The organism is Planktothrix rubescens CCAP 1459/22, from assembly GCA_904830895.1.
Classification (GTDB): Bacteria; Cyanobacteriota; Cyanobacteriia; order Cyanobacteriales; family Microcoleaceae; genus Planktothrix; species Planktothrix agardhii.
Genome location: LR882958.1, coordinates 3,240,001 through 3,297,671 on the forward strand (window position 1 = coordinate 3,240,001; position 57,671 = coordinate 3,297,671).

44 protein-coding genes, 1 tRNA gene and 1 pseudogene (1 of these 46 running past the window's edge) are annotated in these 57,671 nt (G+C 39.6%); 24 read left to right on the top strand and 22 right to left on the bottom strand.

Features of this window, described 5'->3' with window-relative positions; all coding sequences use genetic code 11:
• Positions 1–528: 528 nt before the first annotated feature.
• From NMG86_RS15175 to NMG86_RS15185, 3 genes are all read left to right on the top strand, one after another.
• A complete protein-coding gene (locus tag NMG86_RS15175) occupies positions 529–2,583 on the top strand; it encodes an NAD(P)H-quinone oxidoreductase subunit 5 (RefSeq protein ID WP_026786264.1) in 2,055 nt (684 codons plus the stop codon).
• Between the two features lie 104 nt (positions 2,584–2,687).
• On the top strand, positions 2,688–4,082 hold the full coding sequence (locus NMG86_RS15180; protein WP_087882152.1) for an NADH-quinone oxidoreductase subunit M: 1,395 nt from the start codon (positions 2,688–2,690) through the stop codon (positions 4,080–4,082).
• 261 nt (positions 4,083–4,343) lie between these two features.
• Entirely contained in the window at positions 4,344–4,610 is a 267-nt protein-coding gene (locus NMG86_RS15185; RefSeq protein ID WP_043938578.1) for a DUF433 domain-containing protein, read from the top strand.
• Positions 4,611–4,637: 27 nt separating this feature from the next.
• Here the strand turns inward: NMG86_RS15185 and NMG86_RS15190 are convergent, their stop codons facing one another.
• Positions 4,638–4,856: a hypothetical protein gene (locus NMG86_RS15190; protein ID WP_026797977.1), complete on the bottom strand. Its 219-nt coding sequence runs from the start codon at positions 4,854–4,856 to the stop codon at positions 4,638–4,640.
• 131 nt (positions 4,857–4,987) lie between these two features.
• Between NMG86_RS15190 and NMG86_RS15195 the strand changes: the two genes are divergently transcribed.
• On the top strand, positions 4,988–5,458 hold the full coding sequence (locus NMG86_RS15195; protein WP_026797978.1) for a DUF29 domain-containing protein: 471 nt from the start codon (positions 4,988–4,990) through the stop codon (positions 5,456–5,458).
• A 93-nt stretch (positions 5,459–5,551) separates the two neighbouring features.
• Entirely contained in the window at positions 5,552–5,875 is a 324-nt protein-coding gene (locus NMG86_RS15200) for a DUF433 domain-containing protein (protein WP_026797979.1), read from the top strand.
• Between the two features lie 96 nt (positions 5,876–5,971).
• On the opposite strand, the gene NMG86_RS15205 is transcribed toward NMG86_RS15200, so the two are convergent.
• Together NMG86_RS15205 and NMG86_RS15210 are read right to left on the bottom strand one after the other, a co-directional pair.
• Positions 5,972–7,690, bottom strand: coding sequence for an Rqc2 family fibronectin-binding protein (locus tag NMG86_RS15205; protein ID WP_026786258.1), 1,719 nt, complete (start codon positions 7,688–7,690; stop codon positions 5,972–5,974).
• Positions 7,691–7,801: 111 nt separating this feature from the next.
• Positions 7,802–9,724 carry a GTPase family protein gene (locus tag NMG86_RS15210; RefSeq protein WP_026797980.1) on the bottom strand — a complete coding sequence of 641 codons (1,923 nt, stop codon included), beginning with the start codon at positions 9,722–9,724 and terminating at the stop codon, positions 7,802–7,804.
• Between the two features lie 135 nt (positions 9,725–9,859).
• Here NMG86_RS15210 and NMG86_RS15215 point away from each other — a divergent pair, with 135 nt between their 5' ends.
• On the top strand, positions 9,860–10,936 hold the full coding sequence (locus NMG86_RS15215; protein ID WP_026786256.1) for an AI-2E family transporter: 1,077 nt from the start codon (positions 9,860–9,862) through the stop codon (positions 10,934–10,936).
• 23 nt (positions 10,937–10,959) lie between these two features.
• Here the strand turns inward: NMG86_RS15215 and NMG86_RS15220 are convergent, their stop codons facing one another.
• The 3 genes from NMG86_RS15220 to NMG86_RS15230 are packed head-to-tail and all read right to left on the bottom strand — an operon-like array spanning position 10,960 to position 12,769.
• Complete coding sequence (locus NMG86_RS15220; RefSeq protein ID WP_026797981.1) at positions 10,960–12,222, bottom strand: glycosyltransferase; 1,263 nt, start codon at positions 12,220–12,222, stop codon at positions 10,960–10,962.
• A gap of 7 nt (positions 12,223–12,229) precedes the next feature.
• Positions 12,230–12,505, bottom strand: coding sequence for a DUF2442 domain-containing protein (locus NMG86_RS15225; protein ID WP_026786254.1), 276 nt, complete (start codon positions 12,503–12,505; stop codon positions 12,230–12,232).
• Between the two features lie 3 nt (positions 12,506–12,508).
• Positions 12,509–12,769 (bottom strand): DUF4160 domain-containing protein, encoded by a 261-nt coding sequence (locus NMG86_RS15230; protein WP_026786253.1) that lies wholly within the window; start codon positions 12,767–12,769, stop codon positions 12,509–12,511.
• A gap of 135 nt (positions 12,770–12,904) precedes the next feature.
• On the opposite strand from NMG86_RS15230, the gene shc reads away from it, so the two are divergent.
• Positions 12,905–14,896, top strand: a complete 1,992-nt coding sequence (gene shc, locus NMG86_RS15235) for a squalene--hopene cyclase (protein WP_306439088.1) — start codon at positions 12,905–12,907, stop codon at positions 14,894–14,896.
• Positions 14,897–15,014: 118 nt separating this feature from the next.
• Positions 15,015–15,458, top strand: a complete 444-nt coding sequence (locus NMG86_RS15240) for a GUN4 domain-containing protein (RefSeq protein ID WP_052331034.1) — start codon at positions 15,015–15,017, stop codon at positions 15,456–15,458.
• A 38-nt stretch (positions 15,459–15,496) separates the two neighbouring features.
• Here NMG86_RS15240 and NMG86_RS15245 read toward each other — a convergent pair whose 3' ends face one another.
• Together NMG86_RS15245 and NMG86_RS15250 are read right to left on the bottom strand one after the other, a co-directional pair.
• A complete protein-coding gene (locus NMG86_RS15245) occupies positions 15,497–15,928 on the bottom strand; it encodes a DUF29 domain-containing protein (protein ID WP_026786251.1) in 432 nt (143 codons plus the stop codon).
• Between the two features lie 10 nt (positions 15,929–15,938).
• Positions 15,939–17,228, bottom strand: a complete 1,290-nt coding sequence (locus tag NMG86_RS15250; protein ID WP_026786250.1) for a YcjF family protein — start codon at positions 17,226–17,228, stop codon at positions 15,939–15,941.
• Positions 17,229–17,347: 119 nt separating this feature from the next.
• Between NMG86_RS15250 and NMG86_RS15255 the strand changes: the two genes are divergently transcribed.
• Complete coding sequence (locus tag NMG86_RS15255; RefSeq protein WP_141294555.1) at positions 17,348–17,857, top strand: hypothetical protein; 510 nt, start codon at positions 17,348–17,350, stop codon at positions 17,855–17,857.
• Positions 17,858–18,048: 191 nt separating this feature from the next.
• On the opposite strand, the gene NMG86_RS15260 is transcribed toward NMG86_RS15255, so the two are convergent.
• From NMG86_RS15260 to rpsP, 7 genes are all read right to left on the bottom strand, one after another.
• On the bottom strand, positions 18,049–18,417 hold the full coding sequence (locus tag NMG86_RS15260; RefSeq protein ID WP_026786249.1) for a Lin0512 family protein: 369 nt from the start codon (positions 18,415–18,417) through the stop codon (positions 18,049–18,051).
• 53 nt (positions 18,418–18,470) lie between these two features.
• The gene (locus NMG86_RS15265) at positions 18,471–19,307 is read right to left on the bottom strand and encodes a transglutaminase-like domain-containing protein (RefSeq protein WP_026786248.1); all 837 of its coding nucleotides are present in this window, start codon (positions 19,305–19,307) and stop codon (positions 18,471–18,473) included.
• A gap of 21 nt (positions 19,308–19,328) precedes the next feature.
• On the bottom strand, positions 19,329–20,159 hold the full coding sequence (locus NMG86_RS15270; protein ID WP_026786247.1) for a DUF6816 family protein: 831 nt from the start codon (positions 20,157–20,159) through the stop codon (positions 19,329–19,331).
• Between the two features lie 131 nt (positions 20,160–20,290).
• Positions 20,291–20,695 carry a ChuX/HutX family heme-like substrate-binding protein gene (locus NMG86_RS15275; RefSeq protein ID WP_026786246.1) on the bottom strand — a complete coding sequence of 135 codons (405 nt, stop codon included), beginning with the start codon at positions 20,693–20,695 and terminating at the stop codon, positions 20,291–20,293.
• An 88-nt stretch (positions 20,696–20,783) separates the two neighbouring features.
• Positions 20,784–21,743 (bottom strand): PhoH family protein, encoded by a 960-nt coding sequence (locus tag NMG86_RS15280; RefSeq protein WP_026786245.1) that lies wholly within the window; start codon positions 21,741–21,743, stop codon positions 20,784–20,786.
• A gap of 231 nt (positions 21,744–21,974) precedes the next feature.
• Entirely contained in the window at positions 21,975–22,424 is a 450-nt protein-coding gene (locus tag NMG86_RS15285; protein ID WP_026786244.1) for a KH domain-containing protein, read from the bottom strand.
• Complete coding sequence (rpsP, locus tag NMG86_RS15290; RefSeq protein WP_026786243.1) at positions 22,360–22,647, bottom strand: 30S ribosomal protein S16; 288 nt, start codon at positions 22,645–22,647, stop codon at positions 22,360–22,362. The genes NMG86_RS15285 and rpsP overlap by 65 nt, the downstream gene beginning before the upstream one ends.
• Positions 22,648–22,784: 137 nt before the next feature.
• Here rpsP and NMG86_RS15295 point away from each other — a divergent pair, with 137 nt between their 5' ends.
• A complete protein-coding gene (locus NMG86_RS15295; protein WP_042155898.1) occupies positions 22,785–23,861 on the top strand; it encodes a ligand-gated ion channel in 1,077 nt (358 codons plus the stop codon).
• Between the two features lie 229 nt (positions 23,862–24,090).
• Here NMG86_RS15295 and carB read toward each other — a convergent pair whose 3' ends face one another.
• Complete coding sequence (gene carB, locus NMG86_RS15300) at positions 24,091–27,324, bottom strand: carbamoyl-phosphate synthase large subunit (protein ID WP_026797984.1); 3,234 nt, start codon at positions 27,322–27,324, stop codon at positions 24,091–24,093.
• A gap of 457 nt (positions 27,325–27,781) precedes the next feature.
• Between carB and NMG86_RS15305 the strand changes: the two genes are divergently transcribed.
• From NMG86_RS15305 to NMG86_RS15315, 3 genes are all read left to right on the top strand, one after another.
• A complete protein-coding gene (locus NMG86_RS15305) occupies positions 27,782–28,069 on the top strand; it encodes a hypothetical protein (protein WP_026797985.1) in 288 nt (95 codons plus the stop codon).
• Between the two features lie 117 nt (positions 28,070–28,186).
• Positions 28,187–29,101 carry an ROK family protein gene (locus tag NMG86_RS15310; protein WP_026797986.1) on the top strand — a complete coding sequence of 305 codons (915 nt, stop codon included), beginning with the start codon at positions 28,187–28,189 and terminating at the stop codon, positions 29,099–29,101.
• A gap of 100 nt (positions 29,102–29,201) precedes the next feature.
• Positions 29,202–30,437, top strand: coding sequence for a GTPase family protein (locus tag NMG86_RS15315; protein WP_026797987.1), 1,236 nt, complete (start codon positions 29,202–29,204; stop codon positions 30,435–30,437).
• Positions 30,438–30,483: 46 nt separating this feature from the next.
• On the opposite strand, the gene NMG86_RS15320 is transcribed toward NMG86_RS15315, so the two are convergent.
• The 3 genes from NMG86_RS15320 to NMG86_RS15330 form a co-directional block, all read right to left on the bottom strand.
• The gene (locus NMG86_RS15320) at positions 30,484–30,957 is read right to left on the bottom strand and encodes a hypothetical protein (protein ID WP_026797988.1); all 474 of its coding nucleotides are present in this window, start codon (positions 30,955–30,957) and stop codon (positions 30,484–30,486) included.
• Between the two features lie 152 nt (positions 30,958–31,109).
• Positions 31,110–32,144 (bottom strand): ABC transporter substrate-binding protein, encoded by a 1,035-nt coding sequence (locus NMG86_RS15325; RefSeq protein ID WP_026797989.1) that lies wholly within the window; start codon positions 32,142–32,144, stop codon positions 31,110–31,112.
• A 4-nt stretch (positions 32,145–32,148) separates the two neighbouring features.
• Positions 32,149–33,402 (bottom strand): FAD-dependent hydroxylase, encoded by a 1,254-nt coding sequence (locus tag NMG86_RS15330; RefSeq protein ID WP_026797990.1) that lies wholly within the window; start codon positions 33,400–33,402, stop codon positions 32,149–32,151.
• A gap of 302 nt (positions 33,403–33,704) precedes the next feature.
• On the opposite strand from NMG86_RS15330, the gene NMG86_RS15335 reads away from it, so the two are divergent.
• Positions 33,705–34,790 (top strand): glucokinase, encoded by a 1,086-nt coding sequence (locus NMG86_RS15335; protein ID WP_026797991.1) that lies wholly within the window; start codon positions 33,705–33,707, stop codon positions 34,788–34,790.
• A 60-nt stretch (positions 34,791–34,850) separates the two neighbouring features.
• On the opposite strand, the gene NMG86_RS15340 is transcribed toward NMG86_RS15335, so the two are convergent.
• The 3 genes from NMG86_RS15340 to NMG86_RS15350 all read right to left on the bottom strand — a co-directional run bounded on the left by NMG86_RS15340 (position 34,851) and on the right by NMG86_RS15350 (position 36,673).
• On the bottom strand, positions 34,851–35,672 hold the full coding sequence (locus tag NMG86_RS15340; RefSeq protein WP_026786233.1) for an inositol monophosphatase family protein: 822 nt from the start codon (positions 35,670–35,672) through the stop codon (positions 34,851–34,853).
• 70 nt (positions 35,673–35,742) lie between these two features.
• On the bottom strand, positions 35,743–36,258 hold the full coding sequence (locus NMG86_RS15345) for a thermonuclease family protein (protein ID WP_268951873.1): 516 nt from the start codon (positions 36,256–36,258) through the stop codon (positions 35,743–35,745).
• 46 nt (positions 36,259–36,304) lie between these two features.
• Complete coding sequence (locus NMG86_RS15350) at positions 36,305–36,673, bottom strand: 2Fe-2S iron-sulfur cluster-binding protein (RefSeq protein WP_026794625.1); 369 nt, start codon at positions 36,671–36,673, stop codon at positions 36,305–36,307.
• A gap of 83 nt (positions 36,674–36,756) precedes the next feature.
• On the opposite strand from NMG86_RS15350, the gene NMG86_RS15355 reads away from it, so the two are divergent.
• The 10 genes and pseudogenes from NMG86_RS15355 to NMG86_RS15400 all read left to right on the top strand — a co-directional run.
• Positions 36,757–36,843, top strand: a tRNA-Ser gene (locus NMG86_RS15355).
• 252 nt (positions 36,844–37,095) lie between these two features.
• Positions 37,096–38,109 carry a DnaJ C-terminal domain-containing protein gene (locus tag NMG86_RS15360; RefSeq protein WP_026797992.1) on the top strand — a complete coding sequence of 338 codons (1,014 nt, stop codon included), beginning with the start codon at positions 37,096–37,098 and terminating at the stop codon, positions 38,107–38,109.
• Positions 38,110–38,353: 244 nt separating this feature from the next.
• Positions 38,354–40,060, top strand: coding sequence for a beta-carotene ketolase CrtO (gene crtO / locus NMG86_RS15365; RefSeq protein WP_227351118.1), 1,707 nt, complete (start codon positions 38,354–38,356; stop codon positions 40,058–40,060).
• Positions 40,061–40,177: 117 nt separating this feature from the next.
• Complete coding sequence (locus NMG86_RS15370) at positions 40,178–40,732, top strand: pentapeptide repeat-containing protein (protein WP_036832156.1); 555 nt, start codon at positions 40,178–40,180, stop codon at positions 40,730–40,732.
• Between the two features lie 629 nt (positions 40,733–41,361).
• Positions 41,362–42,435, top strand: a pseudogene (locus tag NMG86_RS15375) (urea ABC transporter substrate-binding protein); the annotation flags it as partial.
• A gap of 297 nt (positions 42,436–42,732) precedes the next feature.
• A complete protein-coding gene (locus NMG86_RS15380) occupies positions 42,733–45,711 on the top strand; it encodes an adenylate/guanylate cyclase domain-containing protein (protein ID WP_479687575.1) in 2,979 nt (992 codons plus the stop codon).
• Positions 45,712–45,939: 228 nt separating this feature from the next.
• The gene (locus NMG86_RS15385; protein WP_052345025.1) at positions 45,940–46,476 is read left to right on the top strand and encodes a GAF domain-containing protein; all 537 of its coding nucleotides are present in this window, start codon (positions 45,940–45,942) and stop codon (positions 46,474–46,476) included.
• Positions 46,457–50,347 carry a hybrid sensor histidine kinase/response regulator gene (locus NMG86_RS15390; RefSeq protein WP_052338748.1) on the top strand — a complete coding sequence of 1,297 codons (3,891 nt, stop codon included), beginning with the start codon at positions 46,457–46,459 and terminating at the stop codon, positions 50,345–50,347. The genes NMG86_RS15385 and NMG86_RS15390 overlap by 20 nt, the downstream gene beginning before the upstream one ends.
• A 135-nt stretch (positions 50,348–50,482) precedes the next feature.
• A complete protein-coding gene (locus NMG86_RS15395; RefSeq protein ID WP_081694486.1) occupies positions 50,483–54,952 on the top strand; it encodes a PAS domain S-box protein in 4,470 nt (1,489 codons plus the stop codon).
• Positions 54,953–55,008: 56 nt separating this feature from the next.
• Positions 55,009–57,671: the 5' portion of a PAS domain S-box protein gene (locus tag NMG86_RS15400; protein WP_087882150.1), read on the top strand. Its footprint extends 787 nt past the window's final position; only the first 2,663 of its 3,450 coding nucleotides appear in the window; the start codon lies at positions 55,009–55,011; the stop codon falls past the right edge of the window.

Consider the following 57,671-nt stretch of genomic DNA (forward strand, 5'->3'; position numbering starts at 1 on the left):
GGTTTCCCCAAATGGTGCCCGATTCTTCAGGAGGCGCTTGCTCTATCCACCTGAGCCACAGCCCCAAATTAACACTATTTCCATAATAGCATGATTGGTTGTCTAAATTTAACCAAACTATATATAGCAAGAGGCAATAGGGAATAGGCAATCTCGCTATAGGTAAATACTTACTGTGAGCAGCTTTTAGCTTTCAAGAATGTCCTAATAGATGTGGCGACTGCTATATATCGTGCTTGCGTAATTCCTGTCAATGCTTACTCGCTGATCGTGACAATCTCAAATCTCAGGTTGATAGTCAGGGAAAGCCTACTTTCAGAGGTAAGCATATTCAGGCCAAACTAATGAGTAAATTTGGTTAACTTGCTCTACAGCCAGCTATTGAAACGATTTAAACTTTAAGCCGAACAAAACCAGACCGAGATTAAACAACTCAGTCGGGTTCTAAAATCTGCCCAAAATCCATAGTAGGGTAAAATTATCAACAGTTTTGGCAAGTTCATTAAGAACTATAAAGTTGACATAGTTATGGAACCTCTCTATCAATACGCCTGGCTAATTCCCGTGTTGCCCCTATTAGGTGCGACCTTGGTTGGAGTCGGGCTAATTTCTTTCAACACCGCCACTAACAATTTGAGACAAGTTTGTTCAACCTTCCTGGTCTCAACGTTAGGGGCATCAATGGTCTTATCTTTTGCTCTGCTTTGGAGTCAACTCAACGGTCACGCTCCCTACACCTATATTATTGACTGGGCAGCGGCCGGAGACTTTAGACTAACAATGGGTTATACCATTGACCATCTGGCGGCGGTGATGCTGGCAATTGTGACAACGGTGGCTTTCCTAGTCATGATCTACACCGATGGTTACATGGCCCATGACCCCGGATATGTACGCTTTTATGCCTATCTGAGTTTATTTAGTTCTTCCATGTTAGGGCTAGTAATTTGCCCGAACTTAATTCAGGTTTATATTTTCTGGGAACTGGTGGGGATGTGTTCCTACCTATTAATTGGGTTTTGGTACGATCGCAAACCCGCCGCCGATGCTTGCCAGAAAGCCTTTGTCACCAACCGAGTTGGGGACTTTGGTTTACTCTTAGGGATTTTAGGCATCTATTGGGCCACCAATACCTTTGATTTTAGCCTCATGGGAGAACGGCTAGAACAAGCCGTAGAAACGGGTTCCCTCAGTGTCGCCTTAGCCACCTTATTAGGGGTATTGATTTTTCTTGGCCCCGTTGCTAAGTCGGCCCAATTCCCCCTCCATGTTTGGCTTCCCGACGCCATGGAAGGCCCGACCCCAATTTCTGCCTTAATTCACGCTGCCACGATGGTCGCCGCCGGGGTGTTTTTAGTCGCCCGGATGTACCCCGTGTTTGAGGGGTTGCCGATAGTGATGAATATTATTGCCTTTACTGGATGCTTTACGGCATTCTTGGGGGCCACTATCGCCCTAACCCAAAATGACATTAAAAAAGGGTTAGCCTATTCGACTATTTCCCAACTGGGTTACATGGTAATGGCGATGGGGGTGGGGGCCTACAGTGCCGGACTATTCCACCTGATGACCCACGCCTATTTTAAAGCCATGTTATTCCTGTGTTCGGGTTCAGTCATTCACGGCATGGAGTCTGTGGTTGGCCATGAACCTGTTTTAGCCCAGGATATGCGTCTGATGGGAGGTTTACGCAAATATATGCCCGTTACCTCCGCTTGTTTCCTGGTGGGAACTTTAGCAATTTGTGGTATTCCCCCCTTTGCTGGTTTCTGGTCAAAGGATGAAATTCTTAGTAATGCCTTTGCTGCTAACCCGATATTATGGTTAGTCGGTTGGTTAACGGCCGGAATGACTGCCTTCTATATGTTCCGAATGTATTTCATGACTTTTGAAGGCAAATTCCGAGGTAATGACACCACCATTCAACAAAACCTGTTAACGGAAGCTAATGGCCCCCAATTTGCCTTTGGCCCTGGGGCGATGAACCCGGACGAGTTAGCCCACGGCGACGATCACGGCCATAGCCACGATCCCCATGAGTCCCCAGTTACCATGATTTTACCGTTAATGGTATTAGCGGTTCCTTCGGTATTAATTGGGTTGGTGGGAACTCCATTTAATAATATTTTTGAACTGTTTATTCACGCCCCCGGGGAAAGTGTGAAACAAGTTCAAGACCATCTGGCGGAATTTGATTTAACGGAATTTTTAATTATGGGGGGAAGTTCCGTTGGTATTGCTTTGATAGGAATTAGTATTGCCTATTTGATGTATTTGGCGGGTAAAATTGACCCCGCCGCGATCGCTGCCAAATATCCAGCCCTTTACAATTTTTCCAAAAACAAATGGTATCTCGATGATATTAACGAAGTGCTATTTGTTCGAGGTAGTCGTCGGTTAGCCCGACAAGTTATGGAAGTAGACTATCGCGTTGTCGATGGTGCCGTTAACCTTACCGGGTTAGTCACCTTAGTCACGGGAGAAGGCTTAAAATACCTAGAAAATGGTCGCGCCCAATTCTACGCCCTGATTGTATTTGTAGCCGTTCTCGGCTTCGTTGTCTTCTCAGGAATTACTGGGTAAATTAATCAGTTAACAGTTATCAGTTAACAGTTATCAGTTAACAGTGGTTAGACGTGCTAACTGATTGTAGCTTAATTTTAATTCCTTCATTCAGTGCTTGATCTATGGAACATTTTCCTTGGCTAACAATAACCATCTTATTTCCAATTATCGCCGCCTTACTGCTCCCAATTATTCCAGATAAAGATGGAAAAACGGTGAGATGGTACGCTTTAATTGTGGGACTAATCAATTTTGCTATCCTCATTTATGCCTTTAATACGGGATACGATTTCCAGACCCCAGGTTTACAACTCGTAGAAAAATATACTTGGGTTCCCCAAATAGACTTAAATTGGTCGGTGGGGGCAGATGGGTTATCAATGCCCCTAATTATTCTGACAGGATTTATCACCACTTTAGCGACTTTAGCCGCTTGGCCTGTCACCCTAAAACCGAAATTATTCTATTTCCTGATGTTATTAATGTACGGCGGACAGATTGCTGTCTTTGCGGTACAGGATATGTTGTTGTTCTTTTTAGTCTGGGAATTAGAATTAGTTCCGGTTTACCTAATTCTATCAATTTGGGGTGGAAAAAAACGCCTCTATGCTGCTACCAAATTCATTCTTTATACAGCAGGAGGTTCGCTTTTTATCCTAGTTGGTGCTTTAGCAATGGCATTCTTTGGAGATACCGTCACCTTTGATATGCAGGCGATCGCAGCCAAACACTATCCCCTGAATTTACAACTGCTATTATATGGCGGTTTCCTAATAGCTTACGGGGTGAAATTACCAATTTTTCCCCTGCATACTTGGCTCCCCGATGCCCACGGAGAAGCCACCGCTCCCGCCCATATGTTACTAGCAGGAATTCTGTTAAAAATGGGGGGATATGCGTTACTAAGAATGAACGTCGGAATGTTACCCGATGCCCATGCGACTTTTGCTCCAATTTTAGTAATTTTAGGGGTGGTTAATATTGTCTATGCCGCCTTCACTTCTTTTGCCCAAAGAAACCTGAAACGGAAAATCGCCTATTCTTCAATTTCCCACATGGGTTTTGTATTAATTGGGATGGCGTCCTTAGCATTGCCGGGGATGAGTGGATTTGTGGCCGAGTTAATGGTATTTATTGGGTTTGCCACCAGTGATGCCTATAACTCGACATTTAAAGTGATCGTGATTTTATTAGCAGCCGTTGGAGTGATTTTAACTCCGATTTATCTGCTCTCAATGTTGCGTGAAATTCTCTACGGCCCCGAAAATAAAGAGTTAGTAGAACATGAAAAATTGGTGGATGCTGAACCGCGAGAAGTGTTCATCATTGCCTGTTTATTAGTGCCGATTATTGGTATTGGGTTATATCCGAAAATATTAACCCAAATGTATGATTCTACAACCACACAGTTAACGGCATTAATCCGTCATTCTGTACCAACTTTAGCGCAAAAGCCAGAAGTTAAACCGAGTAAATGGAAATTCCTATCTGTGACCGCGCCTAAAATTGGCAATTAGTTAGTGATCAAATATTAGTGATTTCATAAACCTGATTTCTTCAAGAAATCGGGTTTCTTTTTATGTGTTATAGCGCTACGCACTCTTATAGCAGGTCGCGCTGGCTGGTTTACGATGGTCAAGCCTTAAATGTTACCACCAAGACACAAAGACACAAAGAAGTTGTCAACATTAACCTGCTCATTGATATAACTCTTGTCCCGTTGTCTCAACAACGTATAATTATAAGCGATGCTTAAACAATAATTTGAGGCTAAAGTTATGCCTGAGAATTCATCGATAATTAGTATATCTACTGAAATCATGGGAGGAACTCCAGTATTTCTAGGGACAAGAGTTCCCATACAAACGCTATTTGACTATTTAGAAGCAGGAGAGTCTATTGATGATTTTTTAGAGGGATTTCCAACTGTTAGTAGAGAACAAATTATTGCGCTGTTGGAAGAAGCTAAAAAACAACTGTTTAGCAGGATTGCTATAGTAAGCTTTGCGGTAATGGTAACTCGCTTTTTATTTCAACCCTTCTAATAGTTTAATTTTAGCTAAACAGTTACTCTAAACCAAACGTAACCATCTTTCTTCCTGTTCATCTCGTCGGGTAAAACCACGATTAGAAAAAGAGATACAAACAGGCTTTTTAGTATCACAATGTACAAAGTTATATACCCAACTAGCTCCTGTCCACCGTCTTTCATCAACTTCATAGATGGTTCTTAAACTTTTGGGATCATAAACACCAACTTTTTGACCTTTGGAGAATTTCGGCTTGTCCATTATTCTACCTCCTTCAATCTCAATAAAAATAATAAAATAGGATCAGGGTTAGTTTTATTATAACCGATCGCTCCTCATCTAACAAAAAAAGTTAAACTATACAAGACATGAGCGTTGAGAGGTGTTTTTTTATGAATCCTCAGTTATCTCAAAGAGAGTCAAGTGATTTAACTCTTTATGACCAAGATTATTATTTATGGATTGATAAAACTGTAGAACAGTTAAGTAACAACCAATTTCAAGATATTGATCTTCAAAATTTAATTGCCGAGTTAGAAAGTATGGGGAGGAGTGAGAAACGCTCTGTTCAAAGTAATTTAACAGTTTTGTTAATGCACTTACTTAAATATAAATATCAACCGAATAAACGATCTCGAAGCTGGAGGAGTACAATTGTTGAGCATCGACGACGTTTATTAATTTTGTTTAAAGATAGCCCTAGTTTAAGGGGATATGGTCAAGAAATATTTGCAGAATGTTATCAAGATGCGCGTCAGGACGGGGCAACGGAAACTCAATTAAAAATTAGTGTTTTCCCTGATGAATGTCCGTTTAATTTAGAAGTAGTTTTGAAAGTTGATTATTTGGCTGTTGAAGAATAAGCGATCGCATTTTAACTCAACGGATTGAGAAATAGGACAGATAACAGAATAAAAATGATAAAATATCCTTAACTATGCCTGTATTATATTAATATGACTCTAACAGAATTCCAAACTCAACTTTTGTCTCTTACTCTAATTGAAAAAGCGGAACTCATTCAAGCTTTAACTCAGACTTTAAGCAATGGTTCACGGGGTATTATTAAAACCCCTGGGGTAATGGGTGGAGATGCTTGTATTGCTAATACCAGGCTTCCGGTTTGGCTATTTGTGAGTTTACGCCGTCAAGGTGCGACGGATGCAGAAATTTTGCAATTATATCCCCATCTAACGGCGGCTGATTTGTTGAATATTTGGGTTTATGCAGAGGCGTATTCTGAAGAAATTGAACAAGCATTAAAAGAACAAGAAGAATAAATGTAGTAGAGAGTTGAGCAATGGCTAATCTTTATGCAAGGGATGTATTTGCAGCCTACAAAGCCAGTTTAGGCTTGATTTGGGCTTAATTTTTGTTTAAGTTTCATTAGGACTTCCCCAAATTACGGTTTCATGTTTATAAATAACCATCCCAGGTTTAGCCCCTTTAGGTTTATAAACGTGCTTAGGTTTAGTATAAATAACCGGAACTTGTTCACTATTTCTAGCCCGACTATAATAGGCTGCTAAATTAGCCGTAAACTGTAAATCAATATCATCAGCAACCTGTCCGGGATTTAATCTTAATAATACATGACTTCCGGGGATTTCTTGAGTATGAAACCATAAATCATAATCCGTTGCTAGTTTAAAGGTTAACTGATCATTTTGACGATTATTTCTGCCAATTATAACCTCAATCTGATTCGGGGTTTGATAGCGATGGAATTGTGTTGATAAAGTAGAATTAGGACTACGATAATTAGGAATATTAATATAACCTTGTTGAATTAATTCCTCTCGAATTTCGGCTAAGGTTTGTAAATCTTCGGCGGTTTGATAGGTTTCAACTAAACTAATCGCTGACTCGACTTGTTCTAAATAGTTAATTTCGGTTTTAACTGCATTTAGTAGGGGTTCAACGGCTATTCTCGCTCGTTTTAACTTTTGATGTCGTTTATATAAACTTTGAGCGTTTTGGACGGCATTACTCTCTGGATTTAAGGGTATTTTAACAGGTTCTCCCGTCTCAAAATCAGGTAACTTAATCTCCTTCATTCCCGGTTTCCATTCGTGCAGAAATGCCATTAATAAATCCGCTTTTGCCCGATAATCGTCAGCTTCATCTGATTGTTGTAACCTTTGAATAAATTGATCTGCTTTAACTTGTAGTTTCTTTAAAACACTATTAAGTTTTTGACTAACTTGATGGCGCAGTTGGTTAAATTCCTGTTGATTTAACTCATTTGTATAATAAGTATTAATTAAAATTTGAACCGATTTAACTTCAGAAATAATTTCTAAATTCCAAGGAATAATATCATAACCTTTTGTGGTATTATAAGGAATAAAACTATTATTTTCTAAGGTTTTTAGCCAAATTTGCCAACTTTGAAATAACCGATGCCAGTCTTCTGAATTTAACGTATTTGTGGGTTGAGTTGGATCTAAACTCGCGGCTTCAATCATTGCTTGAACTAACCCAGAACTTAAACCACGATAGTTTTTTAATAGTTGTTGTTTTAACGCACTGGGAATTAAACTCACCCGCTCTTGCCAAAGGGATTGATCTTGATTTAAACTCGGAATTGGTTCGGTTAATTTAGGCGGGAGTTCATAGAATTGATTCGTTAAAATCGGTCGAACACTCGACTGTTGTAGATTCACTTGATGGGCGGCCGTCACAATAATATTGTCCGATCCCGTTAAAATAATATTACTATATTTCCCCATAATTTCCACATACAAATGCCAGAGGGGATCATCCCCTGGACGTTGGGCAAATTGCAGATCTAAAACTCTTTCCCATGGGTCAAATTGCCGAATTTCAACTAATGCTAATCCCGCCAATTGATGACGGAGTTGATCACTAAAAGTAAAGGTATCAGGAATGCGAGGAGGAGGATCACCGATGCAAATTCTGGCGGCTTGGGGATGGCAAGAAATATCCAGCCAGCCTCGACTTTTTAGGGTGCGTAAGCCCAAAGAAATGGTAAAGCGATCGCGTTGATACACCTGTTCTAACCGCGATGGAAGCCAGTCTTGTCGCAGTTCACAACAGCTTGCGATTAATGTTGTTAAATCAAAAGATTGCATAATATTTGTCCGATCGCCTTAACCTTTCCCCATTGTCTCATTATTTTTACCCACCTGACCTAATATTTCTAAATCAGATGGTTTGGGAGAAACATCTCTCGGTTTAACCCGTTAAACTTTTCCCTGATTTAAATAAAATTGAAACCGTTGCTGCATTTGTTCTATGGTTAGTTTTTGTGTCCAATATTCCACTAAAGCATGACCAAATGCCCAAGCATTTTTTTCCGAGGGATTGGGATTTTCTAATAGTAACGGCCAGAGAATTAGTAAATCAAAATTCATCGGATCAGACTCTCCTGAATTTAATAATAAAAACAAGTCATAGGCCATCTGTAATTTCCCAATCACCACGGGCAATTGTTCGACGGGAATTTTTTCTGCGAGTAATAATGCTAAAGTCGGAGATCCTGTGGCTAAGGTGGAAATAAAACTCAGAATTGGACTTTTTAATAAAGCCGCTAATCCTTGAGTTGTTGCCATTTGAAAGGTATAATGATCAATTATTTTAGCCGTTGCTAAAATCTGGGCTTCTTGATTTTGTAAAAATCGAGCTAAACGTATTTGTTTGGCGGGATTAATCGTTTCTAAAATAGCAATTGATAACCTATCTACTCCCCAAGGTTGGCGCTGGGTTTGACTATCTTGGGTAACAATTGGTAAGACGCGATCGCAATATTCTCCTAACTGTTCTAATCGGTATTCTGTGGCTTCTCGAATTGATTTTTCCTTGGGACGATTTCCCCATTGCCAATCATAGGGCGGTTGCCATTCGCGGATAGGACGTAAGCGATCAACTTGGGTAACAATTGTAATAATAGGTAACTCTAATTGCTGCTGTTTAATCTCGCGTAAAAAATCCACATCCATCTGCAAAGCTGGGTCAAGGGCAGGAGTAACTAATAATAATAAATCAGCGTTAGTTGCATATTCTAAAACCTGTTCTCGTAACTCAGGATGATGCACCTGTTCATAACCCGGAGTATCCCATAAATTGAGGCTTTCTCCGATGTCGGTTTGCCATTGATAATTTTGAATCTGATCGGTACTGGGTAAGACATCAACGACGGCTTGATCCATTTTAAATAGGGTATTGATCAAACTACTTTTTCCTGCCCCTGTACGTCCAACTAAGAGTAAATTAACGGGTTTTTGTTCTAAGGTTTTAACGGGTTCTGTTGTTGTTAAAATATCCCTAATAGTTTGGGTTTTTGCTTGGGGAAAGGAAAGATTATTAACCGAAAATTCCGTTACGGGTAAAGTGTCTCCACCATAAAGAGCGATCGCTTGACAACACAAATTTCTCAAAGCCACTTCTCGCAAAGATTGACCCAAATTACCTAACAATTGTTGTGTGGCTTGATTGGTAGTTTTTTGAGTCGAAACTCGTGCTAAAGCCGATACTGGATTTAACAGCCATTGCGCCCAATTCCAAACTTTTAAAAGTTTACGAGCCGAGGGTTCTAATTTCTGATAAACTTGATAAGTTTGATAGGCTTGTCCAACGGTAACTTGATTTAATGCTGGAGATAATTTTTGGATTAATTGATCTAAATCATCCATAGTTCCCCGGATTAATTGATAGGCTTGGGGAATATAAATACTCAAAAGAGGATATTTAACTTCAGGATGATAAATATTAGCAACAGTTGTCACTACATCTTGACAGCGTTTCCAAAAAATTGAACTTTCTTCCCAAATTGGCGGATCATTCTGGGCTGCTTTTAAAATTTCTTGTAAGGCTGTTTCGACTTGAGTAATATTGGGATTTGTAGCAGGTTCTAATCTCGATTGATCTAAGGATAATTCTAGTTCTTGATTAAATTTAGCGGTGATAGTTTCCATCTCTTTAAGCATCGGTTTAGTCCATCGGACTAATAGCCAACGCCAACCCACAAAAATCAGGGTAAATACCGCCCAAATCCAATTAATTCCCCAATTATGAATCGTGACCCCCGCCGCCGTTAGCAAAAAAATCACAATCATTGCCATCGGTGTGATCAATACCATCCATTGCCATAGTTTGAGTCTAATCATCGTTGCTTCCTCAAAATTTACAGACTATTTTTAAAGATAGATCATTTAATTAGAATTTAACCGATCAAGAAAGTGCGATTGTAAGTTAACAAGATCCGCTAAAATGTTAACGTTGGCTAAAATTGAGTCGTTCTAATGGATAATTTACCCCCAAATTCTCAGGATAGTGCTTTTTGGCACCGGATTCACACTAATGGTTTAGTGCGGTTTTTATTATTTTTTGCCTCTGGATGGGCATTAATTATGATTTTTAACTATTTTGAAAGTATCTTTTTTACTTTTATCTTAGCCGCTATTTTTGCCTTCCTTCTCAACTATCCTGTGCGATATTTAGAACGCTATTTAGGTCGAGGATTTGCGTTAGGAATTGTCATATTTCTCAGTCTATTTATGGTTGTTGCGACCGGATTAGCCTTGGGAACTATGTTTTTTAATCAATTTCAACAACTTCTTAACCTTATCATCCAAAGTTTAACATCAACAGATAATCCTTTTGACGACTTACAAAAGTTTTTAACATATCGTAAAATTAATGTTAATCTCGCTCCCCTAGAAGCTGAATTTAATAAATCTTTAGTGGCACTAGGCAGTATTCTTGTCGGTACTTTTTCTTCTTTACCGAATGCGTTCATTTCATTTGTAATTATCTTTGTGATTTCCTTTTTTATGCTGATTGATGGGGAAAGGCTATGGTTTTTACTATTAAAAATTATTCCTTATGACCATCGTAATCAGTTTTCTTTAGCTGTTCAAAGAAGTTTTTTAGGTTTTTTTAGAGGTCAACTTTTACTCTCGGTTTTCTTGGGAACATCTAGTTTTATCGTTTATAGTATCCTGGGAATACCTTTCTCTTTGTCTTTAGCTATTATTGTCAGCTTATTTGATTTCATCCCAGGAATTGGGGCAACTTTAGGAATTTTAACAATCAGTTTAATTATTTTAATTCAAAGTGGTTGGTTTGTGATGTTAAAAGTAGTGGTTGCTAGTGTGATTTTACAACAAATTCAGGACAATTTTATTGGCCCTAAAATCATGCAAAGTTCTGTTAATATTAACCCTGTGGTTTTGTTTTTTTCGTTAATGATTGGGGCTAGAATTGCTGGAATTTTAGGCGTATTTCTATCCGTTCCCATTGCGGGCGTGATTGTTAATTTATTAGATATTGAAGAAATGCAATCTAAAGAGGGAAGTAAGGATGATCTTGAAGTTTAATCTTGACCTAACAACCCGGTTTATTAATAAGTTCTTCCTTTCCAACCTCCTCCTTTTCCTCGCCAATATCTCAAGGCTGAATCTAAAGTCATTAAGGCATATAAAAATCCAATAAATGGTAAAGTTAATCCCCAAATAGGAGAAAGTTTATATAGTTTTAATGTGGGATAATAGGCAATTTCCATTAATAGCCCCGTTAATAAAGCTAAAAGGATAACTAAGCCATTTCCATGAACAATTCCCCAAATTAAACTTAAAGGTGACATTAAATAAATCAGAATCATCCCTATTAGGGTTAATCCTAATAAAATAGTAGAAAAATTCAGTTGACTAAATGCTGTTCTGGCTACCATATCCCAAATACTTGATAAATTAGGATAGGGTCTTAAACTCTGGGTTGTTTCTGTTAACCCTAACCAAATCGGATGATAGGATTTTGAGGTAAAAGGAAAGATAAAACTCCCCATAGAAAACCCCTGATTTACAGTAGTAAATAACTGATCTTCCCCCCCATTACTAAGGGGGGTTGGGGGGTTATTCTTCACCGCTTGTGCTAAGGAACAATCATCAATTAATGCTTGTTTTAATATTGCTAAACCACCAATTCTAGTTAATGCTTCCTGATGAATTAAAATACATCCTCCCGCCGCCGCCGCTAGTTGACTTTGGGGATGATTTACCCAACGAAAAGGATACAATTTTTGAAAGAAAAATACAAAAGCAGGAATTAATAACTTTTCCCAAAAACTCTGACAACGTAATAAAACCATTAAGGAAACTAACTGTAATTTTTCGGTTTCAGCTTTTTCAACTAATTGCTTTAAATTATTAGGAGAATGTTCAATATCAGCATCGGTAAATAAAATATATTGGGGGATATAATTTAACATAGAAGTATATTTAATTCCCTGTTCCATCGCCCAAAGTTTCCCCGTCCATCCCGCAGGTAAAGGTTGAGAGGTAATAATATTTAACCTGTCTGTTTGATTTAATAATTCAGCAGTTTCTTGGGCAATATTTGCTGTATTATCACTACTTTGATCATCAACTAAAATAATAGAAAATGAACCAGGATAATTTTGATTAAGAAGCGATCGCAAACTGGTAGAAATTAAATCTGCTTCATTTCTTGCTGGTACAATTACAGCAACGGAAGGATAATTTAATAAAGGTTCTTTAACCTCAAAAAGCCGTTGATCTCCTCGCCAAAATTGCCCTCGAAACATTAATAACACAATCCATATTATTAACGATAATAGCGTTAAAATTGAAATTAAATTTTCCATTTCAAAATCAATAAATACTCACGGTTTTTAACTGTATCGGTTGCTTGGATAAATAGGAATACAATACATCAGGATCTAAGTCAGCACCGCTATCCCAATAAACAGTTCCCCACTCGCTAGAAAGTTTAACTTGATTAAAATAATCAGGATTTTTTAGAGGTTCAAATACCCCTGTAAACTGAACGAGTTTAGACACATCAATTACCCCTTCTACTCCATCTTCAAAACGAAGTCTTAGCTGGTAATTTATTAATGGATGAACTTCAACAATATCTTTAAGCATGATTTACTCCAGGGGTTCAATTTTATTCAAAATTAGATTTTGTCTGGCTAATTCCCAATTAGCGAGTAGTTCGTTCTGGTATAATGCTGTCCATTCTTGAATTAATTTTAGCAGTCTGGGGGAAAGATTTCCTGCTAATATTTCTCCAGTTTGAATGCTGATCAATGCCTTCTGTTGACCATAGCGAACATGAAAATGAGGGGGAGGATGATCGTTATAGTACATAGTAATTACAGCCCCAAAAAATCGGCTAATTTCTGGCATAAACACCTTCTCGATAACAACATTAAATCGGCAGTAAACAGAAAATTACAAAATTAGCTTTAAAATTCATTATATCATAAAATTATGATTGATTCAATAAAAAACATGATAGAATATCTATAACTAATTAAAAAAATGATATCATCAAAAACAATAGCAGGAGTTAAACAGATAACAATGGAAATAGAAAATCAAGTCTCTGTAAATCAATTAAAAGATGCGATCGCAGCCAGCCAAAACTTTCTATTCTCTCAACAATATCCCGAAGGTTATTGGTGGGCGGAATTACAATCTAATGTCACAATTATATCAGAAGTTATCCTCTTACACAAGATTTGGGGAACCGATAAAACTCGCCCTTTATATAAAGCTGAAACCTATTTACGTTCCCAACAACGAGATCATGGCGGTTGGGAATTATTCTATGGGGATGGAGGAGAACTAAGTACCACCGTTGAAGCATATATGGCGTTAAAAATATTAGGGGTATCTGAAACAGATTCTGCCTTAATTAAAGCCAAACAATTTATTTTAGAACAGGGTGGAATTACCAAAACTCGGATTTTTACTAAGCTACATTTAGCCTTGATTGGATGTTATGACTGGCGCGGGATTCCCTCAATTCCCCCTTGGATTATGTTGTTACCCGAAGGTTCACCTTTTACCATCTATGAAATGTCTAGTTGGGCGAGAAGTAGTACAGTTCCTTTATTAATTGTATTTGATAAAAAGCCAGTTTTTAGGTTTAATTCTAGTCTAAATTTAGATGAATTATATGTAGAAGGACGAGAAAATGCTATTTTTGAATTACCTAAAAATAATGATTGGACAGATATTTTTTTAGGCTTAGATCAGATTTTTAAATTTGCCGAACTTTTTAATGTTGTCCCCTTACGAGAACAGGGATTAAAAGCAGCAGAAAAATGGATTTTAGAACGACAAGAAATTACCGGAGATTGGGCAGGAATTATCCCGGCAATGTTAAATTCTTTATTGGCGTTAAAATGCTTAAATTATCCGGTATCTGATCCGATTGTTCAACGGGGTTTAGAAGCCATAGATAATTTTGCGATAGAAACAGAAGAAAGTTATCGAATGCAAGCCTGTGTGTCTCCAGTTTGGGATACAGCTTGGGTTGTTCGAGCTTTAATTGAATCAGGAATTGACCCAAATAATGCTGATATAGTCAAAAGTTCAAAATGGTTAATTCGTCAACAAATTTTAGATTATGGAGATTGGAATATTAAAAATAAACAGGGAAAACCTGGGGGATGGGCGTTTGAATTTGCGAATAAATTTTATCCTGATTTAGATGATTCTGCCGTTGTAGTAATGGCATTAAATCAAGCTAAAATTACCGATGAACCCTTGAAAACAGCAACAATAATTAGAGGAATTGATTGGATGATCTCAATGCAGTGTAAAGCCGGAGGTTGGGCGGCTTTTGATATTGATAATGATCAAGATTGGATTAATGCGGTTCCCTATGGGGATTTAAAAGCCATGATTGATCCAAATACGGCGGATGTTACCGCTAGAGTGATTGAAATGTTAGGGGAATTAGATCCTAATTCTTCAGAATTTCAATTGAAAATTCAATCTTTAAAACCCTCAATTGAACGGGCAATTTCCTATTTAAAACAGGAACAAGAAACCGATGGGAGTTGGTTCGGACGTTGGGGAGTTAATTATATTTATGGAACCAGTGGAGTATTATCAGCTTTAGCGGTAATTAATCCTATTTATAAAAATTGGGGTTATACTTCTCTAAACCCCTTAATGGAACGGGGGACAAATTGGTTAGTTAGTTGTCAAAATATTGATGGGGGTTGGGGGGAAACCTGCCATAGTTATAATGATACCAAATTGAAAGGAAAAGGGGTTAGTACCGCCTCACAAACGGCTTGGGCGTTAATTGGTTTAATGGCAACGGGATGTTATGAAATGGAGGTGATTCAAAGGGGAATTAACTATTTAATTTCAATACAACTTTCCGATGGTCGCTGGGATGAGTCGGAATTTACGGGAACTGGATTTCCGGGTCATTTCTATATAAAATATCATTACTATCAACATTATTTTCCGTTATTGGCATTAGGTCGTTATCAAAAGTTGCAACAACTTTAACCTAACTTTGGGTGGGTTTTACCCCATCCCAACTTTAATGTTTGTCAACAGTGGATTCAGGGCTTATAATTTTTGGAATTAGGGCTAAAGCCCAACAACGTTATAATTTTAATTAAACATGGGTAATCGAGAAAAAGTTATTGTTTCATTGGGTGTGATTGTATCAATTACATCTTTAGTAATTGGGATGGCTAGAACAGCTACAGTGTCGGAAAAAACCAGGGTGAAACCGGATTATGAACGATTAGCTCATTTATTATCAGCAAAACAATTCACTAAAGCTGAACTACAAACCTATAGAATCATGCTGTTAGCTTTAGGAAAAAATCCTAAATATTCTGATCCCATTGAGTTAAAAAAACGAGATATTGCTAAACTTCCCTGTGAAGATTTAAGTAAAATAGAAAAAATTTGGCATCCTTATACCCAGGGAACTATTCATTTTAGAAATAAAATTATGAGTTGGCAGAATGATCAACAAAATTTAAGTTCTGCAATTATTTCTCGATTGGATATTTGTAGAATTGAAGATATCAAAAATTCTACTGCTCTGAATCAATAGGATATTTAAGTTTGCTTAATTTTTGTAACAAATGGAGATTAAATTGGTAAAAATTGAGAATCTAAGGTTTGTTCTAAGGTATAGGGACAAACTTCGGGAAAGATTTGTTCATCGAGTTTTGTTTCTCGAATAGCTAAGGCTAATCCTAATTCATAAGCATCGGGTAAAACTGGATTCAAATAGGATTTTAAACTGGGACTATCTTGTAATAAAAACTTAATTTGTACTCGTTGTTCTCGAATTGTTCCTAACCAGCTATTCGTTCGTTTATCAGGTTGAAATTGCCATTTTAATAAATGTCCTAAGAGAATCCCTAATCTATTTCTCAGTTCTTGCCGTTCTTTTCGTCCCAAAGCTTCTATTTCCTCAATTAAATTTAGATGATCTAACTGTTGCCATTGTTTAGTTTTAAGCAAATTAACTTGATTTTGAATCCAACCATAAAAATCGGTTTCATATAAATCTGTCATATTTCCTCCTTTATTTTGATAAATTGATCCCTTTAAATCTTTCTTTTGCTGTTTTGAATGCTTCGTCCATAACAACTTGAATTTTTTGCGGATCAGGTTTTTTTCCTCCCATTAAATCCCCGAAATAAACACAAGCTCCTTCCCCTAATGCCCAAGTATAAGCAGCAGCCCAAGACGCAGCAATAACACTACCAAAACCGGGGATAAATTTAATTAATTCTCGACCGATCATTTGGGCAAAAAACCCTCCAGCGATCGCACTAACTAAACCTCCAGCTTGAGAAATATTTAAGGTTTTTCCATAGAGATTTCCTAATAACACCACTAGAGAAACTTGTACGGCTGTTAAGACAGGCATAGTAGCAAAAGGAAGGGGAACTACTGCAACGGTTGCCGCCATAATACTAAAAGCTAAAATATAGCGTCGCCCCACATCTCGATAGATGTTTCCCAGTTGATTATTAACCTCTCCATTTAATAATTCATGAATCATTCTAGCTTCGGCTTCAGGAAGCAAATCAGCTAAGGTATCCCGTAGAGATTCTAAGCCATAAAATACAGGATTATAACCATCTTCTTCTAGGGTAAAATCAATTAAAACCGCCTGATCATACAACCCTTTAAACGCTATTTTTAAGGCTTCAAAAGCTCTGCTAATATCCTCAAAATCTGGGGGATAAATGGGATGATTTTCGGTTTGGGGCGGATAAATTTCATGCAAGCAAGTAATTGCTAATAGACAGGGAATATGGGGATAGTTTTTGCGTAAACTTTCGGCAATTATGCGGAGGGTATCGGTAGCAAAATCGTTAATTTTAACGGTTAAAATTAAAACCCTAGCTCCTTGACTTTCTTTCTGCAAATCGCCGATTAATTCTTCAATTATGATAGAAGTATCTTGGTTAATATCTCCTAAACCCACGGTATCTTTAAAAATTAGCAAAGGTAAATCATTAGACGGATAAGCATAACGTTCTGTATTTTGAGTATGGGGACGAAATCCTTGACCAATAATTTCCGATGAAACCCCCGTTAACCCTCTAACAATTGAACTTTTTCCCGCTTGAGGTTTACCAATTAATAAAGCTTCTGTCGTGGGAAGTTCTGCCCGAATTGTTGCTAAAATCTCAGCAATTTGTGTCTCATTGACATTAAACCATTGGACAAAGGTTTTAGAGATTCGGTCAGTGGGGAATAGTCTTTTTAATTGTTGGGTTGTCCGATGCCAACCCCCTTTTATCCTAGGGAGATTAGCTGATGTCGGTTGATTAGAGGGTGGGGTCTCCGGGGTTTCAGTCATAGGTCGAGTCTGATATTTACTAAATAGAGCTAATCGGTTTAATATTAATAGTATGCTAATGGTAGCGTACTTGTTTACAAGTAGTGTTAATGTTGAGGTAGCATAATTTAATTATACTCATGGTAACAAAGAATATCAGAGCCGTGACTTACGTTCCGCCAGACTATCATAAAAAGCTGCGTCAGTACATGAAACGGCACAACTTAACTGAAAGTGCCGCTTTAGTCCAGATGATTAAACAGTTTTTTGATGGGGAACAACCTCAATTCAATTCAGAATTGAAAACTGAAGTCGAAGAAATTGTACAAGAGCAACTGAAACTGTTCCAAGAGGATATTGATCTTTTAAAAGAACAAATTGCTTTAATGCAGAAGTTATCAGAGAAAAAAACTCCTGTCGAAACTAACCGTCGATCCTCAAATTCTGTGAATAGTAATCATCCTAGAAGTTTATTGAGGTTAACACCAAAAACCGAGGAAGAACTAACTCGCCGTTTAGGGGTAAATACAGGAAATGTTGCTAAAGAATTCTCTAAAGGTGCAGAACATTTTAGCCATTGGAGTCAACAAAAAGATCCCAGTGGTATTGGTTGGCACAGACGGGGGGATGGTTTGTACTATCCTGTTTAAATAATTACACCATAGTCGGATTTTTTCAATAACCTGCTACCACTAGGAATATTAAATTATGAGTTGTTTGAATGATTAGGGTGTAGCCAAAGTTTAGGGTTTACACCCTGATCAACTAACCCTCGTAATTGCCTTAAAAGATTAATTTGTGGTCACAATCCTGTGATTTTAGGTAACACCATAACTAATGATTAATCCTCTATTTCTACCCAAACTGTAACCGCAGCAACAGCAATTAACATCTCATCATTTTTGTCTTGAAATTCTTCAATTGCCCTTCCCTGTACTACCATTCCCCCATTTTCAACGATAATACTTTTCTGTCCAAAGGGTAAAACTGCTAATACTTCTTCAGTTCTAACTTGTTCGGGATAGGGAACTGCAATTTGCACTTCTACAATCATTTGATTCGGATGATTTAACCCGGCAACTTCCCAAATTCCGGGTAAAGCATTATTGGCGATCGCATTTCTAACCGCCCTAGCTGCGGCGATGGTGGGTTCCTGTCCATGTTGATCAATACCCATTCCCATTTCAATCACAAATCGTTTTTTAGCCATGATTTTTACCTGTTATTTTTTTTAGTTTAGTTGATGATAAATCATTAAGATACTTAATGACTAATGGCTTGATTTGTATATTCAGAATCATTTACATCAGACATAGTTTCTAAACCCTCAACATCCACGTTCATTTGAGTCATTTCTACATCCCCAAAAATCGTAGCAAAAGCAGTATCCGCCGCATCTCGTCCGGTTCCAATTCTGATTAATCCATCCAGGGGAGCTAGACGAGTCGCATCAAATAGATACCAGCGATCGCTTAAATATACCTCAAAATAAGCATGAAAATCAGGCGGTTGTAGTTTATAAGCATAACCCGATGCAAACCTAGCTGGAATATTTAAAGCCCGACAAAAGGCAATTCCTAAATGGGCAAAATCTCGACAAACTCCCGCTCTTTCTGTCACCGTATCAAAGGCAGAAGTATGTTGATCACTACTTCCAGATAAATATGTCACGTTATCATAAATCCAATTACAAATTGCCGTAATTCGTGAATAATCTGGCAGTAAATAACCAAATTCCGATTGTGCTAATCGCATTAATCGATCGGATTGACAATAGCGACTTGGATAAATATATTGTAACATTTCTAAGGGAATTTGAGCAACGGGAACTTCATTAATTGTTGTCGGATTTGTTTCTTCATAAATTACATCAACAATGGCTTGATAGGATAGGCGAAATTTTCCCGAAGGTACATTAATCCTCAGATAACGATTACCTAAAACCGGATTAACATATTCTTCAAAATGGAGATTTGATTCTAATTGTAGATGTTCTTCTAATATCCGTTGATTGTGAGCTTTAGCAACATTGATATTAAAAATAAACGTACTATAATCCCTAACTTCATACTCTAATTGACAACCAACTTTAAATTTCATATTTCCCTCCGTGATGGCAATTTATCCTGCATTCCTAACTAACTTTAATTGATATCTATATAAGGCCACCGGATGACCACTTGCCGTAAAGAAATTTGGATCTTTAGGAGATAAATAAACCGCCGTAACTTGATCTGCAACAATGGATTTAACTTCGGATTTTGATCCAACTTTCTCAAATTCTGCTTTGTAACCTGTGGTTGTTTCCACTTCATTCAAATAGATTTGAGATGAGCTTTCAAACACCTGTTGACTGATTTCCGTTGCAATAAATTGATCCTCCCTGGGACTTTCACTACTCCGACCCGTAATGGTGGAAACCAATTCTACATTTCCGGGTAAAGCGGTCATTTGACGATTGGGATTAGTCGGATCAATCTTAACCGATAAAATTCCATTTTCTCCCAAGGTTGCCTTACCAATATTAAACCCATTAAAAGCGCGATCTCCCACTATCTTAATATCTATTTTATCATGATTTTTGGGATCGGATTCCTGGGGAGAAAAAAATAAAGTTAGGGGAAAAATCTGTAACTTAGGTAACAATTCAACCCGTTTAAATCTAACCTGAAACTGTATCGGTTGCTTCAGAGATTCAGAACTATTTTTAAACCCAGGAGTGGTCACTTTAGGAGCAAGGGGAGCCACTTTATCTACTAACATACTCGTAACATTCCATTCCCCCTCCATCCACTCAGGATAATATAAATCTTCCTTCACCGCCTGCACCATTGGTTTATGATTCCAATTTGGAAATGCGGATAAACGGTCGGCTAACTGTCCCGCTTGAGCTTCGGTTTTCCCTATAATTAAACCAACAATTAAACCCAGAATTAGAATTAATTTCTTCATTTTTTTTTAATAGTGAATAGGGATCACTGATTTAAGAGGATTTCACGGATTTTAATCTGTCATGACTTACGCATCACCGCTATCAATAGTAGGGGTAATTCATGAATTACCCCAAATTTAGATGATTAATCCTATAAACTTTCCAGAGGAATAGGTTCCCAAACTTCCCCATATTGTTCTTTTAAACCCTGCCAATTTTCCACCTGTCCTGGCTCATATTCCCCTGGTTTTCCCCATTGTAAAAATGCACTTAACGCCACTTCATTTTGTTCATTTAGGAAGCGAATCGCGTAGGTAGTAAAATTGCCCCGTTTCGCTTCTCCGGTTTCAAATTTAACCTGTTTAATATGATCCATATTCAGATGAAATTCAAAGCCCTCGGTGTGCATATTCGCATATTTTCCTTTGGGTAATTCTGCATAAAATAGCTTTTCAATCTTTCCCCGGGCTTCTAATACAGCCGAACTACTGGTAACAATTAACCGTAAAGTTCCTAAACTTTCACAATCTTCTAAAAATGCTTTGAGATTACTCATGGTTCAAGTTCCCAATTTAATTAGTTTTTAAGACTTAATTTTACTAGATTTTTGGGAACTTCAGCTTAAATCTTTCTAAGATATATTTTTACTTAGGCTTTTCATGCTTTTCATAAGCCGCCACAATGCGCTGGACTAATGAATGACGCACGACATCTGCTTGAGAAAATTCACAAAAGGCAATTCCCTCAACATTTTTTAATACTTTTAAAGCCATTGTTAACCCCGATGTTTGATTGGGTAATAAATCCGTTTGGGTAATATCTCCCGTGACCACCATTCGAGAACCAAAACCTAAACGTGTTAATACCATTTTCATCTGACCCGGAGTAGTATTTTGGGCTTCATCTAAAATCACAAAGGAATTGTTTAACGTCCGACCCCGCATATAAGCAATGGGAGCCACTTCAATCACCCCACGTTCTATTAAATTTGCTGTTTTTTCTGGGTCAATTAATTCATAAAGCGCATCATATAATGGTCGTAAATAGGGATTAACTTTTTGTTGTAAATCCCCAGGTAAAAATCCTAATTTTTCCCCAGCTTCCACCGCCGGACGAGTTAAAATTAACCGTTCATATTGATCAGATAATAGGGCTTGTAACGCTAAAATTGCCGCCAAATAGGTCTTTCCTGTTCCCGCCGGGCCAATACAAAATACTAAATCATGACTACGCATCGCCTGGATATATTGACGTTGACGAAAGGTTTTTGCCCGAATTTCTATTCCTCGCCTGGTTTTCGCTAAAACATCACGCTGAATATCTTTAAAAACATCCTCTTGATTAGTATTAATTGCATGACGCGCCGTTAGGATATCTACAGAACTAATCGGTTTTCCATCCTGCCATAACTCGTTCAAAGATGCAACTAATTTTTGACACAATTGAATCTGACTAGCGGTTCCACTGATTAGCAATTCCTGTCCCCGCATTACCAGTTCAGCGCCCGTTTGTTGAGATAGAATTTTAAGATTATCTTCTTGATAGCCAGAAAGCGCCATTGCACTTTCCATACTTGGTAACCCAAGGGTGAATCGCTCAGTCATTAGATATTACAAAATATGATTACTTTTAATAAAAATTCAAAACCAAATTACCATTATCCGTAATTCGTAATTCGTAATTCGTAATTCGTAATTCTTCAGAGAAGACGTTGGGCAAAATTGTTAGGGTTGGTTAAACCTAATTCTGCCCAACATTAAAAAACCAATTCCAAGGGCAAACCTATCCTCAATAGTGATTAGGAATTCACTACTAAGAATAGAGTTAAAACCACTTTATTCTTCGTATCTTCGATTCAAACGAGGCTTAGAAGGGGCTGCACGGACTGGACGAGCCTGTTCCGAATATTGACCCGGGGAACGCTGATTAAAGCTCTCCCTGGGTTCCCTCGGACTCGCGGGTTCATCGGATTCACCATTGTTATAGATATCCAGATAAACCGTTTCACCAGAGGACACAGCCAGGGCCGTTAAAACCATCCGAATCGCCTGAATATTGCGCCCGCCACGACCATAAATCCGTCCCTTATCTTCGGCTTCTACAGCTAACCGAATCCAAGTTCTGCGTATGCTAGAAAAACGCTCACAATCAACCTTCAGGGATTCTGGAAATTCCAGAAACGGCTTGACTAAAAACCGCACCAGTTCGTCATAACTGGGACTAGACTGCGGATTCTGCGACAGTTGTTTCGGGTTCGACTCCAGACTTGAGTAGTTCAAAAACATTTTCTTTTCTCAGGATGTCACGCACAGTATCAGTCGGTTGTGCCCCTTGCTGTAGGCGACGGATAATACCAGCCTTATCCAATCGAACTTCGTCGGTTCTAGGATTGTAGAAGCCCAGTTCTTCTAGGGGACGACCATCTCGGCGAGACAAACTATTCATCACCACAATGCGGTAACTAGCTTCCCGCTTTTTTCCGAATCTCTTTAAACGCAGTTTGATCATTAATTGATGCAAAACACTTCTCTATGGATTGTAAGCTATTTTTCAACAACCGAGCCATTTCTTTGGGATAAACTTTAGCCAACACTTGTTGTATGGGCGATTGACCCCTGAAAACGACTCAAACTGTCAGAAATACTATGCCATCACCTATTCTATCTCACTGGATTGACCTGAAAAAAAATAGTCGTAAATTCCTGTTCCCAGCTTTGGGTATCATTACCCTGATCTTGATTTTACAGTTGGGGAAATATTTCCGTACCCCGACCCCACACCAAAATTCCTTAATTTATCAACACCTAACCGAAATTCCCGCCACCGCCCAAAAAGTTACCGTTGGGGTTTATGCTCAAAATATTTATGAATTGAATGCTTCAAGCAATACCTATTATCTGGATTTCTATTTATGGTTACGTTGGAAAGGCAAAATTGACCCCGTTGCTAACTTAGAATTTATGAACGGCGTTGAAGACTGGGGAAGAATCATCGAACCCGCTTATGAAGAACCAAAAAAACTCAAAGATGGTAGTTTCTATCAAATTATGCGGGTAGAAAGTCGGTTTCGAGAACCCTTTGAATTTTCCCGTTATCCCCTAGATGAACAACGCTTAGGGGTGACAATTGAAAATGCTGTTTATCCATTAAATCAATTAGTCTATATCGCAGATACAAAAGAATCAGGTTATGCTGCGGATTTAACTGTTCCCGGATGGAAAATTAGAAATTCTGAAATTAAAACCTTATCCCATCAATATCCCTCTAATTTTGGGGATTTGGACGAAGGAAAAAATAACTCGATTTATTCTACTCTGCGGTTTGAAATGCACATTTCCCGTCCTCTAAGTTTCTTTACTTGGAAATTATTACTCCCGTTATTCGTAGTTTTGTTTTCTAGTTGGGGTGCATTATTACTCTATCCCATCTACGTTGACTCTCGAATTATTCTTCCCGTCACCGCTTTATTAACGATTGTTTTTCTGCAACAATCCTATTCCGATGCTTTACCTGATGTTGGCTATTTGGTATTATTAGATAAAATCTATGCCTTAGTCTATGTTTTAATTATTGCCGGGATTTTAGAAACCATTATTACCGCAGATTGGGCAAAAAGTGAAGATCCCGAATCCATTGTCCGAGTCAAAAAACTTGACCAATGGTTTTTAATTGCAAATATCGTAATTTTATCCGGGGGAATGATTCTATTTTTGCTATTTTAAGACTTTTATAGCAATCTTAAATGATTTGCGATCAGAATATAGAACCCCACCCTAGCCCTCCCCTTACTAAGGGGAGGGTTGGGAGGGGTCGAGATAGATGGAAATATTACAACTGATTTAGGATTGCTATAGCTAATTGGTGTTAGTTTTGGAGCGATCGCAATTAAGAATAAAGTAGGGGTAATTCATGAATTACCCCTACTCAATTGTCAACACCCGACAGGATGGGTTAGATGTAATAATCCTGAATCGCTTTCACTTCCAGGGGAGTAGACTTTAAGGAATGAATCGCTGCCACCGTCGCCTTAGCCCCAGCAATAGTTGTAATAATCGGGATTTTGTAGGCTAAAGCCGAACGACGAATCAGAATCCCATCACTGCGGGACTCCTCCCCAGAAGGAGTAATAATAGCCAACTGCACCGCCTGGTTTTTGATAGCATCCAAAATATTCGGCCGTCCTTCGTGCAGTTTCAACTCCATCTCCACTTTCACCTCATTTTCCCAAAGCACTTTGCGAGTCCCAATAGTCGCGGTAACTTTGAACCCTAAAGCCAAGAAATCCCGCACCACGGGCACAATAGCCTGTTTATCCCGTTCATTCACCGAAATAAACACCGTCCCCGATAGGGGTAACACCTGTCCGGCGGCCAGTTCTGCCTTGGCAAAGGCTTTGCCGAATTCGGTATCAATCCCCATCACTTCCCCTGTAGAGCGCATTTCCGGCCCTAACAGCACATCCGTACCAGGGAATTTAGCAAAGGGTAACACGGCTTCTTTCACAGAAACGTGGGTGGGAATTATTTCTTCGGTAAAGCCCAATTCAATTAAACTTTTACCCGACATCACCCGGGAAGCAATTTTGGCTAAGGGAACCCCAATCGCCTTAGAAACAAAGGGAACAGTTCGAGACGCCCGGGGATTAGCCTCTAAAATAAAGACATTTTCCCCCTGTACCGCAAACTGAATATTCATTAACCCAACCACATTTAAGGCCTTGGCCAGTTCAATGGTTTGACGGCGAATGGTGGTAACGGCGGCTTCCGATAGGGTTTGGTAGGGAATCGAACAAGCGGAGTCCCCAGAGTGAATTCCAGCCTGTTCGATATGTTCCATAATTCCACCGATCACAACATTTCCCTGTTGGTCGGCGATCGCATCCACATCAACTTCTATGGCATTTTGCAGGAACTGATCGACTAAAATGGGGTGATCGGGTTCGACATGAACCGCAAACAGCATATATCGTTCCAATTCTTCATCGGAATAGACGATTTCCATGGCCCGTCCCCCTAACACATAGGAAGGACGCACAACCACCGGATATCCGATGCGCTTCGCCACTTTTAAGGCTTCTTTGAAACTGCGGGCCATACCGTTTTCGGCTTGCAAAATATTCAATTCCCGCAGAATTTTTTCAAACCGTTCTCGGTCTTCAGCAATATCAATCGAGTCGGGAGAAGTTCCCCAAATCTTGGTTTTTAGGGTAGTTTTTTCTAAGGCACGTTGCAGAGGTAAGGCTAACTTCAGAGGAGTTTGACCACCGAATTGAATAATAATTCCTTCCGGTTCTTCTGCTTCAATAATATTCAGAACATCCTCTTTAGTTAGGGGTTCAAAATATAAGCGATCGCTCGTATCATAGTCGGTGGAAACGGTTTCTGGGTTAGAGTTAACCATAATTGTTTCATAACCATCCGCCCGTAAAGAATAGGAGGCATGACAACAACAATAATCAAACTCAATCCCCTGTCCGATGCGGTTAGGGCCACCGCCTAAAATCATAACCTTGGGTTTTGTAGACGGTAAAATTTCGTCTTCTTCCCAGTAGGTTGAATAGTAATAGGGTGTGGTCGATTCAAATTCCGCCGCACAGGTATCCACCATTTTATAAACAGGTTTGACTCCTAATCCTTTGCGATAGGTTCGGACTTCATCTTCCGTGGTTTTGGTGGCAAAGGCAATTTGGCGATCGCTAAATCCTAGGCGTTTTACTGCCAATAGTTTATCTGGTTGTAACTGTTGTAAAGAACTGCGTTTGAGAAATTTTTCCGTTTCTAAGATTTCCTGCATTTTATCTAAAAACCAAGGATCAATTCCGGTCAGTTCATAGATTTCTTCTACGGTCATTCCCAACAGCATCGCATTCCGAACTGTTAAAATTCGTTCTGGGTTAGGTGTGCGTAAACCGGAACGAATATGATCCAAACTAGAGAGTTTTTCCGAGCGATCGCAACCCCAACCTGCTAACCCAGTTTCCAAGGATCGTAGGGCTTTTTGGAAGGATTCACAGAAGGTTCCACCAATCGCCATCGCTTCCCCGACGGACTTCATTTGTGTGGTTAAAACAGGTTCCGAACCAGGGAATTTCTCAAAGGCAAAGCGGGGAATTTTTGTCACCACATAATCAATTGTGGGTTCAAAGGAAGCCGGGGTTTTCTTAGTAATATCATTGTTGATTTCATCTAAGGTATATCCCACCGATAATTTCGCGGCAAATTTAGCGATCGGGAATCCTGTGGCTTTTGAAGCTAAGGCAGAAGACCGACTCACACGGGGATTCATCTCAATCACAATAAAATCACCCGTCACCGGATTAACTGCAAATTGAATATTAGATCCGCCGGTTTCTACCCCAATTTCTCGGATAATTTTAATCGAGGCATCCCGCAATCTTTGATATTCTTTATCGGTTAAGGTTTGGGCAGGAGCAACGGTAATTGAATCCCCCGTATGGACTCCCATCGGATCGATATTTTCAATCGAACAAATAATCACCACGTTATCAGCCAGATCCCGCATTACCTCTAATTCATATTCTTTCCAACCAATTAAGGATTGTTCGATTAAAATTTGAGAATTGGGAGACGCATCTAAACCCGATTGAGCAATTTCTTCAAATTCTTCTTGGTTATAGGCAATACCACCCCCAGTTCCTCCCATGGTAAAGGCTGGACGAATAATTAAGGGGTAGCTACCAATTTGATGCCCTACCTGAATCGCTTCACTCATGGTATTGGCAATTCCCGAAGGGCAACAGGCCACTCCGATTTTTTCCATCGCCTCTTTGAACAGTTGCCGATCTTCGGCTTTTTCAATCGCTTCTAATTTGGCCCCAATCAGTTCGACTCCATATTTCTCTAAGGTGCCATTTCTGGCTAAAGCTACGGCTAAGTTAAGGGCGGTTTGACCTCCCATTGTGGGTAATAGGGCATCGGGACGTTCTTTTTCGATTACCTTGGCCACGATTTCGGGAACCAGAGGCTCAATATAGGTGCGTTCGGCCGTTTCTGGGTCGGTCATAATTGTCGCTGGGTTGGAGTTGACCAACACCACCTCATAGCCTTCTTCCCGCAGGGCTTTACAGGCTTGAGTTCCTGAATAGTCGAACTCACAGGCTTGTCCAATCACAATCGGCCCAGAACCCAGGAGCAAAATTTTCTTTATGTCTGTACGTTTCGGCATTATGAATTCTGTGTATATCAGTTGAGGTTTAGCTTCATTAAACGGGATTGAGTATACAACTTACTCTTAAGTCTCTAAACATTTTAAGGGTATCCCTTTAAATTCTTGTCAACTGTTTGATTAAACCTTGACAAATTCAGTTTTGGTTTTTTTTACAAAAATTTAAAATTTTTGGGGTTGCCACCGGATGCGCCGCCGTGCTATATTAATGATATTGGTAATTATATATAATGGGATAGTTGCAAAAATTTTAAAATTGCGACCATCCCATTATACTATAAGCATCTTCCCACGAATCCGCAGCCCTGTCAAGGGGGAATCCGGTTTTTTTTTCGATTTTTGGTAAATTTTTGTAATGATTGGGGTCAGTAGACTTTATCGACAATTGATGAGAGACTAAGAGCAAATGGTTAACATCCTGTCAGTTTAGCCAATCTGTTTTTAGCTGCGAGTCATTATGCCCAGAACGCCCGATGAATATGTAGTTCACATCATGATTGAGGGGGGTCATCGAGAAGAAATTAAGTTTCCCACGATGCAAGACTTTCAGGTGTGGTACAACAAAGTTTTACTGCCAAAATTTGATAGTACCGAATTTGTCAATGTTCCCATCAAACAACGGGCAGAAGATAATAATGCTAAAGAATATATGGTTGTTCGTCCGAGTGCGATTAAGGCTATTCGGGTGGAACCTGTATTTAACTCCAGTATTGACCGTCGCATGGTTGACGAACCCGATATTTAAGTATTGACACTCCCACGGGTGAACCGCGTGGGCTTTGTGCGAGGTTGTTGTAAGCCCGACCGGGCTTATTCAATTATTAATGTTAATGAGAAAGCCCTTTAGGGCTTACTACGAGAAGTGAACACAGTGCAAGTTATTGGGATAGATTTAGGTGGGACGGCGATAAAATTGGGCTGTTTTGCACCGGATGGAACTTGTTATCAATCCTTAACGGTTCCCACACCTCAACCAGCGACACCGGAAGCGGTGTTAATAGCAATAGTTGAGGCTATAGCACAAATCAGGAAAAATGTCAATAATATTGTGGCAATTGGATTGGGAACTCCTGGGCCTGTGGATGGGACGGGAAAAATTGCCAAAGTAGCGATTAATTTAGCCGGATGGCAGGATGTTCCCTTAGCTGATTGGTTAGAAGAAAAAACGGGTTTACCTGTGATTTTAGCCAATGATGCTAACTGTGCGGGGTTAGGTGAAGCATGGTTAGGGGCGGGGAGACGGTTTCAAAATTTAATCCTATTAACATTAGGAACAGGCGTTGGCGGGGCGATTATTTTAAATGGGGAATTATTTGTCGGACATCAGGGGGCGGCGGCGGAATTAGGATTAATTAGTCTTAATTTTGATGGCCCTATTTGTAATAGTGGAAATCGAGGTTCCTTAGAACAATATACCTCAGTTCAAGCTATTCGCCGGGATACGGGATTAGAACCCGCAGAATTAGCGGAAAAAGCCTTAGCAGGGGATGAAAAAGCTATAGAATATTGGCAAGAATACGGCAAGTTATTAGGGATAGGATTAGCGAATCTAATTTATGTATTAACCCCAGAAGCGATAATTTTAGGCGGGGGAATTAGTGCGGGGGCGGATTTATTTTTCCCGGCGATGAAAGCGGAATTAGAACAAAGAGTATTATTCAGTTCCAGAGAGGGGTTAGAAATATTAATTGCCGAATTAGGGAATCAAGCGGGAATGATTGGGGCGGCAAAATTAGCGTTTCAGAAGTTTGTTAGGATAGAGGATCAACTTGAATAGTCATGATTTTATAACTTTTTCAAATTATAAATAGTTAATACATTAAATTAATGTGTGCTAAAATATACTTTACTAGCTTTTAAATAATGGGAGTCCCTATATGGCTATTGATGAGGATAGAAATAAACTACAGGCTTTAAAGCGTAATGAAGCCATAATAATAGCTTTAAACGAGATTATTGATAAAATCCCTAATATTATTCCTTTTAAAACAGATTTACAAGACAATGTTAACAATCTGCGTTCTGTGATGTTAGGACTGCGACCTCCAAGAATTATGGTAATTGGGCGGTCTAGATCTGGTAAATCATCTTTAATTAATGCAATTTGTGGTTTAAAAGTAGCTGAAGTTAGCGATACAAAGCCAGAAACAGGTAAGGCTGAATGGAAGGACTATTATCACGATGGGATTGATTTATTGCATCTGTTGGACACAAGAGGTTTACAAGATGCTCAAGCTCCAAGACAGGATGATCCAGCTACAACACCCTATGAAAGTATTATGAAAGCGATTCATCAAGAATGCCCAGACGTAATCCTTTTTGTCTGTAAAGCAACTGAAGTTCACAGTGGTAGTCAAGAAGATCTCAATATTTGTGAATCAATTGTTAATGAGATTAAGAAAAAATATAAACGCGCGTTACCAATCATTGGAGTATTAACTAAATGTGATGAATTAGCTCCTCCTAAAGTTCGGTTACCAACGGACAATGAAAGAAAAAATCAGAATATTCAATCAGAAGTTAAAAATTTTTACGGTTATTTGCAAACAAGAGAAAACTTGCGTTCTCATGTGCAGGATGTTATTCCAACTGTTGCTTATGCTGAATATGAAGAGGGAAAAAATGGTTTAATACTTCCTGACACAGATGAGCGTTGGAATATCAACCAATTAACCGAAAAAATGATTCAATGTACCCCACAAGAAACAAGGGGAGCTTTGGCTCGGATGGCTCATTTTCAAGAATTTCAACTTACCATTGCCAGGACTGTTGTTACTGCTTGTGTAGCTCTTTCTGGTATTGTTTCTACAAACCCCATTCCAGGTTCTGCAATTCTACCCGTTGCAACTATTCAAACTTTTATGGTTATGTATATTGGTTGGCTAAGTGGTCGTGAGTTTTCAGAACAAACAGTTAAAGACTTTGTTGTTACTTCGGGGGTAGGTATTGGCGCAAATGCAGGAATGATTGCTATTGCTGATATTGGCTTGAAGTTTGTGCCAGGTTTTGGTAGTGTAATTTCTGCTGGTGCAGGTGCAATTGCTACAAAAGGTTTAGGAGATACTGCGATCGCATATTTTTTACAAGATGCGAAACAAGGCGAAGCATTATAATTGAAATCTACTAAACTGTTTGTTAAACTTCCTTAAAACTATTACATTAGGAAACTAATCGCCATTCAATAAACATCTTAGTAATTACCCATAACCCCTGTTCAGGACGAATTTCACAACGAATAGGGACAGAATCATAATTTGTTAGGGGAATACCTAAAAATGATGTCTTTGATTGGGTATCAATAATTCCAGAAAATACATCGTCACGATTTTCAATAATACTATAAACATTAATTGATAAGCAAGGCGAGACTAAAAATAAACTATCAAAACCTCGTTTTGTGATACTAAGGTATTCTTGCTTAGTAGAAACTCCATATAAATCTCCTTGGTAATGATCTGAAAGAGTAAAACCAAGTTTAATAATATTTTTTGTATCATAAGCCTCTTTAAATCGCTTAAACAGCAAGAGAGCATTATCAGGAAGATGGGGCGGATTAGCCTGTTTTTCATGCCACATCCGAATCCAATTATAACCTTGCATTGCGGTTGGAATTAAAGTAATAGGATCTACCATTTTAAATCTTTTACTCCCCTTGACTAAGGATAGATTGTAAATAAAGTGTTTCTTGTAAACTTTCCCAGTCTTCTATAGAAACATTCAAGCAAAATGAAGTAATTCAGGACTATCAATATCAACGTTTTGATTCCTAGACTTTGAAGTATCAATTAAGCCACTAACCATAGACTAGAATCCAAGGAATCTGTTAATGATGGAACCCGATCAATTATACCATATTGAGCCAGTTTTTCTGACATTTCTTGCCAACGGTTTGCCGAAATATAACCAATTTGATCAGGGTTAATTCCGTGGGTAAGATAATCAGCAATTAACTGTAAAGATTTGGTTTGATAATCTAAATTGTGATATTGACTATCGGGTTTTGTATAAACATCAACGACAATTTTAGCCGTTTGATTAATATTATCTAGGGCTAATTTCCATCCAGCAAAAGATGCTTTTAAAAACTGATTCACCCATTCAGAATGATGGTCTAATAACTGTTGATGGGCAAAAATGACCTGTACATAGGCATCATATCCATAATCGCTGAATTTTAAAATATTGGGTTTAATTCCAGTTTTGTAGCTAAAACCAATGGGTTCATCAACACTATAACATTGAACGGCTGCTAATTCCCTACTTTGTAATCGATCATATTTATCCTGATAGGAAATCGGGATAATTTCAATATCTTGAGGTGATAAACCATTGGTATTAATTATTAATTCCATGACTTTTTTTATGTTTCCATGAATCCCAACTTTTTGTCCAACCAAATCATTAAGAGAATGGATATTTTTTTCGGGAATAGACATTAACCCCAAAGGGGATGCTTGAAACATAGTTGCGATCGCTTTAACCGGATATCCTTGCACTTGGGCGGCTAAAATAGCATCCTGTTCCCCACAGCCTAATATTAAAGGATTTTCTGCCATTTGTTCAAATACATTTTGTGAACTTGCGGGTAGAATCTCAACCTTTAATCCCCGTTGTTGGTATAATTTATAATAGTCTGCTAATAGTAACCCTGCAAATTGAACATTATATTTCCAGTCCAACTGCATAGTTAAATGGGGAGTTGAGGTTGGGATAATATCAAGAATAGAGGTTGAAGGATTGGCTAAAAGCGCAAATCCCAAACCCCCACAATATTTTACAAAATCTCGACGCGAAATTAATTCTATTTCCGGTTTATCCATGGATTTAAGGGTTAAGTTTTGGCGCACGACCGATTAGACCTGTCATTAATCTTAATGCCAAATAGCGGAATATTTGCACCTTTGTTAATACCCCTAATCCTAGGCGACGTAAACTAACTTTTGGAGTCCAGTCTCCTGAGAAAGTTCGATCTAAGAAATCCGTTAATCCCAAAACAATTAGATTCTCCTTTTGTCGCCAACCTTCATACCGTTTTAACACCCGTTTTTGCCCAATATCCTCGCCTTTTTGAGTAGCTATTTTCAATACTTCTGCTAAAGCTCCCCCATCCCGAATCCCCATATTTAAACCCTGTCCTCCTACGGGATGACAACAATGGGCGGCATCTCCAACTAGAGCTAATCGGTGTTGAATATAGCGATCGCTCTGCATTAATTGTACTGGATAAACATAGCGATCGCTCAATAATTCCAACTTTCCTAATAATCCTCCGGTGCGATATTCTAATAACTTTAAAAACTCCGTTTCATCTAACTCCTTTAAAGCCTGGGCTTCAGCATGGGGAGCCGTCCACACCACCTGACAGCGATTTCCGGGTAAGGGTAAAACCCCCATGGGGCCACTTGGCCAAAACCTTTCAAAAGCAATATTTTGATGGGATTTTTCGGTTTTAATCGTCATCGCAATACAAGATTGCCAATATTTCCAACCGTGGGTTTTAATTCCCGCTTCTTCCCGCAATCGAGATTTAGAACCATCTGCTGCTACAATAATTTTACTATAAAAAGTGTTAAGATTACCTTGATTTTCGATTTCAACTTCTACATAATCGGGGTGATAATTAACATTTTTTAAACTAGCCGGACATTGCCAAGAAATATTCTGACACTGGGATAAAAATTCATACATTGCCGATAAAATTATCCCATGTTCACCGACATATCCTAATTGATCTGTTCCCAAATCTTGACACATAAACTGCACTACTCTATGATAATCAGAATCACTTAAATTAATCTGATAAAAGGTAGTAATTTTTGTGACAATTTCATCCCAAACCCCAATAGATTTAAGAATATGTCCCGTTTGTAAAGTTAAAGCATAGGCCTGTTTTTTACTAATGGCAACCTCTGGCTGTTGGGATTCAATTATTGTTATTTTCAACCCCGAATCTTTCAACCCACAAGCCAAAGTTGCCCCAACAATTCCACCCCCAACAATAACGACATCATAATCGATCTTGGGTTTTGATGAATCGACCACGGAAGATTGAGTTTGTGAACGCGACTGCACCAGCATTGTACTCTATAACTATATTTACAATTTGACTATAGCAATTCTAAATCAATCGTGGTAGGGGTAATTCATGAATTACCCCTACAGTCAGAGTTAAATTTGAAAAAATATGACAACTCAAATAGGATCGCTATAGCTCTATTCTTACACAGTTATCAGTTATTCGTCTATTACCCATTACCTATAACGGATTTAAGCGAATTACGCAGATTAACACAGATTAAAATCCGTGAAATCCTCTTAAATCCGTGATCCCTATTCCTATATGTCACAATAGGGGAGATAAAACATTAATCACTGTAAGTATGACATTATTATTAGCCGGAGATATTGGGGGAACAAAAACGATTTTGCGCTTGGTGGATGGGACGGAAATTGTGAAAGGTAGCCAAACCCAAGAGCGATTAAAAACCCTCTATGAATCTCGTTATTTAAGTGGGGATTATCCTGATTTAGTTCCTATTGTACAACAATTTTTACAGGAAGCCCAGGAACAATTGGGTGAGAATCTGCATCCCGAAAAAGCCTGTTTTGCCATTGCGGGGCCAGTGGTGCATCAAACCGCCAAATTAACCAATTTACCTTGGCAATTAGATGCTCAATATTTGGGGTCAGAATTAGCTATTTCCCAGGTAACTTTAATTAATGATTTTGAGGCGGTAGGATATGGCGTTACGGGTTTACCAGAAAGCGATCTTTTAGTATTACAAAAAGGACAGCCACAGGCGGATTCTCCCATTGGAGTGATTGGGGCGGGAACTGGCTTAGGACAATGTTTTGTTACGCCTTTAGCTAATGGAATCAAGGTCTATCCCTGTGAAGGAGGTCATACGGATTTTGCCCCACGTTATGAATTAGAATTTCAGTTAATGAAGTATTTATTAGCTAAACATAGTATTGATAGAATATCCGTAGAACGGGTGGTATCTGGGCCAGGGATTATAGCGATTTATCAGTTTTTACGCGATACTGCTACGCAACGCTGGCGCGATCGCAATATGGCTAAAGAATCCCCAGAAATTAGCGATATTGTCAAGGAATGGGAACATCAAATCGGGTTAACAGAAGTAACAGTTGATCCCGCCGCGGCTATTTCTCAAGCTGCTTTAGAAAAACGGGATCATTTATCAGAACAAACCATGCAGCTTTTTGTAGAATCCTATGGAGCAGAAGCGGGAAATTTAGCGTTAAAACTATTACCTTATGGCGGGTTATATATTGCTGGAGGAATTGCACCTAAGATTTTACCTTTATTAGAAACTTCTGAATTTATGCAGGCTTTTTCTAATAAAGGACGCATGAAACCCATCTTAGCCAAAGTTCCCGTTTATGTAGTCTTAAATCCCCAAGTGGGATTAATTGGGGCGGCGGTTTGTGCCGCGATTTTTTAACCTTTAAAAATAGTAGGGGTAATTCATGAATTGCCCCTACTTGAGTATAAAAATCCCATATTATTTGTCTTTCCAACTGGATAACGGAGGGGTTTCTGTTAACGCTTGACTTAAACTTTCATGTAAATAACCATTAGTTGCTAAAATTCGACCCGAACTAATTTGAAAGGGACTGGTATCATAAGCTGTTACTTTCCCTCCCGCTTCTTCTACTAATACAATTCCAGCCGCCATATCCCAAGGAGATAAACCCCTTTCCCAATAGCCATCTAACCGTCCACAGGCCGTATGCGCTAAATCAATTGAAGCAGCACCACTGCGACGAACTCCCTGGGTTAAATGGGTTAAATGGGCAAATTCAGCATAATTATTATCCGTGGTTTCTCGGCGGTCATAGGCAAAACCTGTGACTAATAAACTTTTATCTAAACTATCGGTTTTAGATACACTAATTAAACGATTATTGCAAGTTGCTCCTAATCCTTTAGCGGCTTGAAATAATTCATCATGGAAGGGATCATAAATCACCCCAACTTGAGGAACTCCATTAATTAATAATCCGATAGAAGCCGAAAAAAACGGATATTGATGAGCAAAATTTGTAGTTCCATCTAAAGGGTCAATAGCCCAAAGATAGGGACTTTTCAAATCACCCAATTCCCCCGATTCTTCGGTTAGAATCCCATGGTCAGGGACATGACGCTCCAATACGGCCAAAATCGCCGATTCCGATGCTTTATCCGCTTCGGTTACTAAATCCCCAGACCTTCCCTTTTCTTGAACATCGGTTAAATTCCCCAAATAGTATTTTAAAACATTCCCTCCCGCCTGAGCAGCTAAGGTGGCAACATCTAAAAAAAACTGTAATTCATTTTTAGTCATATTATTTCAGCATTCGTAATTCGTAATTCGTAATTCCCAATTCATAATTGTGCCCACTACTCCCTGCCTTCTAAGGCTGTTGCTGTCGAAATTCTATTGGCGTTAAACGCATGGGTTTATCGGGGTTCCAAATGCCATTTCCCATGAGTCGGGCATATTCCTGAGCATAGTTAAACCTTTGACTATATTGAGTCTGGAAATTGGAAGTCACCGGGCGATAAATAGAGGATGTTTCTGCTAAAACATATCCTTCTTTGAGCAACTGTTCATTAATTAAAATTCCGTCAATCCAGATATAACCTGAGATGCGACCATAGCGATCTTTTGCGGTTAAATCTGCTTCTAATAGGATTTTTTTACCCTCGGAAAGTTGTTTTAAATGTTGTTTAGCTCTAATTCCCCAAGGATCTTGTTTCAAGTCAGGGGCAATAATTCCAGCGAGTCTAACCTGTTGCAATACCGGAATTTTAGCCGTTTTATCGAGAATTTCCAGGGTTTGACCACTAATCACCCGTTCAACTTTGGTAAAAATGCCTTTGGGAAGGTCAGGTTGAGAACAACTGGTCAGCAGGAGTAATAAACCCAATACTATTGCGCCATACCATTTTCCTCTAAACCTGAAATCCAGTAGATTAGTCTTCGTCCAGGGGTAATCTGGTTTTAACTTTACCTTTACCAAAGTAGCGTCCGAATTGAAGTTCATACACTTCATCCTCGTCTTGGGTTTCCACAACTAAATCGGAGTGGGGATAACTGACACAGAGTAACGCATATCCCTGTTTCTGTAAGTCCGGGGAGAGTCCCATGGCTTCCGGTTGGTACAACTCCCCAGAAACTACCCTTACTGCACAACTGGTACAGGCACCATTGCGACAAGAAAAGGGCAAGTCTACCCCTTGATTTTCGGCACTTTGCAGAATATATCGGTCTTCGGGGACGTTGACATAAAAACGCTCACCTGTCTGACGATAATGAATTTCTACGCGATGGGAACTGGCCATAAAAAAAATTTCTGAGATCGTGTTGACTTTCCGAAATTTATGATAGTATATATTTTCGTGGGTAAAAATGAAATATTCCACCTGGAGAGGTGGCCGAGCGGTTGAAGGCGCGACACTGGAAATGTCGTTTAGGGGTGACTTTAACGAGGGTTCGAATCCCTCCCTCTCCGTTTTTGTTAGAAGGTAATGGGTAATGGGTAATGGGTAATGGGTAATGGGTAATGGGTAATGGGTAATGGGTAATAGAAAGAGTTTACTCCCCCTGCTACCGGTGCTCCTCTTGTTCGGACATTGCGATCGCTAGATCAGCAACAACCGAACCCAATCCTGTTAATAAGTTTGATACCCTATATACAGGGAGCATACTATCCAAAAATGAGTAGCCTAGGGATCACTATCACTGTATTGAGGAAAGGGGAAGAATGTCTGCGACTGACTATAAAGACTACTACACGACTTTAGGACTAGATAAAACCGCAACGGCGGACGATATTAAAAAAGCCTATCGCAAACTAGCCCGCAAATATCACCCGGACATGAATCCGGGGAACAAACAAGCTGAGGCGAGTTTTAAGGATGTCAGCGAAGCCTATGAGGTGTTATCCGACCCTGAGAAACGTGGAAAATACGATCAATTCGGTCAATATTGGAATCAAGCTGGAGCGACAGGTTGGCCGGGTGGTGCGGGTTCGGCTCAAGACGTTAGCGGGTTTGATTTTAGTCAATTTAACAGTTTTGATGATTTTATTAATAGTCTTTTAGGTCGTGGGGCTACCGGGGCTAGACCCGGAAGTAGTAGCAGTCGTAGTTATTCCTATCGGACTCAAACTGGAAACCCTTCTGGATTTGGGGGGAGTCCCTACGGTAATGATCTTGGTTCGGGATTTAACACCCGTAATCCTTCCTCTGTCGCTGATACGGAAGCGATTATTACTCTAACTCTGGCTGAAGCCTTTCATGGGGTACAAAAACGCTTTGCAACTGGAGAGGTAACGATTCCGTCGGGAGTTAAGCCTGGAAGTCGGATTCGAGTGAGAGGCCAAGGTCAACTTGACCCCTACAATCAACAACGGGGGGATTTATACCTGAAAGTGGAAATTCAACCCCATAGCTTTTTTCAATTTGATGGGGATAATCTGGTTTGTGAAGTTCCGGTTACTCCCGATGAAATGGTTTTAGGGACATCAATTGAAGTTCCGACACCTGATGGGATGGTGACGATGAATATTCCAGCCGGAATTCGTTCAGGACAGTCGTTAAGGTTACGGGGCAAAGGATGGCCAAAACCTAAAGGGGGCGGTCGCACGGATCAATTAGTTAAAATTATTGTTGTGCCACCAAAAGAAATTAGTCCAAGTGAACGGGAATATTATGAGAAAATTCAGGCGACTCGTACCTTTAATCCCCGCAATAGTTTAAAAGACATCAAGCTTTAAAAATTTTAAAACCGATCAGGAGAGATTGATCCCGATCGGTTTATGATATAAAATCCCATATAATCTCAATCCGGTGGCATCTCTCTTTGAAGATGTGGTAGCAGGTTCGTTAGTAGGGGTTGAAGTCACAAAAGGTCTAAGTTCCCCTTTGATGTGATATTTGTTCACCCCTACACTTTTTTTTGCTCTGGCAGGGAATAGGGAATAATATAAAAAGTTCCAATCTATTGGTACACTCGAAAAAGTGATCAATAATTGGTTTTTTATGTCTACTTATGATGTGATTATCATTGGTGCAGGTCATAATGGGTTAGTTTGTGCGGCCTATCTCCTCAAAGCCGGATATAGTGTTTTACTATTAGAAAAACGTTCTGTTCCTGGAGGTGCGGCCACAACGGAAGAAGTCATGGCAGAAGACGCACCCGGATTTAAGTTTAACCTCTGTGCAATTGATCATGAATTTATCCATCTTGGCCCGGTGGTGCAGGAATTAGAATTAACCAAATACGGCTTAGATTATTTATATTGTGACCCGGTGGTGTTTTGTCCGCACCCCGATGGACGGTATTTTTTAGCTCATCGTTCCGTGGAAAAAACCTGTGCGGAAATTGCGAGATATAGTGAAAGAGATGCGAAAAAATATAAGGAATTTGTTGAATATTGGCAACGAATAATGAGTGCGGTTAGTCCTTTATTTAATGCTCCTCCGACTTCAATTATTGATATTGCTAAAAATTTTGATCGGGATTCTTTTCTGGATTTATTAGCCGTATTAGGAGGAAAGGATAAAATTTTGGATTTTGTCAGAACTATGTTAATTAGTCCAGAGGATTTAATTAATGAATGGTTTGATACGGAAATTGTTAAAGCACCTTTAGCTAGATTAGCCTCGGAAATTGGCGCTCCTCCCTCTCAAAAAGGGATTTCTGTGGGTGCTAGTATGTTAGCCATGCGCCATGAACCAGGGATGTCTCGCCCTCGCGGTGGCACAGGAGCGTTAACTCAATCTTTGGTAAATTTAGTTAAACATTTAGGAGGAGTTATTTTAACAGAAACTCCGGTGCAAAAAATATTAATTGATGATGGTCGGGTGGTGGGGGTTAGGGTTTCAGAACATCAAGAATATCGTGCTAAACGGGGCGTAATTTCTAATATTGATGCTCGACGTTTATTTTTACAATGTGTTGATCCGACGGATATAGATGCGGCTGATCCGAATTTAAGAGAACGATTAGAACGGAAAATTATTAATAATAATGAGACTATTCTTAAAATTGATTGTGCGTTGTCGGAACCCTTACGATTTGATGGCTATAATCATCAAGATAGCTATTTAATTGGCTCGGTTTTAATTGCAGATTCCGTAAATCATGTTGAAAAAGCCCATAATTTATGTACAGTTGGTGAAATTCCTGATCAAGATCCTTCGGTTTATTTAGTTGTGCCAACGGTTTTAGATCCTTCGATGGCTCCTGAAGGAAAACACACTTTATGGATTGAATTTTTTGCCCCCTATCAAATAGCAGGAGCCGAAGGAACGGGGTTAAATGGAACCGGATGGACGGATGAGTTAAAATATAAAGTAGCGGATCGGGTGTTGGATAAAATTGCTGAATACGCTCCTAATATTAAGCATTCAGTTTTAGCCCGTCGGGTGGAAAGTCCGGCGGAATTAGGAGAACGTTTAGGATCTTATAAAGGGAATTGCTATCATATTGATATGACCTTAGATCAAATGATTTTTTTCCGTCCCCTACCTGAATTAGCTAATTATACTACCCCAATTCAAGGTTTATTTTTAACGGGTGCAGGAACTCATCCAGGGGGATCAATTTCTGGGATGCCTGGTCGTAATTGTGCTCGTGCATTTATCCAGGCTCAAAAACCTCTTAATCAAGTTTTAAAGCAGACTCAAAATACTCTCAAGTCTGTCTGGAGTCGATTAAGGTAAAGCCATTATCTGAAGAATTGAGACATCAACAAGATGACTAAATTAATATTTTTGATTCCTGTTCCCAATTCCCTGCTATAACAGAAGTATAGTTAGCAACCCATAACCACAAATGTCATGAAGCCACCTGAAACCAGTGCCAATTCTATATTAATGAGTCCCCGGGAATTATTAGACCGTTATGCGGCTGGAAAACGGGGTTTTATTGGTGTGAATTTACAATGTGCTGATTTAAGGGGGGCTGTATTAAAAGATATTTTACTTTGGCAAGCTAATCTCAAGTCCGCTAATTTAAGTGGGGCTGATTTAAGTAATGCCCATTTATTTGCTAACTTAATTCAAACGAATTTAAGTGGTGCTGACCTATCGAGTGCCAAATTGATTTATGCGGATTTAAGAAAAGCAGATTTAACCTGTGCTAAGTTGTTTAAAACTAATTTGAAAGGGGCTGATTTGAGGGGGGCGGATTTAAGGGGGGCTAAGTTGATTTATACTAATTTGGATGGAGCTAATTTAAAAGGGGCTAATTTAAAAGGGGTAATTTTATTTGCTGTTAATTTGAATCAAGCGAATTTAGTGGGAACTGATTTGAGCGAAACTACACTAATTAAAACTGATACTAGGTATACAATTTTATCGGAATCTGAGGAAAATCAAGATATAAAATATTAAAGTTGTGAAACTGTCCTAAATATCTGTTAAGTAGTTGCACAAAATAAATTACCTAGTTGAGAGAGGGAACAGCCCCCCAAACCCCCCGTGCACGGGGGGCTAGGGGGGGAGGGAACAGGGTAGAGGATGTGTAATTAATTTTGTTTAGGTACTTATAATATTTTTAAGTTTAAAATAGTTTCTAAGGTTAATTGTAGATTGGTTTTAAGTTGGTTTTGTGAATGGCGATCGCTTAAATAATCCAGATGTTTATGTTCTCCTGTGGAAATTTTAAATAAGCGGTTTTCCTGCTGTATTTTTGTAAAGAATGTAGGAATATTACCTCGATTTAGTAATAATATTTCAGCTAATTTAGAATAGTTACATTTTCATTGGGCAAACTCAAGAAACCCGGTTTTTTCCGAGGGACTTTTAGGGATTTCCATCAGCTTACCTGCCTAGCTCTACAAGAAGGAGAATGTCAATGCTAAGATTAAGGAATTGTTGAATTATGGATTTAGGCTCATTGCAGCTTAAACTATTGTGATAGGACAGGTCTATCTTGTTGATTCTATCAAGGGTAAAGAATTTGAGGGTGCAGCTATCTTACCCGAAGTCAAAAATTGAGTTCTACCAGCCATTAATCAACTATGTCAGGTGTACGAGTCGGGTTACTGCATTCTCTAAGTGGAGCGATGGCCTATAGGGAAAGACCATTGCTAGAAACTGAATTAATGACCATTGCCCAAATTAATGATCAGGGGGGGGTTTTAGGGCAAATCATTGAACCCGTTATTGAAGATGGTGCTTCAGACTGCTTCACCTTTGAACAAAAAGCCCAAAAATTAATTCAACAGGATGGTGTCACGACCCTTTTTGGCTGTTGGACGACCGCAAGTCGTCACGCCGTTAGACCGGTGCTTGAAGCCTTTAATGCTCAACTTTGGTATCCGGCTTCCTACGAAGGGTTAGAAAATTGTAGCCAAATTTTCTACACAGGATTTTGTGCGAATCAGCAAGTAGAATTAACTATTAATTGGTTATTGCGAAACCAGAAAACTCGATGTTATTTATTGGGTTGGGATCAGGTGTTTTCCTATACCCTAAATAAACTGATGAAAGTCCACCTCAAACATTATGGTGGGGAGGTAGTTGGAGAAGCATATCTTCCATCTTCAACAATGGATTTTGAAGCGATTATTACTCGGATTCGACAGGCACAACCGGATATTATTATTAATACTCTCAGAGGCGATCGCAATTTAAGTTTTTATCGCCAATTTTATGAAAGTGGAATTAGGGCTGCTGATTTACCAATTTTAGCCACATCCTTCTCCGAATCTGAAGCGCAAAAACTTCAAGAGGCTGCCGTTGGTCACTTCAGTTGTTTTCATTATTTTCAAAGTTTAAATACCCCAGAAAATCATCAATTTGTTCAAGTATTTAAACGCTTTTATGGAGAAGAACGGGTTATTAATAACTCTATGGCAACCGCCCATACTCAAATTCATCTCTGGAAACAAGCCGTTGAATTAGCTGAATCTTTTGATGTAGAACGGGTGAAAATTGCAGCCTATGGACAGTGTTTTGTGTCTCCTGGAGGGTTAGTCCGTTTAGAACCAAATCATCATGTTGCTAAGGTTTGTCGCATTGGTCAGGTATTACCAAATCAGCAATTTGAGGTTTTATATACCAGTGAAAAACTGATTAAACCTTTGCCTTGGTTGGGGTTTAATGAAGATAATTTTAATGCCTCTGGTATTGTTTTTGAGTTGTTATCTGAAGTGAGTCAAGGCATTGAAAGAGCCGAACAATTGGAACAAAAATCGATTGAACTGGAAGCAACAAAGGCACAACTCCAGCAGGAAATTGAAACTCGCAAACAGTTTGAATTAGCACTTCAAAAAGCTAATGAACAATTAGAAAAAAAGGTAGCAGAACGCACCGCTGCATTAAAAGAATCAAATGATAATTTAGTCCAAGAAATTGTCCAGCATCAACGATCAGAAAATGCTCTTCGCATGGCTACAGATCAACTACAAACGGTCTTAGAAGCAGTTCCGGGGACGGTTTCTTGGATTGACTCAGATTTGTGTTATATCGAAGTGAATCAACGATTAGCCAATATGCTTAACCTTCCTAGGGAGCGTTTTATCGGTCAACATATTGGATTTTTAGGAACCAGTTCGGAATTCCAAGATTTTGTTCAATATTTATTTGATAGTCCTGAAATTGACGCCTATCGAGAAGTCAGAAATCAGGTGAATGGGGAATGGCGACACTATTTAATTGTGGCCCAAAAATATAATTATAATCGAGCAGCTTTTGTAGTGGGAATTGATATCACCGAACGCAAACAAGCTGAAGAATCTTTAAGAAATGCTAAAAATCAATTGCAAACGGTCTTAGAAGCAGTTCCAGGGACGGTTTCTTGGATTGACTCAGATTTGTGTTATATCGAAGTGAATCAACGATTATCGAATATGCTGAACCTCCCCAGGGAGAGTTTTGTCGGTCAACATATTGGATTTTTAGGAACCAGTTCGGAATTCCAAGATTTTGTTCAATATTTATTTGATAGCCCTGAAATTGATGCCTATCGAGAAGTTAGAAATCAGGTGAATGGAGAATGGCGACACTATTTAATTGTGGCTCAAAAATATAATCATAATCAGGCGGCTTTTGTGGTCGGAATTGACATTACTGATCGCAAACAGGCTGAAGAATCTTTGAGAAATGCTAAGAATCAATTGCAAACAGTATTAGAAGCGGTTCCGGGGACAGTTTCTTGGATTAATTCAGACCTACGTTATATCGAAGTTAATCAACGGTTGGCAGATATGTTTGGGATGCCAAGGGAAACTTTTATTGATCAACATATTGGTTTTTTAGGCAATCATTCGGGGTTTACTCAATTCATCGAGGATTTATTTAATAGTTACGCTATTGATGCCTTTCAAGAAGTTTCATTTGTCCTGCATAACAAGTTACGATATTATTTAATTGTGGCTCAAAAATATAATGATAATCAAGCGGCCTTTGTGGTCGGAATTGATATTACAGAACGCCGGGAAGCTGAAGCAGCATTAAGATTAACCCAAGACCAATTAGAAGCGGTATTAGATGTGGTTCCAGGTACGGTTTCTTGGATTAGTTCGGATTTACGTTATTTGGGAGTCAATCGTTATTTGGCATCAACTTTTGACCTCCAACCTGAAGATTTTGTTAATCAAGATATTGGGTTTTTGAAAGCTAGTTTTGAGTTTAATGATTTTGTCCAAAACTTTTTTGATTATCCCGAAAAAGACTCCTATCAAGAAGTCATGTCTGTAATTCAAGGCAAACCTCGGAATTATTTAATTGTTGCCCATAAATATAATCAAAATCAAGCCGCTTTCTTTGTGGGAATTGATATTACCGAACGGAAACAAGCGGAAGAAGCATTAAAACAAGCTGAAGCTAACTATCGGAGTATTTTTGAGAATGCGGTTGAAGGCATATTTCAAACCACACCCACGGGGATTTATTTAAGTGCAAATCCAGCTTTAGCTCGAATTTACGGTTATCAATCTCCTGAAGAATTAATCCAGAATATAACCAATATTCAAGACCAACTCTATGTTCAACCCCAACGTCGCCAAGAGTTTGTTCAACGATTGGAAGAATTGGGTGCAATTGTCAGGTTTGAGTCTCAAATTCGACGCTTAGATGGACAGTTAACTTGGATTTCAGAAAATGCTTTTGCTGTCCGAGATGAAGCTGGAAACCTACTCCATTATGAAGGAACCGTTGAAGATATTAACGAGCGCAAACAAGCAGAAGCCGCCCTACAAAGGGCAATGGAACAGTTAGAAATTCGGGTAGAAGAACGCACTGCCGCCCTCCGAGAAGCCAATCATCAATTAGTTCGAGAAGTTGCCGAAAGAACCAGGATTGAAAATGCCTTACGAGAGTCGGAAGCTGAATTGAGAGCTTTATTTGCTGCGATGACAGATGTAATTACAGTGTTTGATACAGAAGGAAGATATAAAAAAATTGTCACCACAAATTCAGAGGTTTTATATAGTCCCACAGAAGAACTGCTTGGGAAAACTGTGTTTGAAGTTTTTCCAGCTAGTCATGCCACTTTATTTTATAATCAAATTCAAGAAGTATTAAACACAAATCAAACTTTAAATATTGAATATAGTTTAGTTGCTTCTGACTATCAACCCGGACATCATGGAACTAATTCATCTCCTTTGAATCCTGGAGATGAAGTTTGGTTTGCAGCAATGGTGTCTCCGATGCCGGATAATTGTGTAATTTGGGTAGCAAGAAATACAACGGAAAGACGCCGGGTTTTAGAAGCATTACAAGCAGAAAGAGAAAAATCGGAACGGTTATTACTGAATATTCTGCCTCCGTCCATTGCCGAACAACTTAAACAAAATCAGCATTCTATTGCCGAACGCTTTGAACAAGCTACGATTATGTTTGCAGATATTGTTGATTTTACCGGATTTTCTGCTCGCATTTCTCCCTCAGAATTAGTCAATTTCCTGAATCAAGTTTTCTCCGCTTTTGATGAATTAGCCGAAAAACATCATTTAGAAAAAATTAAAACCATTGGAGATTCCTACATGGTGGCGGGCGGTTTACCCACTCCTCGCCATGACCACGTGGAAGCGATGGCAGAAATGGCTTTAGATATGCAGGCAGAAATTCGCCGATTTCAAGGACAAATGGGTCAATCTTGTAATTTAAGAATTGGAATTAATACCGGGCCAGTGGTGGCGGGTGTAATTGGCACGAAAAAATTTATCTATGATTTATGGGGAGACGCCGTTAATATTGCTTCTCGGATGGAATCCCAAGGAGAAGTGGGTAAAATCCAAGTTACAGCCACTACTAAAAACCTTTTAAATGGTAAATATGACTTTGAAGAACGGGGTTTAATTGATGTTAAAGGTCGTGGAGAAATGCTCACCTATTGGTTAACTAAACGCCGATTGGTATAATAACATGAATGTTGGAATTAACCTCCTATTTCTTTAATCAATAGACATTTTTAGAAACTCTTATTGATTTCCACGTATAGAGCTATATTCCGCCTGAAATTTAATTGGTTGTTAAACTAAACGCTAACAGCCAATTAAGTCACGCAATTGTCGGAAATGTTTCCCTGCTATACTTATAGCCTAGTGGCAAAAAATGTCCACACAGTATTGATGGCTCTCACAAATTCTATGCAGAAACCCGATATTCCAGCTAATGAAAGCGATCGCTTAGTAGCACTAGATCGTTACAAGATTCTCGATACCTTGCCAGAGCAGGTGTACGACGATTTGACGCAACTAGCGGCGGATATATGCGGAACCCCGATCGCGCTCATCTCATTAGTTGACAAAGATCGCCAGTGGTTTAAGTCCCGCGTTGGCATTGACGCAACCGAAACACCTCGTGATATTTCTTTTTGTGGTCATGCAGTTGCGGAAGGTTCTATTTTAAATGTTCCTGATGCCAGCCTCGATCCTCGCTTTGCTGACAATCCACTGGTCGCACAATATCCGAATATTCGTTTTTATGCTGGAGTTCCTTTAATTACTGATGATAATTTTGCTTTAGGAACGCTATGTGTGATCGATCGCCAACCTCGCTATCTCACTGAGCAACAAATCAGTCAACTAGAAGCCTTGAGTCGGCTGGTCATCAGTCAATTTGAGCTAAGACTCAAGGAAGAGTCATTTCGGCTACTTAGCATCTGTGGTCGAATCCTCCGATGACGCAATTATCACTAAAACTATAGAGGGGATTATCACCAGTTGGAATCCTGCTGCTGAGAGATTATTTGGATATTCAGAGGCTGAAGCAATCGGGCAACCTATTTCTATGCTTTTTCCCCCTGACCGCTTGGATGAGGAACCTCAAATTTTCGCGCGTCTCATGCGAGGAGAACGGGTAGAACATTTTGAAACTGTCCGTATCAGCAAAGAAGGTAAAAGCATTGAGGTCTCGGCAACTATCTCTCTTTTAAAGAACGCCGCAGGAGAGGTGGTCGGGGTTTCTAAAATTTTGCGCGATATTAGCGATCGCAAACAGGCGGAAAAGTCTTTACAAGAGTCTCAACAGTTTATTCAAACAGTGATCGATACTGTGCCACTGCCATTGTTTTGGAAAGATCGATCATCGGTCTTTTTAGGATGCAATCAGCAATTTGTGCGAATCTTAGGTGCGCCATCATCAAAAGAGGTTGTTGGCAAGACTGATTTCGATTTGTTACCCACAGAAGAGGAGGCGAGCGCTTTTCAAGCCGACGATCGGGGCGTGATGGAATCTGGTCAAGCTAAACTGGGAATCGAAGAAATGTTGACTTTCGCTAATGGTGAACAAAGATGGCTAGAAACTCATAAAGCTCCTCTACGAGACTGGTCAGGTAATGTGATTGGGATGGTAGGGACGTTTCAAGATGTCACCGATCGCAAACAAGCTGAATTAGAACTACAAAAAAACACAGAGCGTTTAGTTTTTGCTCTTAAATCTGGAGCGATCGGTTGGTGGGAATGGGATCTGCAAAGCGATATTGCTGTTTGGGATGATCGGGTATACGAACTGTATGGAGTTTCCAACCAAACAAACCCTCAGCCTACTTACGAAATTTGGAAGAATGCGCTACATCCCCATGATGCTGAGGCTATTGAAGCAATAAATCGCAAAATTGCGGCGGGACAAATAGACGAATATGATACAGAGTTTCGAGTTGTGCATCCTGATGGCAGTATTCATTTCCTCAAAGCCTATGGAATGCTCAAACGCGATGCAGATGGTAAGCCTCAGAGCATTACTGGGATCAATTTTGATGTTAGCGATCGCAAAGAATTTGAAGTGCAATTACAGCAAACAACTGATCGCCTATCTTTAGCACTCAAGTCTGGGGCGATCGGCTGCTGGGAATGGGATATTCAACAGGATTTTCTGGTTTGGGATGATCGGATGTATGAACTGTATGGATACTTAAAAGAAAATTATTCCCATTTGCCTTATGAAATTTGGGCAAACGCAGTACATCCCGATGATCGTAACGCTACTGAAACTTTACTCCAGAAAGCCATTTTAGGACAAGCTGAATATGATTATGAGTTTCGAGTCATTCATCCCGATCGCAGCGTTCACTTCATTAAAGCCTATGGAAAGGTTAAACAAGATAGTCAAGGTAATGCTGAAAGTATGATTGGCATTAACTTTGATATTAGCGATCGCAAACAAGCCGAGCAAATTATTCTCCAACAAGCAAATCGAGAAACTCTATTGCGAGCAATTACTCAGCGTATCCGTCAATCCCTCGATCTCTCAATAATTTTTGATACCGCTTGTCAAGAAATTCAGCAATTACTGCAATCCGATCGCGTCGGTATTTTCAAATTCTATCCTGAATCCAATTTTGATGATGGTGAATTTGTCGCCGAATCCGTTGTCGATGGATTTACTTCAGCAATGGAAGTTCACATTCACGACCATTGCTTTGGCGAAGGCTATGCCGCCGCCTATGCCCAAGGTCGAATACAGGTCTTGAATGATATAGATAATGCTGGGCTGATGGACTGCCATCGTGATGTCTTGGCTGAATTTCAGGTGCGGGCAAATCTGGTGATTCCATTACTATGTGGCAACAACCTATGGGGCTTAGTGTGCATCCATCAATGCGCTCATACTCGCCAATGGCAAGAGCATGAGATTAATCTGATTCAACAAATTGCTAATCAATTAGCGATCGCTATTCAACAAGCCAGTCTCTATGAGCAACTTCAAGAGGAACTATTAATACGTCAGCAATCTCAATCGAAAATAGCGCAGCAATTGCGAGAACAGCAAACCTTAGCGACAATCACCAATAAAATTCGCGAATCACTTAGTATCAAAGAGATTCTGGCAGTGGTGACTCAACAGGTTAAAGATATGCTGTCTGGCGATCGCGCGATCATCTTTCAACTATTTGATAATGGTAACAGCCAAATTGTCGAAGAATCTGTACATAGTAACTTTCTCAATCTCAAAGCCCTTAATTGGGACAACGAAGTTTGGTCACAGGAAATTCTCGATTGCTATTGGCAAGGCAAGCCTCGCATTGTTCCCGATGTGATGAATGACATTTGGACAGAATGCCTAGTGGAATACTCGCTCAAAGGTCAGATCAAGTCCAAAATTGTCGCGCCAATTCTCCTAGAGTCGCACATTAGCGAAAATCATCGCTGGGTAGCAACGGACGGATATAAAAAGCTGTGGGGTGTTTTAGTAGTCCATGCCTGTGCAGAACAGCGAGAATGGCAAGATTCAGAAGCTCAACTGCTCCAACAAATTGCGAATCAATTAGCGATCGCTATTCAGCAAGCTAATCTATATGAGCAATCTCAACAAGAAATTGCGGAACGTAAACAAGCCGAGCAACAATTAACGGAAACCAACCAACAACTCGCCCGTGCAACCAGACTCAAAGACGAATTTCTCGCCAATATGAGCCACGAACTGCGGACACCGCTCAATTCGATTTTGGGAATGAATGAAGCTCTACAGGAAGAAGTATTTGGCGGTATTAATGAGCGTCAACTTAAAGCATTACAAACCATTGAGAGTAGCAGTAGGCATCTTTTAGCATTGATTAATGACATTCTCGATGTTGCCAAAATTGAGTCTGGACAAGTGACGCTAGAGCTAACAGCGACAGATATTGACAGCCTCTGCAAGTCGAGCCTAGCATTTATCAAACAGCAAGCATTAACAAAGCGAATTCAATTAATACCTAGAATTCCTAAGCATTTGCCAAAAATAATGCTAGATGAAAGGCGGATTCGACAAGTCTTAATCAATCTGCTCAATAATGCTGTTAAATTTACTCTGGAAGGAGGGACAATTACTTTAGAAGTATCGCAAGTTCAACTTGAAAGTAGTACAACTAATCCAACGCCCCTAAAATACTTAAAAATAGCCGTGATTGATACTGGAATAGGCATCTCAGCAGAGAACATCCAGAAACTGTTCCAGCCCTTTATCCAAATCGATAGTGCGCTGAACCGACAATATAATGGCACTGGATTGGGTTTGGCTTTAGTCAAAAGACTTGTTGAAATTCATGGAGGAACCGTAGAACTGACAAGTGAGTTGGGAGTCGGTAGTTGCTTTGCGATTAATCTTCCCATTAATATCGTCTCCCCAGCGATTGAAGAACAAACTGAGCAGGACTTGTCAGGACAGTCTCAGATAGGTCAAAGCCAAACTGAAGGACTAATTTCACCCTTAATTTTGCTGGCAGAAGATAACGAGGCTAATATTGCGACATTCTCCAGTTACCTCGAAGCTAAGGGCTACCGCATTTTATCAGCAACTGATGGACAACAGGCGATCGATCTTGTTAAAGCGGAGCATCCCGATTTGATTTTGATGGATATCCAGATGCCAGTTATGGATGGATTAGAGGCAATTAAACAAATTCGCCTCGATCCTAATCTGGCTGATATTCCAATTATTGCGCTGACGGCTCTAGCAATGGAAGGCGATCACGAAAGATGTCTGGCAGTAGGAGCTAATGAATATTTAAGCAAGCCTATTAAGCTAAAAGCATTAGCTGATACAATTCGGAATATTTTAAAAAATAGGAACTAAGATATATATAGTTGAGGCTTGCTAAAAAAAACTAAAATGATAAGTAGCTAGGCGCAATTAAATATAAATATAAAATCCCAAAAAACGCAATCGCTGGTTGCTCTGCTTCATTAATTAAAAGGAGTACAAAAAGAAATGGAAAAAACGGAAAAAGATTATCTAGCCCTACAAGAAAGTGATGAGAAGTTTCGGCTTGCCTTTGATAAGGCAAATATTGGTATGTGTTTAGTCGATCTTCAAGGCAATCTTTTTCAGGTTAACGAGAAGATAAGTGAAATATTTGGTTATAGCCAAGACGAATTGAAAGGTTTAAACGTTAGCGATTTGGCAATTGCAGAGGACAAACAGATTAGTCAAAAGTTTATACATGGGGCGGTAGTAGCGCATGACGATAGCGGGAGATTGGAAAAACGCTATCGTCATCGACTGGGGCATATCATTTATGGAGAAGTCTCGTCATCTTTGGTACGGGATACCGAGGGAAATCCTTTATATTTTATTTCCCAAGTGCAGGATATCTCTGAACGTAAACGATATGAAATTGATCTAGAGGAAGCTCGTAATGCTCTTGCAAAAGCCAATGCGGAATTAGAAGAAAGGGTGTCTGTAAGAACAGCAGAGTTGCAAAAGAGTGAAACGGCTCTACGTCAGAGTGAAATGCAATTTCGTCGTTATTTTGAACAGAATCTCATTGGGATGGCAATGACTTCTCCTAGTAAGGCTTGGATCAATGTGAACGACAAACTCTGTGAGATTTTAGGGTATTCTTTTGCCGAATTACAGGAATTATCTTGGGACAAAATTACCCATCCCGAAGATTTAGCTATAGATTTAGAGAAGTTTAATCTGGTAATCGATGGTCAAATTGAAGGTTATGAAATTGATAAACGCTTTATTCATAAAACTGGTCAAATAGTCTATACCAGTCTGGCTGTGCAATGTCATAGAAAACCTAATGGTAAGCTGGATTTCTTTATAGCGTTGATCCAAGATATTAGCGATCGCAAAAAAGCTGAAATCGCTTTACAAGAAAGCCAAGACTTTCTGCAAAAAGTGACCGATACTTCACCAAATATTATCTACATTTACGATCTCCAACAACAATGTAATATCTATGTGAACCGAGAGATAGCAACAATTCTGGGATATAGTCCTATAGAGATTCAGGCAATGGGGGCAAATTTTTTCTCAACGCTCATGCACCCCGATGATCTGCAAAATATGCCTGCTGAATATGCACGATTAGCAAGAGCATTAGATGGCGAAATTTATGATTGTGAATACCGCATGAGAAATACTCAAGGAGAATGGCGTTGGCTCTACAGTAGGCATTCCGTATTTAGTCGAGATCTAAAAGGTCAGGTAAAATGTACTGTTGGTTCTGCACAAGACATAACTGAGCGCAAACTAGCCGAAACCCAACTTCAACAAACCTACGCAGAACTGCTCCAAGCAACTCGTCTTAAGGACGAATTTTTAGCTACCATGAGTCATGAATTGCGAACTCCACTTAATGCCATCCTCGGAATGACTGAGCTTCTTCAGGAAGAGATCTATGGTTCCATCAATGAAGAACAGATGACGGCGCTACAAACTATTGAAAATAGTGGTTCCCACTTACTAGAATTAATTAATGATGTTCTAGATGTAGCCAAAATTGAATCGGGGCAAGTGCATTTGGAGATATCGAGTATTTCTATCGCGGCTCTCTGTGAATCAAGTCTCCTTTTTATCCAACAACAAGCTCGAAAAAAGAATATTCAAGTCCACAGGGTTCTACCGTCAAACCTACCGAATATCCATGTGGATGAACGCCGCATTCGTCAAGCCCTAATTAATCTTCTCAATAATGCTGTTAAATTTACTCTGGAAGGAGGGACAATCACTTTAGAAGTATCAGAAGTTCGCCTTGAAAGCAGTACAACCAATCTAACGCCCATAAATTACTTAAAGATAGCCGTGATTGATACGGGGATAGGCATCTCATCGGAGAACATCCCGAAACTGTTCCAACCCTTTATCCAAATCGATAGTGCGCTGAACCGTAAATATGATGGCATGGGATTGGGTTTGGCTTTAGTCAAAAGACTTGTAGAACTTCATGGAGGAACCGTAGAACTGACAAGTGAGTTGGGAGTCGGTAGTTGCTTTGCGATTAATCTTCCCATTAATTTCGGCGACCCATCAATCGAAGATCAAACTAACTCTGACTTGTCAGAACAAGATCAGATTGGTCAAAGCCAAACTGAAGGACTAATTTCACCCTTAATTTTGCTGGCAGAAGATAACGAGGCTAATATAATGAATATAAATACCGTTAATGATTTAGAGCTAGTTACTCTCACAAATTGCGATCGCGAACCGATACATATACCGCGATCGATACAGCCTCACGGGTTACTCATGGTACTCAGTGAAACTGATCTAAGCATCGTGCAGGTTAGTGCCAATAGCCTTGATATTTTGGGGGTTGAACCCTTAGATTTGCTCGATCGCCCATTAGCTGATTTTATTGGTAGCGATCGCATTACCGATATTGCTAATTGTTTAGAGCGTGATTTTGAGAATATTAATCCCTTAAGCATTAGCTTTGTTCGCGCAGGATCTGACACCTTAGACTTTAAGGGGATTGTCCATCGCGCTATCAGTGGCGAAATAGTTTTAGAGCTAGAGCCGATCTTAGATAATTCTAATAAGGACTTTTTCCATTTTTATCATCAAATCAAGAACACTCTTAGCAAAATTCAGGCGACCTCGGATCTGTCCAAACTGTGTAATGTAATCGTGCAGGAAATCAGCGAAATTACGGGCTTTGATCGCGTTATGATCTATCGTTTTAACGAAGGTGGGGATGGCAATATCATTGCTGAGATAAAACAGCCAGAACAAAAAGCATTTCTGGGATTACGCTATCCCGACTCTGATATTCCCAAACAAGCAAAACATCTCTACACGCTCAATTGGTTGCGCCTAATTCCAGACATGGATTACCAACCTTGTCAATTAGTAACAAGCCCCACAGCAAATCCAGAAGTGGAGATCCAGCCCCTTGACATGAGCTACTGCGGCTTGCGCTCCATATCGCCGCTCCATATTGAATATCTCAAAAATATGGAAGTTGCAGCATCGCTAACTATTTCCCTAATTCAGCAGCAAAAGCTATGGGGTTTGATTGCCTGTCATCACAATAGCCCCAAATTTATCCCCTACGAAGTACGGACTGTTTGCGAGTTTTTGGGACAGCTTATGTCTACGGAATTAGCTAATAAGGAAGCGAACGAAAATCTTGATTACAAATTGCAACTTAAAAATATTCAAAGTCAATTTGTCGAACGTCTCAGCAAAGCTAACGACTTTGTGAAAGAACTTACAGCCGATCCAGAAGCCTTATTAAAACTGACGGGCGCTGCGGGGGCGGCGATATGTGACAACGAAGAGATTACTTTGCTCGGTAAAACTCCGCAACTCGATCAATTAAAGCTGCTCTTGACTTGGATTCCGCCGCAATTTGATCAGGATATTTTTGTCACCGATGCTCTATCTCATTTGTATCCTGAAGCAGTAGCATATAAAGATGTCGCTGGTGGGCTGCTGGCAATGGCGATCTCCAAGATTCAACAGCGCTATGTGATATGGTTCCGTCCTGAGATCGCCCAAACTGTGACTTGGGCGGGAAATCCAGAGAAGCCGAAACGCATAGAAGAAGATGGCTCGGTGACAATATTTCCACGTCAGTCTTTTGAGGCGTGGCAAGAAATTGTGGATGGTCGCTCTCTGACTTGGCTGGATTGCGAAGTGGCGGGGGCACGTGAATTACGACAGGCGATCGTGGATATTGTGTTACGCCAAGCGGAAGATATTGCCCTAATCAATGTGGAATTAGAACGCAGCAATAGCGAGCTAGATGCCTTTGCCTACATTGCTTCCCATGATTTAAAGGAACCTCTACGGGGTATTCATAACTATGCAACTTTCTTGTTAGAAGATTACAGTGAGCTTCTTCAGGGTGATGGTGCTGACAAATTAAATACGCTAGTACGATTGACTAAAAGAATGGAGTCATTAATTGAATCCTTGCTGAAGTTTTCGCGTTTGGGCAGACAGGAATTGCAGATGTCGCCGATCGCTCTCGATCACTTGTTAGAGAATGTAACAGAGTTATTTGGCATGAATCCTCAATGGGAAAATTGCCAGATTCGGATGCCCCAATCATTGCCGACAGTGTTGGGCGATCGCATTTTGCTTGAAGAAGTCTTTACTAATCTAATTTCTAATGCCTTTAAATACAATGATCAATCTGAAAAATGGGCGGAAATTGGGTGGATTGAGACTAATGCACAGAACCCTGATTTTGTGACGATCTCTGTCCACGACAATGGCATCGGTATTCGTGAGAAACATTTAGACTCGGTGTTTCGGATCTTTAAACGTTTACATTCTCCTAACAAATACGGAGGCGGAACGGGTGCGGGGTTAACTATTGTCAAAAAAATTATTGAACGTCATGGCGGCACTATTCAAGTACAATCAATTTACGGGCAGGGAACTACATTTTTGTTTACTTTACCAATTAAAGTAAATATCTCTAGCCTAGAAACTGTTTAAGAATTGTCTATATCCCCCAACGATTCTAAACAATCATCAAATATACAAAGTAACTTATGCTAAAAATTTTGATTGTCGATGATGCTGAAAGCGATCGAGTTAGTTATGTGCGTTATTTACAATCAGACTCAGAACGCCCTTATTGCATTATTGAAGCCGAGACGTTAGAAGAAGGGCTGGAATTATGGCGATCGCAGCAGCCAGATGTTGTATTACTAGATATCAACTTGCCCGATGGCGATGGCTTGGAATTTTTAGAAGAAATTGGTATTGAGTCGCCAACAAACAAACTACCCGTGATCATGTTAACGGGAGAAGGAGATGAGCGCATAGCGGTACGCGCCATGAAATTGGGAGCGATGGACTATGTGGTAAAAGGAGATGTGACTGCGAAATCGCTTTTAACCTTTATCGCTCAGGTACATGAAAATAATTTACTCCTTAAACAACTAAGGCGATCGCAACTACAGCAAACAGTAATTGCCTCAATGGCGCTACATATTCGTAGATCTCACACATTTGAGGATGTCTCCAATACGATTGTCCAAGAAATACGCAGCTTTTTAGTTGCTGATCGGGTGATCATTTACCGATTTAATCCCGATATGAGTGGGGAAATTGTTGCTGAATCGGTCATTTCACCTTGGGATTCATCCTTGAATGCTCAAATCGAAGATACTTGCTTTCAGGGAAATCTCGGCGGGGAATATCAAAAGGGTAAAGTCTTTGCGGCGCATGATATTTATGAGGCTAACCTGACGGAATGCCATATTCAACTCCTTGAAAGATTTCAGGTAAAGGCAAATCTCGTCGCCCCCATCTTGCTTAATGGCATGAATACCCTGTGGGGCTTGCTGATTGTGCATCAATGTGATGCTCCCCGCCAATGGCATGAAGAAGATATTCAGTTATTGCAGCAGCTATCCATACATTTAGCGATCTCTTTATATCAAGCTGAACTCTATCAAAATCTGGAAAGCCTGAATGCCTCTCTGGAGGAAAAGGTACAGGAACGGACACAAGAAATACAACTGCAAGCGCAAATGCTAGAGCAGATTAATGATGCTGTCATTTCGACGGCGATGGATGGCACGATCCTCACTTGGAACATTGGATCGGAGAAACTCTATGGATACGAGTCTCATGAAGCGATCGGGCAGAATATTAGTATGCTTTATCTAACTGAAGATTTGCCTCTCCTACAATCCTCAGTCTTGATACCGCTATTAGAAAAAGGAACTCATGAAGTTGAGCTACGGAATCGGACAAAATCAGGAAATATTCTTTATATCAACTTACGTCTTTCCCTCGTTCGGGATGAAATGGAAAATCCCATTCGCGTGATTGGTTGCTCTAATGATATTAGCGATCGCAAACAAGCTGAACTCGAACTAAGAAGGAGTGAAGGTCGTTTTCGTCAGTTGTTTGAATCTGATGTAGTTGGTACACTCTCTGCTGATTTGCAGGGGCAAATTACTGATGCCAATGATCTTTTTCTAGATATGCTTGGATATACTCGACAGGAGCTTGAGTCGGGTTTAATCCGTTGGAACGAAATCACACCGCCCGAATATGTTGCCGCCGATTTTTATGCGATGTCACATTTATTGGAGTATGGCACGATCACTCCTTGGGAAAAACAATATTCTCGTAAAGATGGTAGTCGAGTTTCTGTACTAATAGGTGCGGTACTTCTTACAGACTCTGACGATCAAACCATTTGTATTGCCGTAGATATTAGCGATCGCAAACGCGCTGAACAAAAACTTCAGCAACTCAATCAAGAGCTAGAAACTAAGGTTGCCGAACGCACTCAAGAACTAGCACAGGTTAACAGTCTCCAAAGTGCCATCTTAGGAAGTACCAGTTACTCGATCATTTCCACCGACTTAAATGGCATTATTCAGACCTGTAATCCTTCAGTTGAAAGGATGCTCGGTTACAGTCCCTCAGAACTGATTGGCAATACGCCTGAGATTATTCACGATCGCCAAGAGGTAATTGACAGAGCCGCAGAGCTAACTGAGGAACTAAAGCAGGATATTCCTGTTGGTTTTGAAGTGTTTATTGCCAAATCCCGTCGAAATCTTGTTAACGAACAAGAATGGACTTATATCCGCAAAGATGGTTCTCGCTTTCCCGTTTCGCTATCTGTCACAGCACTTAAGGATGACAACGATCAAATTATTGGTTTCTTAGGCATTGCAAATGATATTAGCGATCGCAAAGAAGCGGAAATTGCCTTAATTGAGAGCGAAACGAAATTCCGTCGTTTGGTAGAAGGTATTAACGACTTAATTTGGTCAACTGATAAAAATGGTGCATTCTCCTATCTATCACCTCAATTTCAAACTCTCTTTGGCTTAGAAGTCAATGAATGGATTGGCAAAAAATTTACCGATCTAGTCCATCCAGATGACCTTGATGGGTTAATCAGTGCATACAAACAGTCTATTCGCTCTCAGCAAAAGACTAGCAATATTGAATTCCGTCATCTCCATCAAAATGGTGACTATATTTGGGTGAGTATCAATACCACACCGATTATTAATTCTGAAGGTATCGTCATTGGTGGTCATGGAATTTTGGCAGATATTAGCGATCGCAAACAAGCCGAAGTACAGCTACAGAAAATTAACGAAGAACTCCTTCGCGCCACTAAACTCAAGGATGAATTTCTTGCCAACATGAGCCACGAACTCCGCACGCCGCTAAATTC

What these genes read in the sequence shown, in the direction of transcription:
- NMG86_RS15395 (WP_081694486.1), top strand. Translation starts at nt 50,483, where the DNA reads ATGGAAAAAACGGAAAAAGATTATCTAGCCCTACAAGAAAGTGATGAG.
- NMG86_RS15285 (WP_026786244.1), bottom strand. Translation starts at nt 22,424, where the DNA reads ATGTTTTTGAACTACTCAAGTCTGGAGTCGAACCCGAAACAACTGTCG.
- rpsP (WP_026786243.1), bottom strand. Translation starts at nt 22,647, where the DNA reads ATGATCAAACTGCGTTTAAAGAGATTCGGAAAAAAGCGGGAAGCTAGT.
- NMG86_RS15340 (WP_026786233.1), bottom strand. Translation starts at nt 35,672, where the DNA reads ATGACTAAAAATGAATTACAGTTTTTTTTAGATGTTGCCACCTTAGCT.
- NMG86_RS15230 (WP_026786253.1), bottom strand. Translation starts at nt 12,769, where the DNA reads ATGCCAGAAATTAGCCGATTTTTTGGGGCTGTAATTACTATGTACTAT.
- NMG86_RS15215 (WP_026786256.1), top strand. Translation starts at nt 9,860, where the DNA reads ATGGATAATTTACCCCCAAATTCTCAGGATAGTGCTTTTTGGCACCGG.
- NMG86_RS15185 (WP_043938578.1), top strand. Translation starts at nt 4,344, where the DNA reads ATGCCTGAGAATTCATCGATAATTAGTATATCTACTGAAATCATGGGA.
- NMG86_RS15180 (WP_087882152.1), top strand. Translation starts at nt 2,688, where the DNA reads ATGGAACATTTTCCTTGGCTAACAATAACCATCTTATTTCCAATTATC.
- NMG86_RS15210 (WP_026797980.1), bottom strand. Translation starts at nt 9,724, where the DNA reads ATGATTAGACTCAAACTATGGCAATGGATGGTATTGATCACACCGATG.
- NMG86_RS15330 (WP_026797990.1), bottom strand. Translation starts at nt 33,402, where the DNA reads ATGCTGGTGCAGTCGCGTTCACAAACTCAATCTTCCGTGGTCGATTCA.
- NMG86_RS15250 (WP_026786250.1), bottom strand. Translation starts at nt 17,228, where the DNA reads ATGACTGAAACCCCGGAGACCCCACCCTCTAATCAACCGACATCAGCT.
- NMG86_RS15380 (WP_479687575.1), top strand. Translation starts at nt 42,733, where the DNA reads ATGGCTACAGATCAACTACAAACGGTCTTAGAAGCAGTTCCGGGGACG.
- NMG86_RS15335 (WP_026797991.1), top strand. Translation starts at nt 33,705, where the DNA reads ATGACATTATTATTAGCCGGAGATATTGGGGGAACAAAAACGATTTTG.
- NMG86_RS15385 (WP_052345025.1), top strand. Translation starts at nt 45,940, where the DNA reads ATGCAGAAACCCGATATTCCAGCTAATGAAAGCGATCGCTTAGTAGCA.
- NMG86_RS15305 (WP_026797985.1), top strand. Translation starts at nt 27,782, where the DNA reads ATGCCCAGAACGCCCGATGAATATGTAGTTCACATCATGATTGAGGGG.
- NMG86_RS15175 (WP_026786264.1), top strand. Translation starts at nt 529, where the DNA reads ATGGAACCTCTCTATCAATACGCCTGGCTAATTCCCGTGTTGCCCCTA.
- NMG86_RS15315 (WP_026797987.1), top strand. Translation starts at nt 29,202, where the DNA reads ATGGCTATTGATGAGGATAGAAATAAACTACAGGCTTTAAAGCGTAAT.
- NMG86_RS15270 (WP_026786247.1), bottom strand. Translation starts at nt 20,159, where the DNA reads ATGAAGAAATTAATTCTAATTCTGGGTTTAATTGTTGGTTTAATTATA.
- NMG86_RS15260 (WP_026786249.1), bottom strand. Translation starts at nt 18,417, where the DNA reads ATGGCTAAAAAACGATTTGTGATTGAAATGGGAATGGGTATTGATCAA.
- NMG86_RS15225 (WP_026786254.1), bottom strand. Translation starts at nt 12,505, where the DNA reads ATGCTTAAAGATATTGTTGAAGTTCATCCATTAATAAATTACCAGCTA.
- NMG86_RS15265 (WP_026786248.1), bottom strand. Translation starts at nt 19,307, where the DNA reads ATGAAATTTAAAGTTGGTTGTCAATTAGAGTATGAAGTTAGGGATTAT.
- NMG86_RS15280 (WP_026786245.1), bottom strand. Translation starts at nt 21,743, where the DNA reads ATGACTGAGCGATTCACCCTTGGGTTACCAAGTATGGAAAGTGCAATG.
- NMG86_RS15325 (WP_026797989.1), bottom strand. Translation starts at nt 32,144, where the DNA reads ATGGATAAACCGGAAATAGAATTAATTTCGCGTCGAGATTTTGTAAAA.
- NMG86_RS15240 (WP_052331034.1), top strand. Translation starts at nt 15,015, where the DNA reads ATGGGTAATCGAGAAAAAGTTATTGTTTCATTGGGTGTGATTGTATCA.
- shc (WP_306439088.1), top strand. Translation starts at nt 12,905, where the DNA reads ATGATATCATCAAAAACAATAGCAGGAGTTAAACAGATAACAATGGAA.
- NMG86_RS15275 (WP_026786246.1), bottom strand. Translation starts at nt 20,695, where the DNA reads ATGAGTAATCTCAAAGCATTTTTAGAAGATTGTGAAAGTTTAGGAACT.
- NMG86_RS15255 (WP_141294555.1), top strand. Translation starts at nt 17,348, where the DNA reads ATGGTAACAAAGAATATCAGAGCCGTGACTTACGTTCCGCCAGACTAT.
- NMG86_RS15195 (WP_026797978.1), top strand. Translation starts at nt 4,988, where the DNA reads ATGAATCCTCAGTTATCTCAAAGAGAGTCAAGTGATTTAACTCTTTAT.
- carB (WP_026797984.1), bottom strand. Translation starts at nt 27,324, where the DNA reads ATGCCGAAACGTACAGACATAAAGAAAATTTTGCTCCTGGGTTCTGGG.
- NMG86_RS15220 (WP_026797981.1), bottom strand. Translation starts at nt 12,222, where the DNA reads ATGGAAAATTTAATTTCAATTTTAACGCTATTATCGTTAATAATATGG.
- NMG86_RS15350 (WP_026794625.1), bottom strand. Translation starts at nt 36,673, where the DNA reads ATGGCCAGTTCCCATCGCGTAGAAATTCATTATCGTCAGACAGGTGAG.
- NMG86_RS15205 (WP_026786258.1), bottom strand. Translation starts at nt 7,690, where the DNA reads ATGCAATCTTTTGATTTAACAACATTAATCGCAAGCTGTTGTGAACTG.
- NMG86_RS15200 (WP_026797979.1), top strand. Translation starts at nt 5,552, where the DNA reads ATGACTCTAACAGAATTCCAAACTCAACTTTTGTCTCTTACTCTAATT.
- NMG86_RS15370 (WP_036832156.1), top strand. Translation starts at nt 40,178, where the DNA reads ATGAAGCCACCTGAAACCAGTGCCAATTCTATATTAATGAGTCCCCGG.
- NMG86_RS15245 (WP_026786251.1), bottom strand. Translation starts at nt 15,928, where the DNA reads ATGACAGATTTATATGAAACCGATTTTTATGGTTGGATTCAAAATCAA.
- NMG86_RS15190 (WP_026797977.1), bottom strand. Translation starts at nt 4,856, where the DNA reads ATGGACAAGCCGAAATTCTCCAAAGGTCAAAAAGTTGGTGTTTATGAT.
- NMG86_RS15295 (WP_042155898.1), top strand. Translation starts at nt 22,785, where the DNA reads ATGCCATCACCTATTCTATCTCACTGGATTGACCTGAAAAAAAATAGT.
- NMG86_RS15360 (WP_026797992.1), top strand. Translation starts at nt 37,096, where the DNA reads ATGTCTGCGACTGACTATAAAGACTACTACACGACTTTAGGACTAGAT.
- NMG86_RS15320 (WP_026797988.1), bottom strand. Translation starts at nt 30,957, where the DNA reads ATGGTAGATCCTATTACTTTAATTCCAACCGCAATGCAAGGTTATAAT.